The organism is Hydrogenophaga sp. LT287 (assembly GCF_055702805.1).
Genome location: NZ_JBVPZC010000014.1, coordinates 1 through 56,144, shown reverse-complemented (window position 1 = coordinate 56,144; position 56,144 = coordinate 1). Strand labels below are relative to the sequence as shown.

General features: G+C 65.2%; 52 protein-coding genes (1 of these 52 running past the window's edge). 16 read left to right on the top strand and 36 right to left on the bottom strand.

Features of this window, described 5'->3' with window-relative positions; all coding sequences use genetic code 11:
• From AC0GNR_RS12045 to AC0GNR_RS12025, 5 genes are all read left to right on the top strand, one after another.
• Positions 1-439 carry the 3' portion of a substrate-binding domain-containing protein gene (locus tag AC0GNR_RS12045; RefSeq protein WP_472901226.1) on the top strand. The gene continues 509 nt to the left of window position 1, outside the view, so the window shows 439 of its 948 coding nt (coding positions 510-948); the start codon falls outside the window, past its left edge; it ends in the stop codon at positions 437-439.
• 295 nt (positions 440-734) lie between these two features.
• Positions 735-1,664, top strand: a complete 930-nt coding sequence (locus AC0GNR_RS12040) for an ABC transporter permease (protein WP_472901225.1) — start codon at positions 735-737, stop codon at positions 1,662-1,664.
• A gap of 1 nt (position 1,665) precedes the next feature.
• Positions 1,666-2,469, top strand: a complete 804-nt coding sequence (locus AC0GNR_RS12035) for an ATP-binding cassette domain-containing protein (RefSeq protein WP_472901191.1) — start codon at positions 1,666-1,668, stop codon at positions 2,467-2,469.
• A 150-nt stretch (positions 2,470-2,619) separates the two neighbouring features.
• On the top strand, positions 2,620-3,072 hold the full coding sequence (locus AC0GNR_RS12030) for an RbsD/FucU family protein (protein WP_472901190.1): 453 nt from the start codon (positions 2,620-2,622) through the stop codon (positions 3,070-3,072).
• A gap of 140 nt (positions 3,073-3,212) precedes the next feature.
• Positions 3,213-4,364 carry an ROK family protein gene (locus AC0GNR_RS12025; RefSeq protein ID WP_472901224.1) on the top strand — a complete coding sequence of 384 codons (1,152 nt, stop codon included), beginning with the start codon at positions 3,213-3,215 and terminating at the stop codon, positions 4,362-4,364.
• Between the two features lie 18 nt (positions 4,365-4,382).
• Here AC0GNR_RS12025 and AC0GNR_RS12020 read toward each other — a convergent pair whose 3' ends face one another.
• The 17 genes from AC0GNR_RS12020 to AC0GNR_RS11940 all read right to left on the bottom strand — a co-directional run bounded on the left by AC0GNR_RS12020 (position 4,383) and on the right by AC0GNR_RS11940 (position 28,412).
• Positions 4,383-6,866, bottom strand: coding sequence for a glycogen/starch/alpha-glucan phosphorylase (locus AC0GNR_RS12020; protein WP_472901189.1), 2,484 nt, complete (start codon positions 6,864-6,866; stop codon positions 4,383-4,385).
• 24 nt (positions 6,867-6,890) lie between these two features.
• Positions 6,891-8,345 (bottom strand): glycogen synthase GlgA, encoded by a 1,455-nt coding sequence (glgA, locus tag AC0GNR_RS12015; protein WP_472901188.1) that lies wholly within the window; start codon positions 8,343-8,345, stop codon positions 6,891-6,893.
• 25 nt (positions 8,346-8,370) lie between these two features.
• Positions 8,371-9,678 carry a glucose-1-phosphate adenylyltransferase gene (glgC, locus tag AC0GNR_RS12010; protein ID WP_472901187.1) on the bottom strand — a complete coding sequence of 436 codons (1,308 nt, stop codon included), beginning with the start codon at positions 9,676-9,678 and terminating at the stop codon, positions 8,371-8,373.
• 63 nt (positions 9,679-9,741) lie between these two features.
• On the bottom strand, positions 9,742-11,385 hold the full coding sequence (locus AC0GNR_RS12005) for an alpha-D-glucose phosphate-specific phosphoglucomutase (RefSeq protein WP_472901186.1): 1,644 nt from the start codon (positions 11,383-11,385) through the stop codon (positions 9,742-9,744).
• The gene (gene glgX / locus AC0GNR_RS12000) at positions 11,382-13,427 is read right to left on the bottom strand and encodes a glycogen debranching protein GlgX (protein ID WP_472901185.1); all 2,046 of its coding nucleotides are present in this window, start codon (positions 13,425-13,427) and stop codon (positions 11,382-11,384) included. The genes AC0GNR_RS12005 and glgX overlap by 4 nt, the downstream gene beginning before the upstream one ends.
• A complete protein-coding gene (gene glgB, locus AC0GNR_RS11995; protein ID WP_472901184.1) occupies positions 13,424-15,631 on the bottom strand; it encodes a 1,4-alpha-glucan branching protein GlgB in 2,208 nt (735 codons plus the stop codon). The genes glgX and glgB overlap by 4 nt, the downstream gene beginning before the upstream one ends.
• A gap of 53 nt (positions 15,632-15,684) precedes the next feature.
• Positions 15,685-16,824, bottom strand: a complete 1,140-nt coding sequence (locus AC0GNR_RS11990) for an ABC transporter ATP-binding protein (RefSeq protein WP_472901183.1) — start codon at positions 16,822-16,824, stop codon at positions 15,685-15,687.
• A 27-nt stretch (positions 16,825-16,851) separates the two neighbouring features.
• Entirely contained in the window at positions 16,852-18,495 is a 1,644-nt protein-coding gene (locus tag AC0GNR_RS11985) for an alpha-glucosidase family protein (protein WP_472901182.1), read from the bottom strand.
• A gap of 70 nt (positions 18,496-18,565) precedes the next feature.
• Positions 18,566-19,402 carry a carbohydrate ABC transporter permease gene (locus AC0GNR_RS11980; protein ID WP_472901181.1) on the bottom strand — a complete coding sequence of 279 codons (837 nt, stop codon included), beginning with the start codon at positions 19,400-19,402 and terminating at the stop codon, positions 18,566-18,568.
• A gap of 2 nt (positions 19,403-19,404) precedes the next feature.
• On the bottom strand, positions 19,405-20,313 hold the full coding sequence (locus AC0GNR_RS11975; protein ID WP_472901180.1) for a carbohydrate ABC transporter permease: 909 nt from the start codon (positions 20,311-20,313) through the stop codon (positions 19,405-19,407).
• An 80-nt stretch (positions 20,314-20,393) separates the two neighbouring features.
• Complete coding sequence (locus tag AC0GNR_RS11970) at positions 20,394-21,674, bottom strand: ABC transporter substrate-binding protein (RefSeq protein ID WP_472901179.1); 1,281 nt, start codon at positions 21,672-21,674, stop codon at positions 20,394-20,396.
• A 209-nt stretch (positions 21,675-21,883) separates the two neighbouring features.
• Positions 21,884-22,867 (bottom strand): LacI family DNA-binding transcriptional regulator, encoded by a 984-nt coding sequence (locus AC0GNR_RS11965; RefSeq protein ID WP_472901178.1) that lies wholly within the window; start codon positions 22,865-22,867, stop codon positions 21,884-21,886.
• A 251-nt stretch (positions 22,868-23,118) separates the two neighbouring features.
• Positions 23,119-24,084, bottom strand: coding sequence for a carbohydrate porin (locus tag AC0GNR_RS11960; RefSeq protein WP_472901177.1), 966 nt, complete (start codon positions 24,082-24,084; stop codon positions 23,119-23,121).
• Positions 24,085-24,470: 386 nt separating this feature from the next.
• Positions 24,471-25,181 (bottom strand): ABC transporter ATP-binding protein, encoded by a 711-nt coding sequence (locus tag AC0GNR_RS11955; protein ID WP_472901176.1) that lies wholly within the window; start codon positions 25,179-25,181, stop codon positions 24,471-24,473.
• Positions 25,178-26,158 carry a tRNA (adenosine(37)-N6)-dimethylallyltransferase MiaA gene (miaA, locus tag AC0GNR_RS11950; RefSeq protein WP_472901175.1) on the bottom strand — a complete coding sequence of 327 codons (981 nt, stop codon included), beginning with the start codon at positions 26,156-26,158 and terminating at the stop codon, positions 25,178-25,180. Before miaA ends, AC0GNR_RS11955 begins: the two co-directional genes overlap by 4 nt.
• The gene (locus AC0GNR_RS11945; protein WP_472901174.1) at positions 26,155-27,414 is read right to left on the bottom strand and encodes a multidrug effflux MFS transporter; all 1,260 of its coding nucleotides are present in this window, start codon (positions 27,412-27,414) and stop codon (positions 26,155-26,157) included. Before AC0GNR_RS11945 ends, miaA begins: the two co-directional genes overlap by 4 nt.
• 155 nt (positions 27,415-27,569) lie before the next feature.
• The gene (locus AC0GNR_RS11940; RefSeq protein ID WP_472901173.1) at positions 27,570-28,412 is read right to left on the bottom strand and encodes an alpha/beta hydrolase; all 843 of its coding nucleotides are present in this window, start codon (positions 28,410-28,412) and stop codon (positions 27,570-27,572) included.
• 74 nt (positions 28,413-28,486) lie between these two features.
• Between AC0GNR_RS11940 and AC0GNR_RS11935 the strand changes: the two genes are divergently transcribed.
• Positions 28,487-28,894 carry an HIT family protein gene (locus AC0GNR_RS11935; RefSeq protein WP_472901172.1) on the top strand — a complete coding sequence of 136 codons (408 nt, stop codon included), beginning with the start codon at positions 28,487-28,489 and terminating at the stop codon, positions 28,892-28,894.
• A 249-nt stretch (positions 28,895-29,143) separates the two neighbouring features.
• On the opposite strand, the gene gdhA is transcribed toward AC0GNR_RS11935, so the two are convergent.
• Positions 29,144-30,487, bottom strand: coding sequence for an NADP-specific glutamate dehydrogenase (gene gdhA, locus AC0GNR_RS11930; protein WP_472901171.1), 1,344 nt, complete (start codon positions 30,485-30,487; stop codon positions 29,144-29,146).
• A 143-nt stretch (positions 30,488-30,630) separates the two neighbouring features.
• Positions 30,631-32,592: a DNA mismatch repair endonuclease MutL gene (gene mutL / locus AC0GNR_RS11925; protein ID WP_472901170.1), complete on the bottom strand. Its 1,962-nt coding sequence runs from the start codon at positions 32,590-32,592 to the stop codon at positions 30,631-30,633.
• 117 nt (positions 32,593-32,709) lie between these two features.
• Here mutL and AC0GNR_RS11920 point away from each other — a divergent pair, with 117 nt between their 5' ends.
• The 3 genes from AC0GNR_RS11920 (at position 32,710) to AC0GNR_RS11910 (ending at position 35,234) form a co-directional block, all read left to right on the top strand.
• A complete protein-coding gene (locus tag AC0GNR_RS11920) occupies positions 32,710-33,285 on the top strand; it encodes a YqaA family protein (RefSeq protein ID WP_472901169.1) in 576 nt (191 codons plus the stop codon).
• A gap of 90 nt (positions 33,286-33,375) precedes the next feature.
• The gene (locus AC0GNR_RS11915; RefSeq protein WP_472901168.1) at positions 33,376-34,719 is read left to right on the top strand and encodes an SRPBCC family protein; all 1,344 of its coding nucleotides are present in this window, start codon (positions 33,376-33,378) and stop codon (positions 34,717-34,719) included.
• The gene (locus AC0GNR_RS11910; RefSeq protein WP_472901167.1) at positions 34,716-35,234 is read left to right on the top strand and encodes an aromatic-ring-hydroxylating dioxygenase subunit beta; all 519 of its coding nucleotides are present in this window, start codon (positions 34,716-34,718) and stop codon (positions 35,232-35,234) included. The genes AC0GNR_RS11915 and AC0GNR_RS11910 overlap by 4 nt, the downstream gene beginning before the upstream one ends.
• A gap of 203 nt (positions 35,235-35,437) precedes the next feature.
• On the opposite strand, the gene AC0GNR_RS11905 is transcribed toward AC0GNR_RS11910, so the two are convergent.
• Together AC0GNR_RS11905 and tsaE are read right to left on the bottom strand one after the other, a co-directional pair.
• A complete protein-coding gene (locus AC0GNR_RS11905) occupies positions 35,438-36,922 on the bottom strand; it encodes an N-acetylmuramoyl-L-alanine amidase (RefSeq protein WP_472901166.1) in 1,485 nt (494 codons plus the stop codon).
• On the bottom strand, positions 36,919-37,497 hold the full coding sequence (tsaE, locus tag AC0GNR_RS11900; protein ID WP_472901223.1) for a tRNA (adenosine(37)-N6)-threonylcarbamoyltransferase complex ATPase subunit type 1 TsaE: 579 nt from the start codon (positions 37,495-37,497) through the stop codon (positions 36,919-36,921). The genes AC0GNR_RS11905 and tsaE overlap by 4 nt, the downstream gene beginning before the upstream one ends.
• Here tsaE and queG point away from each other — a divergent pair.
• Positions 37,480-38,577, top strand: coding sequence for a tRNA epoxyqueuosine(34) reductase QueG (gene queG, locus AC0GNR_RS11895; RefSeq protein ID WP_472901165.1), 1,098 nt, complete (start codon positions 37,480-37,482; stop codon positions 38,575-38,577). The genes tsaE and queG overlap by 18 nt on opposite strands.
• 122 nt (positions 38,578-38,699) lie before the next feature.
• Here the strand turns inward: queG and AC0GNR_RS11890 are convergent, their stop codons facing one another.
• The 3 genes from AC0GNR_RS11890 to AC0GNR_RS11880 are packed head-to-tail and all read right to left on the bottom strand — an operon-like array spanning position 38,700 to position 40,871.
• Positions 38,700-38,966, bottom strand: coding sequence for a Txe/YoeB family addiction module toxin (locus AC0GNR_RS11890; protein ID WP_472901164.1), 267 nt, complete (start codon positions 38,964-38,966; stop codon positions 38,700-38,702).
• 13 nt (positions 38,967-38,979) lie between these two features.
• The gene (locus AC0GNR_RS11885; RefSeq protein ID WP_472901163.1) at positions 38,980-39,234 is read right to left on the bottom strand and encodes a type II toxin-antitoxin system Phd/YefM family antitoxin; all 255 of its coding nucleotides are present in this window, start codon (positions 39,232-39,234) and stop codon (positions 38,980-38,982) included.
• A 38-nt stretch (positions 39,235-39,272) separates the two neighbouring features.
• A complete protein-coding gene (locus AC0GNR_RS11880; RefSeq protein WP_472901162.1) occupies positions 39,273-40,871 on the bottom strand; it encodes an acyl-CoA synthetase in 1,599 nt (532 codons plus the stop codon).
• A gap of 221 nt (positions 40,872-41,092) precedes the next feature.
• Here AC0GNR_RS11880 and AC0GNR_RS11875 point away from each other — a divergent pair, with 221 nt between their 5' ends.
• From AC0GNR_RS11875 to AC0GNR_RS11860, 4 genes are read left to right on the top strand one after another with little or no spacing between them, the layout of a single operon-like run.
• Complete coding sequence (locus AC0GNR_RS11875) at positions 41,093-41,899, top strand: MlaE family ABC transporter permease (protein WP_472901161.1); 807 nt, start codon at positions 41,093-41,095, stop codon at positions 41,897-41,899.
• A gap of 4 nt (positions 41,900-41,903) precedes the next feature.
• Entirely contained in the window at positions 41,904-42,950 is a 1,047-nt protein-coding gene (locus AC0GNR_RS11870; protein WP_472901160.1) for an MlaD family protein, read from the top strand.
• Positions 42,947-43,615: a hypothetical protein gene (locus tag AC0GNR_RS11865; RefSeq protein WP_472901159.1), complete on the top strand. Its 669-nt coding sequence runs from the start codon at positions 42,947-42,949 to the stop codon at positions 43,613-43,615. Before AC0GNR_RS11870 ends, AC0GNR_RS11865 begins: the two co-directional genes overlap by 4 nt.
• Positions 43,616-43,650: 35 nt before the next feature.
• Positions 43,651-44,154, top strand: coding sequence for a hypothetical protein (locus tag AC0GNR_RS11860; protein ID WP_472901158.1), 504 nt, complete (start codon positions 43,651-43,653; stop codon positions 44,152-44,154).
• Positions 44,155-44,172: 18 nt separating this feature from the next.
• Here AC0GNR_RS11860 and AC0GNR_RS11855 read toward each other — a convergent pair whose 3' ends face one another.
• The 4 genes from AC0GNR_RS11855 to AC0GNR_RS11840 all read right to left on the bottom strand — a co-directional run bounded on the left by AC0GNR_RS11855 (position 44,173) and on the right by AC0GNR_RS11840 (position 48,637).
• On the bottom strand, positions 44,173-45,084 hold the full coding sequence (locus AC0GNR_RS11855; protein ID WP_472901157.1) for an AEC family transporter: 912 nt from the start codon (positions 45,082-45,084) through the stop codon (positions 44,173-44,175).
• Between the two features lie 27 nt (positions 45,085-45,111).
• Positions 45,112-45,516, bottom strand: a complete 405-nt coding sequence (locus AC0GNR_RS11850) for a DUF1850 domain-containing protein (protein WP_472901156.1) — start codon at positions 45,514-45,516, stop codon at positions 45,112-45,114.
• Positions 45,517-45,525: 9 nt separating this feature from the next.
• Positions 45,526-47,586 carry a TRAP transporter permease gene (locus AC0GNR_RS11845; RefSeq protein ID WP_472901155.1) on the bottom strand — a complete coding sequence of 687 codons (2,061 nt, stop codon included), beginning with the start codon at positions 47,584-47,586 and terminating at the stop codon, positions 45,526-45,528.
• A gap of 94 nt (positions 47,587-47,680) precedes the next feature.
• On the bottom strand, positions 47,681-48,637 hold the full coding sequence (locus AC0GNR_RS11840) for a TAXI family TRAP transporter solute-binding subunit (RefSeq protein WP_472901154.1): 957 nt from the start codon (positions 48,635-48,637) through the stop codon (positions 47,681-47,683).
• Positions 48,638-48,810: 173 nt separating this feature from the next.
• On the opposite strand from AC0GNR_RS11840, the gene xerD reads away from it, so the two are divergent.
• Positions 48,811-49,761: a site-specific tyrosine recombinase XerD gene (gene xerD, locus AC0GNR_RS11835; RefSeq protein WP_472901153.1), complete on the top strand. Its 951-nt coding sequence runs from the start codon at positions 48,811-48,813 to the stop codon at positions 49,759-49,761.
• A gap of 127 nt (positions 49,762-49,888) precedes the next feature.
• Here xerD and AC0GNR_RS11830 read toward each other — a convergent pair whose 3' ends face one another.
• A complete protein-coding gene (locus AC0GNR_RS11830; protein WP_472901152.1) occupies positions 49,889-50,767 on the bottom strand; it encodes a PA4780 family RIO1-like protein kinase in 879 nt (292 codons plus the stop codon).
• 16 nt (positions 50,768-50,783) lie between these two features.
• Positions 50,784-51,035 carry a hypothetical protein gene (locus AC0GNR_RS11825; RefSeq protein ID WP_472901151.1) on the bottom strand — a complete coding sequence of 84 codons (252 nt, stop codon included), beginning with the start codon at positions 51,033-51,035 and terminating at the stop codon, positions 50,784-50,786.
• Positions 51,036-51,243: 208 nt separating this feature from the next.
• Here AC0GNR_RS11825 and AC0GNR_RS11820 point away from each other — a divergent pair, with 208 nt between their 5' ends.
• The gene (locus AC0GNR_RS11820) at positions 51,244-51,459 is read left to right on the top strand and encodes a heavy-metal-associated domain-containing protein (protein WP_472901150.1); all 216 of its coding nucleotides are present in this window, start codon (positions 51,244-51,246) and stop codon (positions 51,457-51,459) included.
• 37 nt (positions 51,460-51,496) lie between these two features.
• Here the strand turns inward: AC0GNR_RS11820 and dbpA are convergent, their stop codons facing one another.
• The 6 genes from dbpA to AC0GNR_RS11790 all read right to left on the bottom strand — a co-directional run bounded on the left by dbpA (position 51,497) and on the right by AC0GNR_RS11790 (position 56,009).
• Positions 51,497-52,918, bottom strand: coding sequence for an ATP-dependent RNA helicase DbpA (gene dbpA / locus AC0GNR_RS11815; RefSeq protein ID WP_472901149.1), 1,422 nt, complete (start codon positions 52,916-52,918; stop codon positions 51,497-51,499).
• 57 nt (positions 52,919-52,975) lie between these two features.
• Complete coding sequence (locus AC0GNR_RS11810) at positions 52,976-53,245, bottom strand: tyrosine-type recombinase/integrase (RefSeq protein ID WP_472901148.1); 270 nt, start codon at positions 53,243-53,245, stop codon at positions 52,976-52,978.
• A gap of 13 nt (positions 53,246-53,258) precedes the next feature.
• Positions 53,259-53,702, bottom strand: a complete 444-nt coding sequence (locus AC0GNR_RS11805; protein ID WP_472901147.1) for a tyrosine-type recombinase/integrase — start codon at positions 53,700-53,702, stop codon at positions 53,259-53,261.
• A 36-nt stretch (positions 53,703-53,738) separates the two neighbouring features.
• Complete coding sequence (locus tag AC0GNR_RS11800; protein ID WP_472901146.1) at positions 53,739-53,834, bottom strand: phage integrase N-terminal SAM-like domain-containing protein; 96 nt, start codon at positions 53,832-53,834, stop codon at positions 53,739-53,741.
• On the bottom strand, positions 53,818-53,919 hold the full coding sequence (locus tag AC0GNR_RS11795) for a hypothetical protein (protein WP_472901145.1): 102 nt from the start codon (positions 53,917-53,919) through the stop codon (positions 53,818-53,820). Before AC0GNR_RS11795 ends, AC0GNR_RS11800 begins: the two co-directional genes overlap by 17 nt.
• A 1,058-nt stretch (positions 53,920-54,977) precedes the next feature.
• The gene (locus tag AC0GNR_RS11790; RefSeq protein ID WP_472900876.1) at positions 54,978-56,009 is read right to left on the bottom strand and encodes an IS110 family RNA-guided transposase; all 1,032 of its coding nucleotides are present in this window, start codon (positions 56,007-56,009) and stop codon (positions 54,978-54,980) included.
• Positions 56,010-56,144: the final 135 nt, after the last annotated feature.

Sequence of the window (56,144 nt, the reverse complement as noted above, 5' to 3'; positions counted from 1 at the left end):
GGGTGGTGCCGCCGCTGGCGTGGCTTGCATGGCCGACAGCTTCGGTGACGCCGCCAAGGGCCAGACCGGCATGGAAAACTGCTTGCAGAAAAACCCCAACATCAACCTCGTTTACACCATCAACGAACCCGCAGCCGCCGGTGCCTACAAGGCACTGAAGGCCGCAGGCAAGGAAAAAGGCGTGGTCATTGTGTCGGTGGACGGCGGTTGCGCGGGCATCAAGGACGTGGGCGCTGGCGTGATCACCGCCACCAGCCAGCAGTACCCGCTGCGCATGGCTTCCATGGGCGTGGCCGCTGGCGTGGAATACGCCAAGACCGGTAAAAAAGTCAGCGGTTACACCGACACTGGCGTGACCCTGATTGCAGCCAAAGCGGTGGCCGGTGTGGACAGCAAAGACGTGAAGACCGGCATGGATCTGTGCTGGGGTAATAAGTAACACCCCCCTGCGCCGCTGACGCGGCTTCCCCCCTCTCTGGCGCGCCTTTCGGCGCTGGGAGGGGGGACGGCACCTTGGGCCGGCAAAGCCGAGCATTCGGCACACCCCCCTGAGCCGCTGCGCGGTTTCCCCCCCTCTCTGGCGCGCCCACGGCGCTTGGAGGAGGGACGACACCTCGGGCCGGCGGAGCCGGACCCTTGGTGCCCCTGGTCGGGGGCATCTCGCTCTCCGGAGCAGTTATTGAATCTTTGTTGGGAGAACTCCCTTGAAAACCCTCGCAGCCAAACTCCCGCCCATGGGCACCCTGGGACCCTTTATCGCCCTGCTGGTGGCCTGTGCCTTTTTTGCGTCCCAAAGCGACCGTTTTCTGACGCTGCAAAACTTCTCGCTGATCTTGCAGCAGGTCATGGTGGTGGGCACCATCGCCATTGGCCAGACGCTCATCATCCTCACCGCGGGCATTGACTTGTCGTGCGGCATGATCATGGCGCTGGGCAGCATCGTCATGACCAAAATGGCTGCCGACTTTGGCCTGAGCGCCCCGGTCGCCATCACCTTGGGCATTGCCGCCACGGCAGGCTTTGGCCTGGTTAACGGCCTGCTGGTCACCAAAGCGAAGTTGCCGCCTTTCATCGTCACGCTGGGCACGCTGAACATCGCGTTTGCCATCACCCAACTGTATTCGGGCTCGCAGACCATCACCGATGTGTCCGAAGGCATGACCTGGCTGGGCAACTCGTTCCGCATTGGCCAGACCAACGTGCTCTACGGCGTGGTATTGATGTTGGCGCTGTACCTGATCACTTGGCTGTTCCTGCGCGAAACCGCGCCTGGGCGCCACATCTACGCCGTGGGCAACAGCCCCGAAGCCACCCGCCTCACCGGTATTTCCACCGACAAAGTGTTGATTGGCGTGTATGTGCTGGCGGGCGTGTTTTACGGCATTGCCTCGCTGCTGAGCGTGGCCCGCATTGGCGCCGGTGACCCCAACGCCGGGCAGACCGAAAACCTCGACGCCATCACCGCCGTGGTGCTGGGCGGCACCAGCCTGTTTGGCGGCCGCGGCATCATCATCGGCACGCTGGTGGGCGCGCTGATTGTGGGCGTGTTCCGCAACGGTCTCACGCTCATGGGCGTGTCCTCCGTCTATCAGATTCTGGTCACCGGCATTCTGGTGATCCTGGCGGTGATGACCGACCAGATGTCCCGCAAAGGAGTCCGCTGATATGTCTACCGCTCCCAACGCTCAAAGCCCGCTCGTGATCCAGGCCAAAGGCCTTGTCAAGCGCTACGGCCAGGTGACCGCGCTTGACGGTGCCGACTTCGAATTGCGCGCCGGTGAAATCATGGCTGTGATCGGTGACAACGGCGCCGGCAAGTCGTCGCTCATCAAGTGCCTGGCGGGCGCCACCATTCCCGATGAAGGCGAGATTTTCCTGGACGGCCAGGCCGCCAAGTTTCGCAGCCCCATTGACGCGCGCCGCGCCGGCATTGAAACCGTGTACCAGGACCTTGCCGTGGCGCCGGCCATGACGATTGCTGAAAACCTGTTTCTGGGCCGTGAAATTCTGCGCCCCGGCTTCATGGGCCGGGTGCTGCGCATGATGGACAAACGCAAGATGCTGGAAGAGAGCATTTCGCGCATGAACGACCTGAAGGTTGGCATCCGTTCCATGACGCAGGCGGTGGAAACGCTGTCGGGCGGTCAGCGCCAGTGCGTGGCCGTGGCCCGTGCGGCGGCGTTTGCGCAGCACGTGGTGATCATGGACGAACCCACCGCTGCGCTGGGCGTAAAGGAAGGCAACATGGTGCTGGAGCTCATTCGCCGCGTGCGCGACAAGGGCCTGCCGGTCATTTTGATCAGCCACAACATGCCGCATGTGTTTGAAATTGCCGACCGTATCCACATTGCCCGCCTGGGCAAGCGCGCCGCCATTGTGGACCCCAAGCACATCAGCATGAGCGACACCGTGGCGGTGATGACCGGCGCGAAGTCGGTCGACGATCTGCCTGCAGAAGCTCTGGCCTGAACTGTGCCCACCCCCTTCGCTTGCTCACTGTGTGTAGCCGATCCGCCCCTCAAGGGGCAACACCAGCGGCCTGGCAAAGCCAGTTCCGCGGTGTTCTGGGTTGGCATGTGTGGCGTTCTGGGCCGTTGTTAGTTTGTTTGAAAGACCAAAATGCTCAAAGGCATTGATCCCCTGCTCAGCCCCGAGCTGTTGAAACTGCTGGCCGAAATGGGGCACGACGACGCGCTGGTGCTGGCCGACGCCAACTTCACCGCCATGAGCCTGGGCGCAGGCAAGCCGGTGTTGCGCCTGCCCGGTGTGGGCATGGCGCGCACGGTGCAGGCGGTGGCCAGTGTGTTGCCGCTGGCGGCCGATGTGCCGCAGCCCGTGGCCTACATGCAAGTGTGCGGCAGCGCGCCGGGCTACCGCTCGGCCCTGCAGCGCGAAACCCTGGCCGTGCTGGCGCAAGAAGGGCTGGCCGAAGGCCAGGCCGAGGCGCTGGAGCGCTACGCCTTTTACGAACGGGTCAAAACCGCCTACGCGATTGTGGTGACAGGCGAGCGCCAGCCCTGGGCCAACTTCATTTTGCGCAAGGGCGTGGTGGGCGAAGCCCTGCGCGAATGAGCGGGGTGCCGGACGTGTCAAACTTGGCCACCGTGACCGAAACCAACACCCACCCCAACGAACCCGTGGCGGCGCCTGCACCGCCGGATGCCGCCAACGATGCACCCCGGCTGCGCCCGCGCGGCTCCAACCAGGTGGGCATGCGCCAGTTCAACGAACGGGTGGTGCTGCAAGCGCTGCGCGCCCACGGCAGCCTACCCAAGGCCGACCTGGCCCGCCTCACCGGCCTCACGGCGCAGACCATTGGCCTCATCACGGCCCGGCTCGACGAAGACCAGCTGCTCACCCGTGAAGCCCCGGTGCGCGGCCGTGTGGGCCAGCCTTCGGTGCCCATCGGGCTGAACCCCGACGGCGCTTTTGCGGTGGGCATCAAGATTGGCCGGCGCAGCGCCGACTGGTTGCTGGTGGACTTCACCGGCCGGGTGCGCCAGCGCCTGGTGCTGAACTACCCGTTTCCCGACATTCCGGTGCTGCTGCCCGCCATCAAGGCCAACCTGAACCGGCTGCTGGAAGACCTGGGCCCTTTGCGCGACCGCGTGGTGGGCGTGGGCGTGGCGGCGCCGTTTCAGCTCGGCGGCTGGCACCGCATGCTGGGCTTGACCGAGGCGCAGTCCCGGGCCTGGAACGACATGGATCTGGCCGCCGAAGTGCAGGCGCTCACCGACTTGCCGGTGAGCTTTGCCAAAGACACATCGGCCGCTTGCGTGGCCGAGCTGTTTCAGGGGCGCGGGCGCGACATTGGCAGCTTTCTGTATTTGTTCATGGACACCTTCGTCGGCGGTGGTCTGGTGATCCATTCGCACCTGCACCGCGGTGTCCACGGCAACGCCGGTGCCGTGGCGTCGTTGCCGCTTCAGGTGTCGCAAGGCGGTGATGTTCCGCCGCAGCTGGTCAGCCAGGCGTCGTTGTGGGACCTGGAGCAGCGCTTTCGCGAGCACGCGCTGGACCCGATGGCCGCTTACGACACGCGGGCGCTGCAGGCGCCCTGGCTGGCTTACACCCAGGAATGGCTGGAGCGGGCCGCGCGGGCGCTGGCGCATTGCATCGTGGCTGGCACCGCCTTTCTGGACGTGGAAGCGGTGGTGATGGACGGCGCCGTGGCGCCCGAGCTGCTGCACAACCTGCTGGCGCGCACCAGCGAAGCCTTGAAAACCTACAACTGGGAAGGCCTGCAGCCCATGCCCCGGCTGGAGCTGGGCAGCATGGGCTCTGACGCCCGCGCGCTGGGCGGCGCCTTGCTGCCCCTGCACGCCTGCTTTGCGCCCGACCATGGCAGCTTTTTGAAAAGCTGAGCGCCTGCGCCAGCGGGGTCAGCGCTCGCTGGGTGTGAGGTTGGCCAGGGGTGGGCTGTGCCAGATGGTCTGGGCGTATTCGGCGATGGTGCGGTCGGCTGAAAACGGTCCCATGCCCGCCACGTTGTGGATGGTCTGCCGCGTCCAGGCTTCGGTGTCGCGGTAGGCCTGGTCCACGCGGTCTTGGGTGGCCACGTAGCTGGCGTAGTCGGCCAGCAGCAGGTAGTGGTCGCCCCAGTTCACCAGCATGTCGTAAACCGCCTGGTAGCGTGCGGGCTCACCCGGGCTGAAGGTGCCGTCGCGAATGGCTTCCAGCACGCTTTGCAGCGCGGGCTGTTCTTCCAGGAAGCGGCGTGGCTGGTAGCCCGCGCTGCGCAGCGCCTGCACCTCGGGCGTGGTGTGGCCGAAGATGAAGATGTTGTCTTCGCCCACGTTGTCGCGGATCTCGACGTTGGCGCCGTCCAGCGTGCCGATGGTGAGCGCGCCGTTCAGGGCCAATTTCATGTTGCCGGTGCCCGAGGCTTCGGTGCCGGCGGTGGAAATTTGCTCCGACAGGTCGGCCGCCGGGATGATGATTTCGGCCAGGCTCACGCTGTAGTTGGGCACAAACACCACCTTGAGGCGGTCGCCCACGCGCGGGTCGGCGTTGATGGTGGTGGCCACGTCGTTGATGAGCCGGATGATGAGCTTGGCCGTGTGGTACGCCGAGGCGGCCTTGCCCGCAAAGATCACCACACGGGGCGTGTGCTCGGCATCGGGCTGCGCCAGGATGCGTTGGTAGCGCCCCACCACGTGCAGCAGGTTGAGCAGCTGGCGCTTGTATTCGTGGATGCGTTTGACCTGCACGTCAAACAGCGCCTGCGGGCTGACCTGCAGGCCCATGTGCTGCTGCAGCCAGTCGGCCAGGCGTTGTTTGTTGGCCTGCTTGGCTTCGCGAAAGGCTTGCGCAAAATCGGCGTCGCTGGCGAGCGGGCGCAGGGCTTGGAGCTGGGTCAGGTCGCGCCGCCAGCCGGTGCCCAGGCGGCTGTCGATCAGGCTGGACAGCGCCGGGTTGGCCTGGGCCAGCCAGCGCCGCGGGGTGATGCCGTTGGTTTTGTTGTTGAAGCGCTGCGGCCACAGGTGGGCGAAGTCGGCAAAGATGGACTGCTGCATCAGGTCCGAATGCAGGGCCGACACGCCGTTGACCGAATGGCTGGTGACCACCGCCAGGTAGGCCATGCGCACGCGGCGTTCGCCCGACTCGTCGATCAGCGAGAGCCGCCGAATGCGCTCGGGGTCGTGCACGCCGGTGCGCGCCAGTTCGGCCAGGAAGTGGCTGTTGATGTCGTAAATGATTTGCAGGTGGCGCGGCAGCACGCGGCCCATCATGTCTACCGGCCAAGTTTCCAGAGCCTCGTGCATGAGCGTGTGGTTGGTGTACGAAAAAACGCCCTGGCACAGGCGCCAGGCATCAGTCCAGGGCAGGTGGTGTTCGTCCAGCAGCAGGCGCATCAGCTCAGGGATGGCCAGCACCGGGTGGGTGTCGTTCAGGTGGATGCTGACCTTGTGCGGCAGCTCTTCAAAGCCGGTGTGGGTTTTGAGGTAGCGGCGCAACAGGTCTTGCACGCTGGCACTGACAAAGAAGTATTCCTGGTGCAAGCGCAGTTCGCGGCCCGACGGGGTGGAGTCGTCCGGGTAGAGCACGCGCGAGACGTTTTCCGAGTGGTTCTTGCTTTCCACGGCGGCAAAGTAGTTGCCGCGGTTGAAGGCGCTGAGGTCGATCTCTTCGGTGGCCTTGGCCGACCACAGCCGCAACGTGTTGGTGGCGTCGGTGCCGTAGCCGGGCACGATGGTGTCGTAGGCCATGGCCAGCACGTCGTGCGAGTCGACCCAGCGGTGGCGGGCGGCGTCGCCGGTGCCTTCACGGGCCACATGGCCCCCAAACTGCACGCGGTACACCACCTCGGGGCGCGCAAATTCCCAGGGGTTGCCGTGGGTGAGCCAGTAGTCGGGCACCTCCACCTGCTGGCCGCCCACGATGGTCTGGCGAAACATGCCGTAGTCGTAGCGGATGCCGTAGCCGTAGCCGGCAATGCCCAGCGTGGCCATGGCGTCGAGAAAGCAGGCCGCCAGCCGGCCCAAGCCGCCGTTGCCCAGCGCGGCGTCGGGCTCCAGCGCGGCCAGCACGTCGATGTCGGCCCCCAGCTCGCTCAGCGCTTGTTTGAGGGTGTCGCGCAGTTCCAGCGCCAGCATGGCGTTGTCAAACGCGCGGCCCATGAGGAATTCCATGGACATGTAGTACACGCGCTTGGCGTCCTGGTCGCACTGGGCGTGGGTGGTGCGCATCCAGCGTTCCACCAGGCGGTCGCGCACGGCATAGGCCGCCGCGTGCAGCCAGTCTTCGGGGCGGGCGGCCGACGGGTCTTTGCCCACTGTGAACACGAGTTTGTTGGCGATGGACTGCTTGAGCGAGGCGAGGTCGTTGCGCGGGCTGTCGTAGGAAAAGGCGGCGGTTTGTGTCATGGGGGCGTTCAAGCAGGTGAAATTTCAGGGTGCGACGAGTTCACGGTAGAGCGCGGCGTATTCCCGGGCGGCCTCGTCCCAGGAAAAGCGTTGGCGCATGCCGGCGCGCTGCACCCGTTGCCAGTGGGTGGGGTGCCGGTAAAGGGCCAGGGCGCGCTGCAGCGCGTGGGCAAATTCGGCGGAGTCCATGTGGTCAAACACGATGCCGGTGGCCGTGTCGCTGGCCAGGGTGTCGGGCCGGGTGTCGGTGACGGAATCGGCCAGGCCACCCACGCGGCGCACCAGCGGTACGCTGCCGTATTTCAGGGCGTACAGCTGCGTCAGGCCGCAGGGCTCGAAGCGCGAGGGCACCAGGGTCACGTCGCTGCCGCCAAACACCCGGTGGGAAAACGCTTCGTCAAAGCCAATGTGCACGGCCACCCGCCCGGCATGTTGCTGCGCTTTGGCTACAAAGGCGGCTTCCAGGTGCGCGTCGCCATTGCCCAGCAGCATCAGCTGCGCGCCGCTGGCCACCAGGGTGTCCACCGCGTCCAGCACCAGGGGCAGGCCCTTTTGCTCGGTCAGGCGGCTGACCACGGTGAACAGCGGCGCGTCGGGGTGGGTGTGCAGGCCGGTTTCGATTTGCAGAGCGGCTTTGCAGCGGGCTTTGCCCAGCAGCTGGTTGCTGCTGAACGGGTGGGGCAGCAGGTGGTCGGTGGCGGGGTTCCAGAGCGTGTCGTCCACGCCGTTGAGGATGCCGCTCAGATCGGCCTGGCGGCGGCGCAGCAGGCCGTCGAGTCCGCAGCCGTGTTCGGCGCTTTGTATTTCGCGCGCATAGGTGGGGCTCACGGTGGTGAGGCGGTTGGCGTAGTGCAGGCCGGCTTTCATGAACGAGACCTGGCCCCAGAATTCCAGGCCTTCGAGCTGGAAGAACGACCACGGCAGGCCGATGTCGGGAAACCGCGCGGCATCAAACAGGCCCTGGTAGGCCAGGTTGTGCACCGTGAACACGCTGGGCAGCAGCGGCTGGTCGCCGCCCGCTTGCACCAGGCAGGCGGGCACCAGGCCGGCGTGCCAGTCGTGGCCGTGCACGAGCTGGGGTTTCCAGCCGGCGTCACCGCCTCGGGCCAGCTGCACCGCCGCCCAGGCCAGCGCGGCAAAGCGGCGGTGGTTGTCGGCGTAGGGCTGTTTGTGGGCGTCTTCGTAGGGGTTGCCGGGGCGGTCCAGCAGGCCGGGCGCGTCCAGCACATAGGCGTGCACGGCGGGCGTGCCGGGCAGGGTGCCGTGCAACAGCCGCAGCTCGGCGCCCCACGGTGCGTTGAACCGCAGCAGCTCGGCCGGCTGCTGCAAGCCCGCCAGCACCGCCGGAAAGCCGGGCAGCAGCACGCGCACGTCGCACCCGTGGGCGCGCAGCGCCTGGGGCAGGGCGCCGGTCACATCGGCCAGGCCCCCGGTTTTCAGCAGGGGGTGGTATTCGGCACTGACTTGCAGAATCTTCATGGTGCGGGTGGTGTTGGGGCGGGCTTCAGGGCTGTGCAACGGGGAGCCGGTTGAGCATGTCGCGGGTAACGAGCACCACGCCGCCCGGGCTGCGTTCAAAGCGCTGGGCGTCCTGTTCGGCGTCTTCACCAATCACCAGGCCTTCGGGCAGCTTGCAGCCGCGGTCCACCACCACGCGGCTCAGGCGGCAGTGGCGGCCCACGGTCACCTCGGGCAGCAGCACCGCCTGGTCGACCTGGCAAAAGGAGTGGACGCGCACGTTGGAAAACAGAACCGAGTTGCTGACCACCGAGCCCGAAACGATGCAGCCGCCCGAGACCATGGTGTTGATGGTGAGGCCGTGTTTGCCGTCGGCGTCTTGCACAAACTTGGCCGGGGGCAGCTGGCGCTGGCTGGTCCAGATGGGCCATTCGGTGTCGTAGATGTCGAGCTCGGGCGTGACCGAGGCGAGGTCGAGGTTGGCTTCCCAGAAGGCGTCGATGGTGCCCACGTCGCGCCAGTAAGGCTTGGCCTCGGGGGTGGACGACACGCAAGACATGGAAAACGGGTGGGCCACGGCGCGGCCCTCACGCACCACGCAGGGGATCACGTCTTTGCCGAAGTCGTGGCTGGAGGAGGGGTTGGCCAGGTCTTCTTCGAGCAGGCGGTAAAGGTAGGCAGCGTTGAAGATGTAGATGCCCATGCTGGCGAGCGACACCGTGTCGCTGCCGGGCATGGTGGGCGGGTGCTCGGGTTTTTCCACAAAGTCGGTGATGCGGCGTTCGGCGTCCACCGCCATCACGCCAAACGCCGAGGCTTCTTCGCGCGGCACTTCAATGCAGCCCACGGTGCAGCCCGCGCCCGAAGCCACGTGGTCTTGCAACATGATGGAGTAGTCCATCTTGTAGACGTGGTCGCCAGCCAGCACCACCACGTATTCGGGGTTGCTGGACTGGATGATGTCCACGTTCTGGTAGATCGCATCGGCCGTGCCGCGGTACCAGTGCTCTTCGTCCACCCGCTGCTGGGCGGGCAGCAGATCCACCATTTCGTTGAGTTCGGCGCGCAGAAAGCTCCAGCCGCGCTGCAGGTGGCGCAGCAGCGAGTGCGACTTGTATTGCGTGATCACGCCAATGCGGCGAATGCCCGAGTTCACGCAGTTGGACAGCGCGAAATCGACGATGCGGAATTTGCCACCGAAATACACTGCCGGTTTGGCTCGTTTGTCGGTGAGCTGCTTCAGGCGCGAGCCGCGCCCGCCCGCCAGCACCAGGGCGATGGATCGGCGCACCAGCATGTGGGGCTGCATGTGGCGGTCGGTGTTCAGGGGCGCGGGTTGGAGTGTGGGGCTCATGGGGTTTGTCTCCTGCAGGGTTGAAGGTCGCGGTGGCCTGCGGCCGAGTCTTCGCTCGGGTGTTCAGGTGATCACGGTGGGGGTGTGCATGCCGGTATGGTGGGTGATGCGGGCCAGGGCCTGGGCCAGCCCGATCAGCGGCGCCAGGGCTTGCTGGGCGGGCAGGTCGTGGCGGCTGGCGTCGGCCTCGTGGCGTTCCAGGTACACGCGCAGGGTGGCGCCTTCGGTGCCAGTGCCTGAGAGGCGAAACACCACCCGCGACGAATCTTCCAGCACCACGCGCACGCCTTGCTGCTGGCTCAGCGAGCCGTCCACCGGGTCGGTGTAGGCGAAATCGTCGGCCCAGGCAACGCGCTGACCAGCGACGGTGGTACCCGCCAGCGCAGGCAACTGGGCCCGCAGCTCGGCCATGAGGGTGTTGGCCTGTTCGGTGGCGATGCCGTCGTAATCGTGGCGGGAATACACGCAGCGGCCGTGCTCGCGCCACAGCTGGCGCACCAGCGCTTCAACCGACTCGCCGGTGACCGCCACCAGGTTGAGCCAGAACAGCAACGCCCACAAGCCGTCTTTTTCGCGCACATGGCTGGAGCCGGTGCCGTAGCTTTCTTCGCCGCAGAGCGTGACCTGGCCGGCGTCCAGCAGGTTGCCGAAAAACTTCCAGCCGGTGGGGGTTTCAAAACACGGAATGTCCAGCGCCTTGGCCACCCGGTCCACCGCGGTGGACGTGGGCATGGAGCGGGCCACACCGGCCAGCCCGGCGCGGTAGCCGGGCACCTTTGTGGCGTGGGCGGCCAGCACGGCCAGGCTGTCGGACGGCGAGACCAGAAACCCCCGGCCCAGCACCATGTTGCGGTCGGCGTCGCCGTCGGTGGCCGCACCCATGTCGGGCGCGTCGGCGCCCATCAGGTGGTCGATCAGGTCGTCGGCGTAGGCCGGGTTGGGGTCGGGGTGCAGGCCACCAAAATCTTCCAGCGGATCGGCGTGCACCACCGTGCCCGCGGGTGCGCCCAGCTCGCCTTCGATGATGGCCTTGGCGTACGGCCCGCCCACCGCCCACATGGCGTCAAAGCGCAGCCGGAAACCCCGCGCAAACAGGGCGCGGATGGCGTCAAAGTCAAACAGCTCGCGCATCAGCGCGGCGTGGTCGGCCACGGGGTCGATCACCTCCACCTCGGTGGCCTCTAGCCTCTGCCGGCCCAGCGTGTCCAGCGCGATGTCGGCGCTGTCGCTGGTGGCAATGTGCTGCAGCGTCAGGGTGCGCTGGTAGACGGCTTCGGTCAGCTTTTCGGGGGCCGGCCCGCCGTTGGCGCTGTTGTATTTGATGCCGAAGTCGCCATCGGGCCCGCCCGGGTTGTGGCTGGCCGAGAGCACGATGCCGCCGCTGGCGCCGTGGCGGCGAATCACCGCACTCACCGCGGGTGTGGACAAGATGCCGCCCTGGCCCACCAGCACCCGGGCATAACCCCTTGCGGCGGCCATGCGCAAGATGGTTTGCACGGCGCTGCGGTTGTAAAAGCGGCCGTCGCCGCCCAGCACCAGGGTGAGGCCGGTGGCGGGCTGGTCGGTGCCGTGCAACACGTCAAACAGCGCCTGGACAAAGTTTTCCAGGTAGTGGGCTTGCTGGAACACCGCGACCTTTTTGCGAAGGCCGGAGGTGCCGGGTCGCTGGCCGCTGAACGGGGTGGTGGGCAGGGTGTGGAGGGTCATATTGATTCCTGAAAAGGCCCGCCGGGTTGCACCGCCAGCCAGACGCTACCGGCGGGAAGTTCGGCGGTGGCTGGGAGCGGCATGGGGTCGGTGTGGCCGCTGTGGGTGCACAACCGGCGCTGCCAGGGGCCGGGCGGCAACGCCACGCTGTGGGGCTGGTTTGTGGGGTTCAAGAGCAACAAGCACGCCATGCCGGGCCCACTGAGCTGAAGCACCAGCGGCGCGGCGTGGGGTTGCTCCCATTCACCGGGGCCCAGGGGGCCACCACTGGCTTGAAACCACTGGGCGCTGGCGCTCGTGGGGCTTGTAAGGCTTGTGGCCGGTCCGCTGTGCCACCAGTGGGCCAGCAGCGGGGTGAGCGAATGGCGCCAACCGATCAGGTGGGCCACGAAGTCGGTGAGGCCTTGGTCGGCGGTGTCCCAGTGCAGCCAGGTGCTGGGGTTGTCCTGGCAATAGGCGTTGTTGTTGCCGCGCTGGCTGTGGCCGAGCTCGTCGCCGGCCAGCAGCATGGGCGTGCCCAGCGACAGCAGCAGCACCGCCAGCAGGGCGCGGCGCTGGCGCAGGCGGGCGCTGACCACGGCGGGGTCGTCGCTGGGGCCTTCCACGCCGTGGTTCACGCTCAGGTTGTGGCCATGGCCGTCGCGGTTGTCTTCGCCGTTGGCTTCGTTGTGGCGGTGCACGTAGCTCACCAGGTCCATCAGGGTGAAGCCGTCGTGGGCGGTGAGGATGTTCACGCTGCTGTGGGCGGGGCGGTGGCCAAACACAGCGCTGGAGCCGGCCAGCGTGTGGGCCAGCTCGCCGGGTGTGCCGGTGTGGCGCAGCCAGGTGCTGCGCTGGGTGTCGCGGTAGCGGTCGTTCCATTCCAGCCAGCCAGCGGGGAAGGCGCCCAGCTGGTAGCCCCCGTGCCCTATGTCCCAGGGCTCGGCAATCATCAGGCGGTCGTTCAGCAGCGGGTCTTGGGCCACGGCCATGAGGAATGGTGCACGCGGCTGAAAGCCGATGTGCGGCGGCTCACCGCGCGCCAGGATGGGGGCGAGGTCGAAGCGGAAACCGTCGATGCCAAAGTCGGTGACCCAGCGGCGCAGGCTGTCCATCACCAGGCGCAACACCAGCGGCTGGTTCAGGTTGAGCACATTGCCGCAGCCGGCCCAGTTGACGTAGCGCGCGCGGTCGTGCGGCAACAGGTGGTAGTACAGCGCGTTGTCGATGCCGCGCAGCGACAGCGTGGGGCCGGTTTCGTCGGACTCGGCCGAGTGGTTGAACACCACATCCAGCACCACCTCAAGGCCGGCGGCATGCAGCGCATCCACCATGGCACGGCATTCGTCGCGGGCGTGTTCGGGGGCGCTGGCGTAGCGGGTTTCTGGCGCGGCCCAGCCTATGGTGTTGTAGCCCCAGTGGTTGCTCAGGCCCAGCTGCAGCAGGCGCGTTTCGTCGGCCCGCTGCGCCAGCGGCATGAGGCACACGGTGGTGATGCCCAGGCGCTTCAAGTGGGCGATGGCCGCGGGGTGCGCCAGGCCGGCGTAAGTGCCGCGCAGCGCTTCGGGCACGCCCGGGTGCAGCGCGGTGAAGGCCTTCAGGTGCAGTTCGTACAGCACGCGCCGGGCCGGGTCGATCTGCGGTCTCGGGGCTTGCAGCGCGGGCGGGTCGGCCAGCGCAAGGGCTTTGAGCGCGGTGGCGGCGTTGTCGCGCGGGTCGGGTTGCGTGGGGTCGTCGGGGCGGTGGCCGTTGTGGATGTCGTGGCCGTCGTAGCGGCCCAGCACCTCGCGGGCATACGGGTCCAGCAGCAGCTTGGCGGGGTTGAAACGCTGGCCCTCGGCAGGGTTCCAGGGGCCATGCACCCGGTAGCCGTACACCGCCCCGACCGCGAGGCCTGGGACGAAGCCGCGCCAGATGCCTTGCGCGTCGATGGCCAGGGGCTGCCGCGCCGTGCAGGCCAGGCCAGCGTGGTCAAACAGGCACAGTTCCACACCGTGCGCTTGGGGTGCCGCCAGGGCGAAATGCACCCCTTGCTGCGTGACGGTGGCGCCCAGCGCGTTCATGGGTTGAGCGGCGGTGCAACGGGCGCGGGCGCCACCGGGGCCAGGATCACGCACGCCAGCGGCGGCAGGTTGAGCACCACCGACTGGGCGTGACCGTGCGCCGCAAACGCGCTGGTGTGGCCGGCGCCGCTGTGCTGGCCGCTGCCGCCGTACACGGCGTCGTCGGTGTTGATGAGTTCTTGCCAGGCGCCGGCCAGCGGCAGACCGATGCGGTAGCCGGCGCGCGGTACCGGCGTAAGGTTGCACACCACTGCCAGGGTATTGCCCTCGGTGTCCAGCCGCAGCCAAGACAATACTGACTGGTCGGCGTCGTCGTGCGCGATCCAGGCAAAGCCGGCCGGGCTGGTGTCGAGCTGGTGCAGCGGCGTGTGGTGCTGGTAGACGCGGTTGAGGTCGCGCACCAGACGCTGCATGCCCGCGTGGCGCGGGTCGTCCAGCAGGTGCCAGGGCAGCTGGCCGTCGGCAGACCACTCGCTGGGCTGGGCGAATTCGCAGCCCATGAACAGCAGTTTTTTGCCGGGGTAGGCCCACATATAGCCGTACAGCGCGCGCAGTCCAGCAAAGCGCTGCCAGTCGTCACCCGGCATGCGCTGCAGCAGCGAACCTTTGCCGTGCACCACCTCGTCGTGCGAAAACGGCAGCATGAAGTTTTCGCTGAACGCGTACACCAGGCCAAAGGTGAGTTCGTTCTGGTGGTGCCGGCGGTGGATTGGGTCGCGGGCGAAATAGTCCAGGCTGTCGTGCATCCAGCCCATGTTCCATTTGTAGTGAAATCCCAGGCCACCACTTTGCAAGTCGTCGCTGGGTGGGCGGCTCACGCCGGGGAACGAGGTGGACTCTTCGGCCACCATCAGCGCGCCGTCGCGCTCCACGCCCACGGTGTGGTTGAGGCGGCGCAAGAAGTCGATCGCTTCCAGGTTTTCACGCCCGCCGTACTGGTTGGGCACCCACTCGCCTTCGGCGCGGCTGTAGTCGCGGTACAGCATGGACGCCACCGCGTCCACGCGCAGGCCGTCAATGCCGAAACGTTCCAGCCAATACAGCGCGTTGCCAATCAGGAAGTTGCGCACCTCGCGCCGGCCGTAGTTGTAAATGAGGGTGTTCCAGTCCTGGTGGAAACCTTCTTTGGGGTCGGCGTGCTCGTACAGGTGGGTGCCGTCAAACTGGGCCAGGCCGTGGCTGTCGGTGGGGAAGTGGGCGGGCACCCAGTCCAGCAACACGCCCAGCCCGGCTGCGTGCGCGGCGTCCACCAAATGTTGAAAGTCTTCGGGCGAGCCAAAGCGCGCCGTGGGCGCGTACAGGCCCACCGGCTGGTAACCCCAGGAGCCGTCAAACGGGTGTTCTGACACTGGCAGCAGCTCGATGTGGGTGAAGCCCATGTCGCGCACGTAGGGCACCAGCGTGTCGGCCAGCTCGCGGTAGTTCAGCCAGCGCCAGCCGTCTTGCTTGCGCCACGAGCCCAGGTGCACCTCGTAGACGCTGATGGGCTGGTCAAACCGGTTGGCACGCTGGCGCTCGGGCGCCATGGGCCGCACCGGCGGCAGGGCCTGCACCACGCTGGCGGTGTCGGGCCGGTGCTGGCAGCGAAAGGCGTAGGGGTCGCTTTTCAGCAGCCGCTCGCCGCTGGTGGTGACGATCTCGAACTTGTACAGCTCACCCGCCGCCAGGCCCGGCACAAACGTTTCCCAGATGCCGCATTCGCGGCGCAGGCGCATGGGTAGCCGCCGGCCGTCCCACTGGTTGAAGCCGCCCACCACCGAGACGCGGGCCGCGCTAGGCGCCCACACGGCAAAGCTCACGCCCTCCACACCTTCAAGCGTGCGGGGGTGGGCGCCCAGGCATTCGTAGGGACGTTGGTGTGTGCCCTCGGACAGCAGCCACACGTCCAGCTCGCCCAGCACCGCACCAAAGGCAAACGGGTCGTCCAAGCGGGTGGTGTGGCCGTCGGCCCACTGCACCACAAACTGGTGGGCAAAAGGCACGGTGTCAGCGCCCAGGCTGAGTGAAAAAACGTCGGTCCCGGGCGCGCGCAGCATCGCCCCCCGGTGGTCGCCGCTGCTGCGTTCGAGCAAGCCCACCTGGGCCGCACCCGGCAAAAAGGCATGCACCCACAGGGCGCCGCCCACGCTGTGCATGCCCAGTGTGGCGTAAGGGTCCGGGTGTTGGCCAGACTGGATGGCGTGAAGGTCTTGGGTTGTCAGCATGACCGGAACTCCCGCCCGAAGGTGTGTGTGAATGGAATGGGCGGCTGAGCCTTTCAAGTAGGCAAGGATACGGTGCGCGTGAGGGCTTCGCCAGTGCTGTCAAACAGGTGAAGGTCTTGGGCGTTCACCTGCAGCCGGATGGCATCGCCCATTTTGTGGGCGGTGGTGCCTTCCAGCTTGAGGGTGATGGTGGGTGCGCCGCCACCGAGGTCCAGATACAGCAGCGAGGCTTCTCCCAGCTTTTCGATGTGGGCCACCCGGGCTGGCAGGCTGTTGGGGCTGTTGTCCGCGTCGGCCAGGCGCATGTGTTCGGGCCGCAGGCCCATGCTCACCGGCTGGTGGGCGGCGAGGTGCTCGGCCTGCACCGCCACCTCAAAGGCGTGCCCGGCGACCGTGATGTGGGCGCGGCCCTGGTCTGCCGACTGGAAGGTGGCGGGCAAGATGTTCATCTTGGGCGAGCCAATGAATTCGGCCACGAACAGGCTGTTGGGCCGGTGGTACAGGTCCATCGGCGTGCCGATCTGGGCGATGGAGCCTTTGGTCTGCACGTCGTCACCTGCGCGCAGCAGCACGATCTTGTCGGCCAGGGTCATGGCTTCGACCTGGTCGTGCGTCACGTAGATCATGCTGGCCGTGCCAATTTCGCGGTGCAGCTTCGCAATTTCCAGGCGGGTCTGCACGCGCAGGGCAGCGTCCAGGTTGGACAGCGGTTCATCAAACAGAAACACCCGCGGCTCTTTCACAATGGCGCGGCCAATGGCCACGCGCTGTCGCTGGCCGCCCGAAAGCTCTTTGGGCAGCCGGTCCAGCAGGTGGGTGAGCTGCAATATGTCGGCCGCTTCGCGCACCTTTTTGTCGATGTCGGCCGCATTGGAGCCAAACACCTTGAGGCCAAAGCCCATGTTGTCGCGCACCGTCATGTGCGGGTAGAGCGCGTAACTTTGAAACACCATGGCCACGCCGCGGCGTGCCGGTGGCAGGTCGTTTACCCGCTCACCGCCAATGGAGAGGTCGCCCGAACTGATGTCTTCCAGTCCGGCCACCATGCGCAGCAGCGTGGATTTGCCGCAGCCCGATGGACCCACGAACACGCAGAACTCACCGTTTTCGATGGTGAGGTTGGCGTTGTTGATGGTGAGCGGCGACTGCGGCGCGTAGCGCTTGCAGACGTTTTTGAAATCGATCCGGGACATGGGTTTCTCCGTCGGGGGGTGGTGGGTTCAGGCCTGTAGAAACAGACCGCCCCAAGGCTCGAAATGGACCGTGCCGGCGTCCAGCCGTGCGCCGGCCAGGCCACTGCCGGCCAGGGTGGCGGCACCAGCCCATGGCGACGGCAGCGCCAGGCTGGCGGCCTGGTCGCTGAAATTGAACACGCACAGCAGGCGCTGCGGGCCTTTTTCGCGCACGATGCCTAGCACCTGCGGGTGCAGCGGCAGCAGAGCCATGCTGCCGTGCAGCAGGGCCGGTTGTTGGCGGCGCCAGTGCAGCAGCTGGGTGAAATAGCTCAGCAGGCTGTCAGCCCGCCCGGCTTGTTGGTCCACCGCCAGCGCGGTGTGGGTCGCGGCCACCGGCAGCCAGGGCTTGGCGCCGGTGGTGAAACCGGCGTGGGGTGCGTCGGCCACCCAGGGCATGGGCGTGCGGCAGCCGTCGCGCCCTTTGAACTCGGGCCACATGGTGATGCCGTAGGGGTCTTGCAGGTCTTCAAAGGCCAGCTGCGCTTCGGGCAGGCCCAGCTCTTCGCCCTGGTACAGGCAAACCGTGCCCCGCAGGCTGGCCTGAAAGGCCGCGGCCAGACGCAGCAGCTGCGGGTTGGGCGGCGTGCCACCCCAGCGCGAGGCCGAGCGCTCGCAGTCGTGGTTGGACAGTGCCCAACACGGCCAGCCGTCGCCCACCACGGTGTTGAAACGCTCCAGCGTGCCGTGCAAAAACGCGGTGCTGTGCTGCTCGCCCAGCAAGTCAAAGCAATACGCCATGTGCAGCTTGTCGCCGCCAGCGGTGTATTCGGCCACGCGGGCCAGGCCGTCGTCGTCGCCAATTTCACCCACCATGGTGGTGTCGGGGTACTGGTCAAGCAGGGCGCGCAGGCGCTGCATGAACGCCAGGTTTTCCGGGCGACTCTTGTCGTACACGTGCCACTGCCAACCGTAGGGGTTGAAAGGGTTCACCGCCGGGTCGGGCTTGTCCGGGTCGGGGGCGCCACGGCCGGGGTTGCTGCGCAATTCGGCATCGTGAAAGTAGAAGTTGGCGGTGTCCAGGCGGTAGCCGTCCACCCCCAGGTCGAGCCAGAACTTCACCGAGTCCAGCAGTGCGTCCTGCACCTGCGGGTTGTGGAAGTTCAGGTCGGGCTGGCTGGTCAGGAAGTTGTGCAGGTAGTACTGGCAGCGGCGCGTGTCCCACTGCCAGGCACTGCCGCCAAAGATGGACAGCCAGTTGTTGGGCGGTGTGCCGTCGTCTTGGGCGTTGGCCCACACATACCAGTCGGCCTTGGGGTTGTGGCGGGTGGCGCGGCTCTCGGCAAACCAGGGGTGCTGGTCGCTGGTGTGCGAAAGCACCTGGTCGATCATGACCTTCAGGCCCAGGTCGTGAGCGCGTTGCACCAGCACCTTGAAGTCGTCCAGCGTGCCAAACATCGGGTCCACGTCGCAGTAGTCGCTGACGTCGTAACCGAAGTCCTTCATGGGGCTCTTGAAGAAGGGCGAGAGCCAGACGCCGTCGGCACCGAGCGCGGCAATGTGTTCCAGCCGCTGGGTGATGCCGGGCAGGTCGCCAATGCCGTCGCCGTTGCTGTCCTGGTAAGAGCGCGGGTAGATCTGGTAGATCACGCCGCCGCGCCACCAGCCGTTGTTGGGTGCTTTTGGTGTCATGGTGTAGGGGTCTTGGGGGTTGGATTCAAAAGGGATATGCAGTATTTGGGCCATTGTGCTCAGGCAGCGCTCAGCCCTTGACCGCGCCTGCCGTGAGGCCCGAGACGATCTTTTTCTGGAACGCCAGCACCAAACCGAGCAAGGGAATGGTCACCAGTACCGAGGCAGCCATGATGTTGCCCCAGGGTATGTCGTATTTGCTGGCGCCCGAAATCAGCGAGATGGACACCGGCACCGTGCGCTCGTTGTTGTCCAGCACAAAGGTAAGGGCAAACAAAAACTCGTTCCAGGCCGCAATGAACGCCAGCAGGCCGGTGGACACCAGGGCGGGCCACAGCAGCGGCATGAACACGTCCCAGATGATGCGGCCGGGGCCGCAGCCGTCCATGATGGCGGCCTCTTCCAGTTCTTTGGGTAGCTGCTTCATGAAGGTGGTGAGCACCCACACGGTAAACGGCAGGGTGAAGATCATGTAAGGCAGCACCAGGCCAATGGCTTTGTTGTAAAGACCCAGAAAACGGATCAGCTCAAACATGCCGGCCAGCACCGCCACCTGCGGAAACATGGACACGGCCAGCACTGCGGTGAGCAGCAGGCCGCGGCCCTTGAAGTTGATGCGGCCCAGCGCGTAAGACGCGGTCACGCCAATGAACAGCGACAGCGAAACCACCAGCACCGAGACCATGATCGAGTTCAGGATGTGGCGGCCGAAGGGCTGTTCGGCCAGGGTGAACAGCGAGATGTAGTTGTCCAGCGTCACCGTGTTGGGCCAGAGCGTCGATTCAAACAGCGCCGAGCCGGTTTTGAGCGAGGTGGACACCGCGTAAATGAACGGGAACACCGAAATGATCACCACCACCGTGGCGGCGAAATTGAGCGCCACGCGCCAGTACCAAGCGGATTTCATGATCAGTCCTCTCCAAGTTTCATGCGGCTCAGCTTGATGGCTGCAACCGTGCACAGGCCAATGATGAGGAACAGCGCGGTGGACGCGGCCGAGCCGTAGCCCATGTAGCCGTTGTCGATCATTTCGCGCCGCACAAAGCCGGACATGGAAATGGTGCTGTTGTTGTTGGAGGTCAGCACATAGATCAGGTCGAACACGCGCAGGGCGTCGAGCAGGCGAAAAATCACGGCCACCATCAGCGCCGGCTTGATCAGCGGCAGGGTCACCTTCCAGAACACGCGCAGCGGGTGCACACCATCGACCTCGGCGGCCTCGTAGCAGTCTTTGGGCAGGGTTTGAAGCGCGGCCAAAATCAGCAGCGCCATGAACGGTGTGGTCTTCCACACGTCCACCGCCACCACGGTCCACAGCGCGTACTCGGGCTGGGCGGTCCACGCGATCTTGTCGGTGATGATGCTGGCGTCCACCAGCCACTGGTTGATCACGCCAAACTGGTCGTGCAGCATCCAGCCCCACATTTTGGCGGACACAATCGTGGGGATGGCCCAGGGCACCAGCACGGCGGTGCGCACAAAGGTGCGGCCCTTGAAGTTCTGGTTCAGCAGCATCGCCACACCCAGGCCCATCAGGGTTTCGAGCGTGACCGATACGACGGAAAACTTCAGCGTGTTCAGAATGGCAACGCCCCAGTCGCTGGCAAAAAAGCCGTCGGTGTTGTTGGGGTTGGCGAACAGCCCGTATTCGCCAAAGTAGTTTTCAAATCCGACAAATTTCGTGACCGACAGGTCGTTGATATTGGCGTCGGTGAAGCTGAACCAGATGGTGCGACCCAGCGGCCACAGGGCCACCAGCACGAGCACCAGCAGCATGGGGGCCATGAAGGTCCAGGCGGTGCGTGTCTTGTTGTTCATGATCGGTGTGTCTCCGGTTCAGACCGAGGAATGGGGCCCGGGGCGGCAAGCCCCGGGCCCTGCGAAACCCGGGGGGCAGATCACCACTTGCCGCGCTTGACCTGGTTCAGGCGGCCTTCCAGGCGCTTGAGGCTGTCTTCGGCCGTGGACTTGCCCGACAGCACGTCGTGCGTGGCGTTCCAGAGCGCCGAGCTGACCTCGGGGTATTTCGCGCCGGTGGCGGTGGCAGGGCGCGGCACGGCGCTGGTGAACACGCTGTAGAGGCTGCCAAAGAAGGGGTTGGCGGCCAACACGTCTTTGTCCTGGTACAGGGCGGCAATGGTCGGGTTGTACGAGCCCTTGATGGCGCGCATTTTCTGCACCTCGGGGCTGGTCATGTACATCACCAGATCGGCCGCTGCCGCCTGGTTTTTGGAGTATTTGCTCACCGCGAGCTGCCAGCCACCCAGGGTGGCGGCGTTCTGGCCATTGGCACCGCCCTTGGGCAAGGCCGAGACACCGATCTTGCCGGAGATCTTGGAGTCCTTGGCATTGCCCAGCGACCAGGCGTAAGGCCAGTTGCGCATGAAGGCGGCGTTGCCGTTTTGGAACACGCCGCGGGCTTCTTCCTCGGCGTAGTTCAGCACGCCCTGGGGCGCGATGGTGCCGATCCAGGACGCAGCGGTCTTGAGCGCGGCCACGGCATTGGGGTTGTTGACGGTGACCTCGCCCTTGGCGTTGACGATGTTGCCGCCGCCGAAGCTGTGAATCCATTCCACCGCATTGCAGGAAAGACCTTCGTAGGCCTTGGCCTGAAACACAAACCCCTGGAAATCGCGGTTGCCGGCGGCGCGCTCGCCGTCCTGGATTTTCTTGGCTGTAGCGGCCATTTCGTCCCAGGTGGTGGGCGGCTTGGCACCGTATTTTTCAACCAGGTCCTTGCGGTAGAACAGCAGGCCGGCGTCGGTGAACCAGGGCATGGCCAGCAGTTTGCCGTCCACGGTGTTGTTGGCGACGATGGCTGGGAAGTGTTCCTTCTCGATGCCTTTGCTGTAGGGCTTCAGGTCCAGCAGGTGGTCTTTGATCACGCCGGGCCACACCACGTCCACGTTGATCACGTCCAGGTCGGACGACTTGGCAGCGAACATCTGGCGAAACAGCGCCAGGATGTCGGTGGTGCTGTTGGGGATGGTGAACAGCTTGACTTCGTGGCCGGTTTTCTTGGCCCACTCGGACGTGGTTTGCTTGCAGAACTCGAAGTCCTGGCCCACCGATCCGCAAGAGATGGTGATGGTGGCGGCGTTGGCGCCCGCGATCCACAGCGGGGCGCTCAGTGCCAGGGCGGCCGCCTTGGCCATCAGGGCGGTTGGGTTTGGTTTCATTCGTTTGCCTCTTGGGTGTTGGTTGGTCCGATGAACTGCCAAGCGTCTGTTGCTCAGGGTGGGGCAGTGCATGAATTGGATCATTGGTGCAAACGATTGCATGATGGGGTTTTCACCTACCCAGGTGAACGTAACGCGAACGAAATTTCGTAACGGGCCTTTTGCACGCCAGCCGCGGCTGTGTGCGCGGACGGGTTTGGCGCCAGCTTTTAGCGGCTGCTTTCGCGCTCGATCAGCTCGGTGGGCAGCACCACGTTGCGTCGCGGCTGGCCGGCGATGGCCTCAAACAGCAGGTCCACCAGGGCGCGCCCGGCCAGGGCGTAGGGCTGGCGCACCGAACTCAGCGAGGGGTGCATGTGTTCGGCCAGCGCAATGTCGTCGTAGCCCACCAGCTTCACCTGCGTGGGCACGGCAATGCCGCGCTCGCTCAGGGCGCCCAGGATGGACACCGCGCACACATCGCTGCTGGCAAAAATGGCGTCGAACTCCAGTTGCTGGTCAAGCCATTGGTCGATCACGGCCCGGATGCGAGAGTCGCTGAACAAAAAAGACTGGTGCAACCGGGGGTCGGGGGTGAGTCCGGCCTCTTGCAGGGCCTTCAGATAGCCCTGGTAACGCAGTCCGGCCTCGGGGTGGTTCACGTCGCCAAAAAACGCAATGTGGCGGCAGCCGCGCTCAATCAGGTGGCGCGTGGCCAGATACCCGCCCTGCAGGTTGTCGCTGCCCACCGTGGGGTACATGGCGTCGGGCAGGTTGGCGCCCCACACCGCCATGGGCACATCCATTTTGGCCAGCTGGTTCAGGCGTTCGTGCCAGGTGAGCTGGCCAATCACCACCAGCCCGGCCACCTGCCCGCTGTCGACAATGGCAGCGAGCTGCTGGGGGGCGCCTTCTTTCATGCGCGAGAGCAACAGGCTCATGCCGCGCTCGTCCAGGGCATCGGCCACCGTGCCCACCACGCTCAGCAAAAAGGGGTCGGAAATGGCCTGCATGCTGTCACCCAGAATCACCACGCCAATCGACTGCACGTCGCGCTTGCGCAGGTTGGCGGCCCCCACGTTGACACGGTAATTCAGCGAGCGCGCCAGCTCGGTGATGCGGGTGCGCGTGGCCTCTGGAATCAGGGAGCTGCCACTGAGTGCGCGCGAAACCGTAGACGTGGACACGCCTGCCAGGCGTGCAATGTCGGTCATCTGCATCCGGCGGCGGCCCTCTGCGGGGGCCGCTGCGCTTTTGTCGGTGGGTGGTGTTGCGGATTGAACGGGTTTTGTGCGCTGCATCGCACCATTATTCCACCCGGTAAAGACCACTGTGTTGAGCCGGCAGGGGCTGAGCGACGGGCCGCAAAAAAGCCCGGTACCTTGCGATACCGGGCAACATGAAAAACCTTGAAGAAACGGTGGGGGCACCCTGTTTCAGGGGATGCCCCGCCTGATCAAACCGATCAGAAAGCGTAGTTGATGCGCACGCGGGCAGCCGTCTGGCCCTTGGTACCCGTGCCGCCCTTGGCGAAGCTGATGGCCGGGGTGATGCTGGCACCCTTCACGCCCATCAATGGCAGCGTGTAGGCCGCGTAAACGGTGGTGGCTTTCGCAGCGGCGGTGTCGCCTTTGCCGTACACGAGGCCCACGCCGGCCGCGCCGATGATGGCGTTCACGCCGAAGGACTTGTCGTCTTCCTTCTTGGCGAAGTTCACGTTGACGTTGGTGTCTTTGTTCAGCTGGTAGCCAGCCGACAGGCCCAGGCCGGTTTCAGAGCTGTTTGTAGTACCCGCCTCTTTGACGGATTCCAGACCAGCACGCAGCGTCAGTGGACCGCTGGTGTACATGACGGCCGGGCGAAAGCCTTTGCTCTGACCTGAAACGTCATCGGCGGTGCCCAATACGCCATCGGCACCGGCAGTGGGACCTTCCTTGCTGAAAACCAAGCCCAGTTCCACCCGCAGGCCAGGCGCTGCATTCAGGCCCAGGGCGCCATGGAACACGTCGCTGCCCTTGCGGCCGCGCAGGGCATTGGCCTGGTAGGGGGTGTAGCCCGCGTATTCCACCACGGTGTCTTTGCCCACCGGGAACAGGTCCATGGCTTCAAAGCGGCCCAGCTTCACGTCGGCGGTGGCATTGCCAGCCTGCACCCACAGGTCGTCCATGCCGGTGTCGCCGTCTTTTTTCAGCAGCAGGCTGGCGCGGGCGGCCACAAAAGCGTCGCCGTTGGTGGCCTTGGCACCCACGTTGAATTCCACGCGGCCGCCCAGCGACAGGTCGCTGTCACGTGCGTTGGTGGCAGGGGCGTCGATCTTGTTGGTGTAGGTGGTGTCCAGCTCCAGGTTGGCGTCCAGCGCCAACTGGGCATGGGCGGCAGCGGCTGAGGCACACAGGGCGGCCACAGCGGCCAGTTTGAAGACGTTTTGCATGAGATTTCTCCAATGATGGATTGATTTTGAGGAACCTTCAGGGTGCGTAAGTTTCAAAGCGACTGAAATTCGGCAGCAAGAAAGTGGCGCTATTCGATCATTGGTGCAAACGTTTGCTCTTGGTGTAAACCCTTGAGTTATCGGATGTACCGGTTACGTAACTGAAAATTTGATGCCCATGCAACACACAGGGAAAACCCATATGGTGCAAAGGATTGCAAAGTAATAAAGGTACATCAATGAAATTGATTTAAATGCAGCACCGGACTGCTCAACGCGGCATAGTACGGGCTCTGGCGTGAGGGGGTGCGGCACGTCCAAGACGTCGCTGCGCCGTTGCGGTGCACGGGGTCGCAGGAGTGCCGGCGCCTGCCGCGTTGACCGGATCAGTTGCAGCCGGTGGCGCTCAGCCGCAGCTGGCGCTGGGCCCGCGCGGCGGCCGCTTCGGAGTGCGTGACCAGCACCAGGGCAGCGCCGGTTTGCTTGGCCTGTTGCTGCAACACATCCATCACCTGCGCGGCGGTGGTGGGGTCTAGGTTGCCGGTGGGCTCGTCGGCCAGCAGCAGGCTCGGGCGGTGCACCAGCGCGCGGGCAATGGCCACGCGCTGCAACTGGCCGCCAGACAACTGCGCCGGCAGGCGCTCACCCAGCTCGCCCAGGCCCACGGCGTGCAGCATGTGCTCCACGCGGGCTGGGTCGGGCCGCTTCAGCAGCAGCAGTGGCAGGCCCACGTTTTGGGCCACATCCAGGTGCGGTAGCACATGAAAGGCCTGAAACACAAAGCCCAGCTTCTCGCGCCGCCAGTGGGCGCGCTGGGTTTCGTTCAGCGCACCCAGGTCCACGCCGTCGTGGGTGATGGTGCCGCTGCTCCAGTCGTCCAGCGCCGCCATGCAGTTGAGCAGGCTGGACTTGCCCACACCCGACTCACCCACGATGGCCACGAATTCCCCGGGCGCCACCTGCAGGTTCACATGGCTGAACACCGGCGTGCTGCCGTAGCGCTTGCTCAGATCGCAAATGTTCAGGCTCACTGGTGTACCTTCGCCCTGCGGGCTGTAATGCGAGCTGGCCTGGGAACGGCCCGGCTCTGCGCTCATGCGGGTGGCCCCAGCAGCGCTTCGGTGTGCCGCAGCACCTGGGCCAGCGCGTCGGGTGCGTCGCAGGCAACCGCTACACGCTCGGGCATGGCGCGCAGCCAGGTGATCTGGCGCTTGGCCAGCTGGCGGGTGGCAAAAATACCGCGGTCGCGCAGGTTGGCCAGCTGGGCCGCGTGGGGTGTGTCGCCCGCAGCGTCCAGCGCTTCCCAGGCCTGGCGGTAGCCCACGCAGCGCATCGAAGGCAGGTCGGGGTGCAGGTCGCCCCGGGCGCGCAGCTGGCGCACTTCGTTCAGGAAGCCGGCCGCCAGCATGGCGTCAAAGCGCTGGGCAATGCGCGCGTGCAGCCAGGTGCGGTCGAGCGGCTCCAGCGAGAGCAGCGCGCCGGGTGCAATCGGGTTGGGGTGGGTGGCGGTCTGGCGGGTCTGGAGCGCTGAGATGGGTTGCCCTGAGACCTCAAACACCTCCAGGGCGCGTTGGATGCGTTGCGAGTCGTTGGGCGAGAGCCGCGCCGCGGTGGGGGCGTCCACCCGCGCCAGTTCGGCGTGCAGCGCGGGCCAGCCCAGCGCGCGGGCGCGGGCTTCGATGCGCTCGCGCACGGCGGCGTCGGCGCGGGGCATGTCGTCCATGCCTTGCATGAGCGCCTTGAAATACAGCATGGTGCCGCCCACCAGCAGCGGGGTGCGCCCACGGGCGCGAATGTCGACCATGAGGCGGGTTGCGTCGGCCACGAATTCGGCAGCGCTGTAGGCCTGCAGCGGGTCGCGTATGTCGATCAGGTGGTGCGGTGCTTGCGCCAGCTCGGCGGGCGTGGGCTTGGCGGTGCCAATGTCCATGCCGCGGTACACCAGCGCCGAGTCGACGCTGATGATCTCCACCGGCCAGCGCTGGGCAATGGCGAGCGACGCCGCACTTTTGCCGCTGGCCGTGGGGCCTGCGAGGGCGATGCACGCTGGCCGCGCTTCGTGTGTGGCCATCATGGGGTGGATTCCGCGGTCATTCGAGCCGCCGGTGTGGGCACCTCGCCGTGGCGCTGCACCAGCGTCCAGGCGGTGGCAGCAATCAGCACGCTCCAGAACCAGATGCCGTTGGTGAGCGGCAGCACGCTACCGCTGCCCTCGCCAATGGCGGCCAAACTTTTACCCAGCCAGCCGCCCATGAAAAAGGCCGCCACCATCATCAGAAAACCGCTCAGCGCCGAAGCCGCGCCCGCCGCCTGCGGGAACGGGCTCACCGCACCGCTCTGGCCGCAGGGCTGGTGCACGCCGTGGCCCATCATGAACAGGTAAAACGGCACCATGATGGCCCACAGGTTTTGAACCCCCATGAGCGCCATGACCCCCATGGCAGTGCCGCCGGTGAGCGTGAAAAGGCCGGCAATGGCCACGGTTCGGCGCACGCCAAAGCGCAGCAGCAGGCGCCGGCAGGCCAGGGTGCCCACGATGTAGCTGAGCGACATCGACATCATCACCAGGCCGTAGCTGGTTTTGCTCAGCCCCAGCACCTGGATGAACACAAACGACGACGCGGCCAGGAAGGTGAACAGGCCGCCGTAAGACGTGGTGGCCAGCAGCGCAAACGCAATAAAAGTGGGGTGCCGTGCAATCTGCGCCCAGGTGCGCAGCAGCGTCAGCGGCTTCAAGGCGCGTGGGTTTTTCTGTTGCAGGGTTTCTTCAAAGCGCCACACCAGCAGCGCCAGCGTGAGCGCGCCAAACACAGCCAGCGCCAGCAGCGCGGTGCGCCAGCCAAACAGGTCGGACAGCAGGCCGCCCAGCGGCGCACTGGCGCAGGCGATCACGCCCAGCCCAGTGAGCCCTTTGGACATGATGCGGGCGCCCTCGGTGGGGGCGTACAGGTCGCGCACGATGGCCCGCGCGCACATGACACCTGCGCCCATGGCCATGCCTTGCAGCGCACGCCAGGCAATCAGGTGTTCCATGGACGGCGAAAAGCTGCTGCCGATGGACGCCACCACAAACGCGCCCATGCCCAGCAACAAAATGGGGCGGCGACCAAAGCGATCAGACAGCGGGCCCCACACCAGCTGCGACAGGCCAAACGACAGCAGCAGGGAGGTGAGCGTGAGCTGGGCTTGCGCCATCGGCGCGCCAAATCCGGCGGTCAGGGCGGGCAGGGCCGGCAGGTACAGGTCGGTGGCAATGGGCTGCAGACCCAGCAGCAGTGAGAGCACCAGCACGATCAGGCCGGGCGACATAGAAGAGAGCTTGGAAGGCATCGGTCGAGGGTAGCAGAAGCGCCCGGGCCGACGGGTTGCCGAAGCGCCGGCCCCAACGCATGAAACGGTCCAACCCAGGGCACCGCCGGGCCGGCTTTGTCGGATGGCCAGTGCCACCCTTTTGGTGTGACGCGAAGCGGCGCGCGGGGAGTGTTCTATTCCAGTCCAAACAGCTCAGCCAGCGCCACCCGGTACTGCGCCTGCCCCACCGAGTTGGTGTTGTGGTGCGAGCCACCTTCCACCAGCACAAACGCCTTGCGCCCGGTGGCTGCTTCATACAGGCGGCGCCCCAGCTCGGGGTTGATCAGGCGGTCTTGCCCGCCGTGCACCACCAGCAGCGGCGAGCCAATGTCGGGCACCCGTTTCACCGCTTCAAAGCGCTGGGTGATCAGCGGCGACACCGGCAGCCAGCCCCATTTGAAGGTGCTCACCACATCGGGGATGGAGGTGAACGTGCCTTCGACCAGGGTGCCCGCTTCGTCGCTCACCTGCGCGGCCAGTTCAATGGCGATGGCGCCGCCCAGCGAATGGCCAAAAATGTAGCGCGGGCGCCCGGGGTATTGCTGGCCCAGCCAGTCCCAGGCGGCACGCGCGTCTTCGGCGGCCAGGGTTTCAGAGGGCAGCTCGTTGGTGCTCTTGCCAAAGCCCCGGTAGTCCACCCCCAGCACCGAAAACCCCAGCTCTTGCATGCGCCGCATGCGAAAGGCCGAGCCGGTGACGTTCCAGCGCGCGCCGTGCAGGTAGAGCAACACGGGCGCGTCGGCCTGGGCATCGAAGTTTTCGTGCGGCACCCACAGGCCGTGCAATTTCACCGGCTGGCCGGTTTCTTCGGACTGGAAGTCGATCCACACATCGGCCATGCCCGCTGCGGCTTCGGCGCCGCGCGACCAGCTTCGGTCGGACGGCTGAAAGATCCACTCGCGCTGGCGCTCGTCCAGCGTGGCACAGCCGGCGAGCAGACCCAGGGCAACGATGGCGGCAAGGAACAGGCGTTTCATGGGGAGGGTGGAGGTGCTCAGGCGGGGGAAAATTCAGGGCAGAATGGCCTTTTGGGCTTTCCAACACACATTCCATGATGACCGATACCGTCTTTACCCGCATCGTCCGCCGAGAAATCCCCGCCGCCATCGTGTTTGAAGACGAGCAGGTCATCGCCTTCATGGACGCTGGCCAGGTCAACCCGGGCCATGTGTTGGTGGCCACCAAGCGCCAGGTTGAAACGGTGATGGAGCTGAGCGAGGCCGAGGCCGGGCACCTGTTTGCCATCGCCACCCGGGTGGCCAAAGCCGTGCAGGCCGCGTTTCAGCCCACCGGCATGACGCTGCTGCAAACCAACAAACCCGACGGCTGGCAAACCGTGCCCCATGTGCACGTGCACGTGTTGCCCCGCAACGCCAACGACGGCGTGGGCCTGGAATGGCCCCGCAAAGACCCGCCGCTGGCGGAGCTGCAGGCGCTGGCGGCGCGCATCCAGCTTTGAAGTACGCCACTTCGGCTGGAGCCTGAAACCTGTCCGGAGTGCAGTGTTCCCTCACAGGGCACCGCCGGGCTGGCTTTGCCAGACGGCCAGTGCCGCCCCCTTGGGGGGTGACGCGAAGCGGCGGGGGGGGAAGCCAGTATTTCCGGCGTGAAGTGCCCCACCCAGGGCACCGCCGGGCTGGCTTTGCCAGACGGCCAGTGCCGCCCCCTTGGGGGGTGACGCGCCCCCAGACGCGGCGCGGGGGGATCGTTAGATAACGCCTTGCGCCAGCATGGCGTCGGCCACCTTGACGAAGCCAGCGATGTTGGCGCCGTCGATGTAGCTCACCGAGCCGTCGGCGCGGGTGCCGTGCTTCAGGCAGGCGGCGTGAATGCCTTGCATGATCTGCAGCAGTCGGGCGTCCACTTCTTCGCGTGGCCATGACAGGCGCAGCGCGTTCTGGCTCATTTCCAGGCCCGAGGTGGCCACGCCACCGGCGTTGCTGGCTTTGCCCGGTGCGTACAACACACCCGCTGCTTCAAACGCCTTGGCCGCTTCAATGGTGGACGGCATGTTGGCACCTTCGGCCACGCAGATCACGCCGTTTTTGATCAGCAGCGCAGCGTCGGCCGCGTTCAGTTCGTTCTGCGTGGCGCAGGGCAAGGCCACGTCCACCGGCACATGCCATGGCGTCACGCCGGCTTCAAACTTCACACCGGTGCGGGCGGCGTAATCGCCCACGCGGCCGTACAGGTGGTTTTTCACGTCCATCAAGATCGCCAGCTTTTCGGGCGTGAAGCCGTCTTCGTCCACGATGGTGCCGCTGGAGTCGGACACGGTGATGACCTTGGCGCCCAGCGCCATGGCTTTTTCCACCGCGTACTGTGCAACGTTGCCCGAGCCCGACACGCTCACGCGCAGGCCGTCAAACGAGCGGCCCTTGGCCTTGAGCATTTCGTCGGCGAAATACACCGTGCCGTAGCCCGTGGCTTCGGGGCGGATCAGCGAGCCGCCAAAGCTCATGCCCTTGCCGGTGAACACACAGTCGGCGCGGTTGCTCAGTTTTTTGTACATGCCGGCCATGTAGCCCACTTCGCGGCCACCCACGCCAATGTCGCCCGCGGGCACATCGGTGTCGGCGCCCACATGGCGGAACAGTTCGCTCACAAACGCCTGGCAGAAGCGCATCACTTCGGCCGGGCTCTTGCCTTTGGGGTCGAAGTCGGAGCCGCCTTTGCCGCCGCCCATGGGCAGGGTGGTGAGGGCGTTTTTGAAGGTCTGTTCAAACGCCAGAAACTTCAACACCGACAGGTTGACCGAGGGGTGAAAGCGCAGGCCGCCCTTGTACGGGCCAATGGCCATGCTGTGCTGGATGCGGTAGCCCTTGTTGACCTGCACGTCGCCGTGGTCGTTGACCCACGAGACGCGGAACATGACCACGCGCTCGGGCTCGACCAAGCGGTCCAGCAGCCCTTGCTCGGCGTATTTGGGATGGGCCGCAATGAAGGGCCACAGGCTTTCCATCACTTCCGTGACGGCTTGCAGGAATTCGGGTTGGCCGGGGTTGCGCTGCTCAACGTGGGCGAGGAAATCGTGAACCGATGCGTACTTCATAGTGTCGTGCTCCAAATAAGTGCATGACATTATGCAAAACTGGCATTTCGCCAAGTAAAACGCTCGCGAATGGTGCGAAAGACTTGCTTATGGTGCGTGAAGTGGGTGGGTAAACCCGGGTGTTGCCATGGTTTGGTGCGGTTTCAGCGCCCGCGCAAAAACAGCGCGTCCAGTTCCTTCATGCCCACCTGGCGCCAAGTCGGGCGCCCGTGGTTGCATTGGTCTGAGCGCTCGGTGGTTTCCATCTGGCGCAGCAGGGCGTTCATTTCGTCCAGCGTGAGGCGGCGGTTGGCGCGCACCGCGCCGTGGCAGGCCATGGTGGCCAGCAGCTCGTTGCGGGCGCGTTGCACCACGGTGCTCGCTTCGTGCTGGGCCAGCTCGGCCAGCACGCTGCGCGCCAGTTCCACCGGGTCGCCTTGCGCCAGCGTGGTGGGCACGGCGCGCACCGCCAGTGTTTTGGGTGAAAACGGCACCACCTCCAGGCCCAGCATGGCCAGCACCACGCCGCTGTCTTCGGCGGTGGCCACTTCTTGTGGCGTGGCGGCAAAGGTGGCCGGTATCAGCAGCGGCTGGCTGGCCAGTTGCTCGTCGTCCAGTTGCTGCTTCAGGCGCTCGTAAACGATGCGCTCGTGTGCAGCGTGCATGTCCACCACCACCAAGCCTTGCGTGTTTTCGGCCAATATGTAAACGCCCTGCAACTGCGCAATGGCGCGCCCGAGCGGCCATTCGCCAGCGGGCAGGGCTTGCGGTGTGGCGGGTGCCGGGGTGCCAGCGGTTGCGCTTGGCGTGAATGCCGTGTCCACGGTGCCTCGGGTGGCATCGGCCCCGTAGGCCGCAACCGCGCCTGGCGGGGCTGAGGCGGCCCAAGTACCGGCAGGGTTGGCGCCCCACAGCGCGCCGAGATCGCTCACGCGGTGACCCACCTCGGGTTCGCGGTGCTGCCAGGCCAGGGCTTGCTGGTCTCGGGGCGGCTGCCAGGCAGCTTGCTCACCGGCGGGTGCGGCTGGGGCCGCATGGCCCGTTGCGGCCACTGCGCCAGCCGATGAGCGCGGTGCGGCCAGGGCCGACTCCACCGCACGGCGCACGCCTTGGTGCACCTCGCGGCTATCGCGAAAACGCACCTCAATCTTGGTCGGGTGCACGTTCACGTCCACCCGGGTCGGGTCGAGCGACACAAACAGCGCATACACCGGCTGGCGGTGTCCGTGCAGCACGTCCTCATAAGCGCTGCGGGCGGCGTGGGTGATCACCTTGTCGCGCACATAGCGGCCGTTCACATAGGCAAACTGCCAGTCGCTGCGCGAGCGGGCCGCGTCGGGCACGCCGGCAAACCCCCACACGCGCAGGCGCTGCGGCATGTCGCCGTCTCCGTCGTCGGGCTCGGCGGGCAGGTCCAGCGGCCAGTCCACCGGCACGGCTTGTTCTACAAAATCTTCGCCCAGCACATCGGCCAGGCGCTGGCGCAGGGCGCCGGTGCCGCCACCGTCCACCGCGCGCCACTGCGCCACCAGCTTGCCGTCGTGCCAGATGGCAAAGCCCACCTCGGGGTGGGCCAGCGCGTTGCGGCGCACCGCCTCCACACAGTGGGCCAACTCGGTGGCGTCGGTTTTCAGAAACTTGCGCCGGGCGGGCGTGGCGAAAAACAGCTCGCGCACCTCCACCGTGGTGCCTACATTGCGGGCCGTGGGTTGCAGTTCACCGCTGCGCCCGTCCAGCAGCCAGCCGTGGGGTTCGTCGGCGGTGTCCACCCGGGTCAGCAACGACACTTCGGCAATCGAGCAAATGGCGGCCAGCGCCTCACCCCGAAAACCCATGGTGCCCACCGACTCCAGGTCGGCCAGGCTGGCAATTTTGCTGGTGGCGTGGCGCTTGAGCGCGGTGGGCAGTTCGCTGCGCAAAATGCCGCAACCGTTGTCTTCCACGCTGATCAGCCGTACGCCGCCGGCCTGCAGCCGCACGGTGATCTGGGTGGCACCGGCGTCGAGCGCGTTGTCCAGCAACTCGCGCACCACCGAAGCGGGGCGTTCCACCACCTCGCCCGCAGCAATCTGGCTGATGAGTTCGTCGGGCAATTCCCGTATGGGGCGGCGTGGGGGCGTGGTCATGCGCGGAATTGTAGGTTTAGCGCCTGTGACCTTTGCCCCCACCGGCTGTTTCGGCCGCTGCAGGCCAGAACCCCTGCAGCCCCATAATTGGCAGGTTTTGTCTCCACTGCACGCTTCATGAAACTGTTTGGCCCCCTCTACGACCGCGTGCTCGCCTGGAGCCGCCACCCCAAAGCGCCCTGGTTTCTGGGTTTTCTGAGCTTTGCGGAGTCTTCCTTTTTTCCCATTCCGCCCGATGTGATGCTGGCCCCGATGGCGTTGGCGCGACCGAAATCGTGGTTCCGGCTGGCGCTGCTCACCACCTTGACGTCGGTGCTCGGCGGGCTCTTGGGCTACCTGATCGGCTGGGCGGCCATGGACGCTGTCATGCCCTGGGTCGAACGCATGGGCTACGCGCCCAAACTGGCGCACGCACAGCTGTGGTTTGAGCAGTGGGGCTTCTGGGCGGTGCTGCTGGCGGGGTTTTCGCCCATTCCCTACAAAGCCTTCACCATCACCGCCGGTGGCCTGGGCATGGCGCTGCTGCCGTTCACGCTGGCCTCGTTCATTGGGCGTGGCGGGCGCTTCTTTCTGGTGGCGTTCCTGATGGCCCGCTTTGGCCCGGCGGCTGAAGCCAAGCTCAAACCCGCCATCGAATGGCTGGGCTGGGGTACGGTGGCTCTCGCAGCAATCGCTTACCTGGTGCTGCGCTGAAGCCTGCCCAGCGCGGGCCCGCGCTGCGGGGCTGGCCTTATTGCTAAGTAGGCGTATCATTTTCTCTTCGACACCTGTGCGTGAGGAGACATGAACACACCGAACGAAACCGCTCGCTGGAGCGAGCCAGGCACCAGCCGCGTGCCCTTCTGGGCCTACACCGACCCATCCCTGTACCAGCGTGAGCTGGAACGCCTGTTTTACGGCCCGCACTGGTGCTACGTGGGCCTGGCGGTGGAGATCCCCAACACCGGCGACTACAAGCTGAGCTGGGTGGGCGAGCGCCAGGTGATCATGGTGCGCGACCGCGTGGCCCCCAAAGACCGCGAAACCGATCCTGGCATTCGGGTGGTGGAAAACCGCTGCGCCCACCGCGGCGTGCGCTTTTGCCAGCCGCCCATGGACGGGCAGGTGGGCAACGCGCGCAGCTTTGTGTGCCCCTACCACCAGTGGACCTACAAGCTCAACGGCGACCTCGCCGGCCTGCCCTTCAAAGACGGCGTGAAAGCGCAGGGACCCGCAGGCGAATGCGTGCACGGCGGCATGCCCGAAGGCTTTGACATCAGGCAAAACGGCCTGACCAAACTGCGTGTGGCCGTGCTGCACGGGCTGGTGTTTGCCACCTTCAGCGAGGAAGCCGAGCCGCTTGAGGACTACCTGGGCCCGGCCGTCATGCCCTGGCTGGACCGCCTGTTCAAAGGCCGCCAGCTGCAGCTGCTGGGCTACAACCGCCAGCGTATTCCGGGCAACTGGAAGCTGATGATGGAGAACATCAAAGACCCCTACCACCCGGGGCTGCTGCACACCTGGTTTGTCACCTTCGGCCTGTGGCGCGCCGACCAGAAAAGCCGCATGGTGATGGACGCGCAAGGCCGCCACGCGGTGATGATCTCGCGCCGCAACGACGGCGGCCAGAGCGCCGTGACCGAGGGCGTGACCAGCTTCAAGGCCGACATGACGTTGCACGACGCGCGCCTGCTCGACGTGGTGCCCGAGCCCTGGTGGACCATCGACGACCCGCAGAACCCCGGCCAGACCATCACGCCCACGGTGACCATGATCACGCTGTTCCCCAGCGTGATCGTGCAGCAGCAGGTGAATTCGCTGAGCACCCGCCACATCGTGCCGCGCGGCGCCGGCGAGTTTGACTTTGTGTGGACGCACATCGGCTTTGCCGACGACACGCCCGAGATGACCCAGCGCCGGCTGCGCCAGGCCAACCTGTTTGGTCCGGCCGGCTTCGTGAGTGCGGACGACGGCGAGGTGATCGAGTTCAGCCAAGACGGCTTCAAACAATGGGGCGAAGACGGCGCCACGCTGGTGGAGCTGGGCGGCACCGCCAACGGCATTGGCGAGCCGCCCACCGAGCACATGGTGACCGAAACCCTGATCCGCGGCATGTACGCCTACTGGAAGAAAGCGATGGACCTGTGAACACGACCGAGCTTGTCGGCCAGGCCGACCTGCAGAGCCTGCTGCTGCACCACGCCATTGACCGCTTCAACGCCGACTACGCCGCCGCGCTGGACCAGCGCCGCTTCGACGCCTGGCCCGAGTGCTTCACGGAAGACGCCCGGTACTGGGTGCAAGCGCGTGAAAACTTCGACCGTGGTTTGCCCCTGGCCCTGCTGGCGCTGGAAAGCCAGGGCATGCTGCGCGACCGCATTTACGGCACCAGCCACACCATTTACCACGGCCCCTACTACACGCGCCATGTGGTGAGCCCGGCGCGCGTGACCGCAGCGGGCGCCGGCACAGCGGCAGACCCGGTGCGCGCCGAAGCGCACTACGCGGTGTTTCGCACCAAACCGGGCAGTGTGAGCGAGGTCTACAACGTGGGCCGCTACATCGACGCTTTTGTGCACACCAGCGCGGGGCTGAAGCTGCAAGAGCGCCGCTGTGTGTACGACAGCGAAATGGTGTTGAACTCGCTGATCTACCCGATCTGAGCGCGCCGCCGCTGGGAGTGTGACAGGGCTCGACGTCTGGCGAGGGCTTCGACAGGCTCAGCCCGAACGGCAGGTAACCTGGCCTGAACGGACCCACGCCCTGCACGCCGGGCGTGCCGATCGAAACGCCCGTTCGCGCTGAGCCTGTCGAAGGGCTCGCACAAGCCTGTCGGCCGCTGCGATCCCCATCCAAGGCACGGCGCTCACATCTGCCGGGTGCGGGCCAGCGGCGGGTTTTGCGAAAAGTAGCGCACGATGCCTTTCAACAGGGCATCGGACAGCTCGGTCTGGTAGGCCACGCTCTTCAGGCGCAGCTCTTCTTCCGGGTTGCTGATGAACGCCGTTTCCACCAGCACGCTGGGAATGTCGGGCGCTTTCAGCACCGCAAACCCGGCCTGTTCCACGCGCGGCTTGTGCAGTTTGCCCACGCGGCCCACCTCGCCCAGCATGGCGCTGCCGAGCTTCAGGCTGTCGTTGATTTGCGCGGTGGTGCTCATGTCGAGCATGGCGCGCTGCACGGTGGCGTCTTTGGCCTTCACGTTCAGCCCGCCCACCAGGTCGGCGGCGTTTTCCTTGTTGGCCATCCAGCGCGCCGAGGCGCTGCTGGCACCCCGTGTGCTCAGAGCGTAAACGCTGGCGCCTTGTGGGCGCGGGGTATAGAAAGCGTCGGCATGCAAGCTGATGAACAGGTCGGCCTGCACCCGCTGCGCCTTTTGCACCCGCACATGCAGTGGCACGAAGAAGTCGGCGTCGCGGGTGAGGTAGGCGCGCATGGGGTTGCCGTTCACCCGGGTGGCGTTGATGCGGTCGCGCAGGCGCAAGGCAATTTGCAGCACCACGTCTTTTTCATACGTACCGCCGGGCCCAATGGCGCCCGGATCTTCGCCGCCGTGGCCGGGGTCCAGCGCCACGATGATCAGGCGCTCGGTGGTGCGGCCGGTCTGCACCGCCTGTTTGGCCGGGCTGCCACCGGGGTTGGCGCTCACGGTGGCGCCCACACCGGCGCGGTCGGTGCCGGGGCGTGTGCGCGGGGTGCTGGCCGTCACGGTGGGCGCGGGTATGCGGCCGGGGGCCACACCGGGGCGCTCGCGCAGCGCAATCAGGGCGCCCAGCGGGTCCACCGTGGTGTCGGGCACCGGCGCAGGGCCGGGCGCCTGTGCGCTGGCCATGGCACCCGTTTCCAGGCCCAGCAAGCGCGCTGCGCGTTCGCTGGCCTCGTCCAGTTCTTTCACGCGCTGGCTGATCAATTGTTCCAGCGGGTCGGGTGCGTTCAGCGGGTACAGGTCAAACACCAGGCGGTGCTGGTAAGCCGCTACCGGCTCCAGGCTGAACACCTGTGGGCGAATGGGCTGCTTCAGTTCCAGCACCAGTCGCACAGTGTTGCCTGAGCCTTGTGCCACGCGGATACCCGCAATGTTGGGGTCGTTGGTTTTCAGTTGGCCCACCAGCTCGCTCAGGCCGGCCACCAGGTCAATGCCTTCCAGGTCCACCGCCAAGCGGCTTGGGTCGCTGGCCATGGTCTGGCGCACTTTGAGCGCACCGTCCGACTCGATGGTGACGCGTGTGTAGTCTTCGGCCGGCCACAGCCGCACCGCCACCACGCTGGCGCCGTGCGCAATGTGCTGCACGCCCAGCAGCAGCACCAGCGTGCCGGCGCGCAGCAGCGTGCGGCGTTCGATGTTGCTCATGCTGTTACAGCGGCCAGCAAACACTGGCCGGCTGGCGTGCGCGCCACAAGCCGCACCAGGCGGGCTTCGTCGGGTTCGGCGTCGGTCGGGTGGGTGTGGCTCATGTCGTCGGGTTGGATGTCGATGTCGAGGTCGACCAAGGGCAGAAAGGCGCCTGCGCGTTCGGGCCACTCCACCAGCTTGAGACCTGGCGTGGCGAAAAGTTCGCGAAAACCCGCATCTTCCCATTCTCGCGGGTCGTTGAAGCGGTAGAAGTCAAAGTGCCAGATCAGCAGCGGCTCGCCCGGCGGCATCAGCGGGCAGTCGATGGCGCTGTGCGGTTCCACCACCGCATAGGTCGGGCTTTTGATGCGCCCGCGCACGCCCAGCGCCCGCAGCAGGTGGCGGACAAAGGTGGTCTTGCCGGCGCCCAGATCACCATGCAGCGCCAGCGTGGCGTGCGCCAGGGCGGGGCAGGCGGCCAGCTGGCGGGCAAAGGCCTCGGTGTCTGCCTCGGTGGCCCAGCGCCCCTGCCAGGCCAGGCCAGGGGTTTCGGGCGTTTCTACAATGGGCGGAACATGAAGTCCGGTTTTGATGCTGCTCAACTCGTCTCACAGATACAGGCCTGGGGCCGGGAACTCGCATTTTCCCAAATTGGCGTGGCCGGTGTCGACCTTTCAGCAGCCGAACCCGGTTTGCAGGCCTGGCTGGACGCGGGTTTCCATGGCGACATGGCCTACATGGCCAGCCACGGCATGAAACGCGCCCGCCCGGCCGAGCTGGTGCCGGGCACCGTGAGCGTGATCACCGCCCGCATGGACTACCTGCCGCAAGCCACACCCGAAGGCTGGCAAACCACCGAACTGGCGCGCCTGCAACGCCCCGGCGAAGCGGTGGTGTCCCTCTACGCCCGGGGCCGCGACTACCACAAGGTCTTGCGCAGCCGCCTGCAAAAACTGGCCGAGCGCATTGCTTTGGAAGTGGGCCCGTTGGGCCACCGCGTGTTCACCGACTCGGCCCCCGTGCTCGAAGCTGAACTCGCGCAGCGCAGCGGGCAGGGCTGGCGCGGCAAGCACACGCTGGTGCTCAACCGCGAGGGCGGCTCGATGTTCTTTCTGGGCGAGATCTACCTGGACATCGCCCTGCCGCCCAGCGAGCCGGTCACCGACCATTGCGGCGCCTGCACCGCCTGCATCGCCGTGTGCCCCACCGAGGCCATCCTGGGCCCACAACGGCTGGACGCGCGGCGTTGCATTTCGTATCTCACGATCGAGCACGCAGGGCCCATCCCCGAGGAACTGCGCCCACTGATCGGCAACCGCATTTACGGCTGCGACGACTGCCAGCTGGTGTGCCCATGGAACAAGTTTGCGCAGCGCAGCCCCTTGCCCGACTTCGACCCCCGCGAGGGTCTGGCGGGCTCAACGCTCATTGAACTGCTTGCCTGGAGCGAAGAAGCGTTTCTGCGCCGCACCGAAGGCAGCCCCATTCGCCGCATCGGGCACGAGCGGTGGTTGCGTAACATTGCCGTGGCGATGGGGAATGCGCTGCGGGCGGCGGACGACCCGGCGGTGCGGTCTGCGCTGGCCCAGCACCTGCAGCACCCCAGCGCCACGGTGCGTGAACATGTGGTGTGGGCGCTGGCGCAGGCCGCTTCGGTCCGGGTTGAAGCATGACGCCCGTGCGGCTCGATAAGAACGCTAGCAGCCAAATCGACCGATTCAAACCAGGCTGATCTGATCGCTTGTTTGCACGATCGGCGAAACCCGTTGAGCGATCCGCGCAGCCTGTGCGGCGCTCAATCGTCGTAATGGCCTCGGCACGCAATCACGTCCAGGTCGGCATCGTCTGCCGCGTAGACCAGCCGGTGCGTTTCATCAATCCGCCTGGACCAGTACCCGCTCAGGTTGCCCAGCAAAGGCTCGGGTTTGCCGATGCCAACAAATGGGTCTCGCGCAGTCGCTTCAATCAAGGTGTTGATGCGCTTCAGCGTCTTTGTGTCCTGGCCTTGCCAGTGGGTGTAATCGTCCCAGGCCGCCGGGGTGAAACGAATGGAGCGCGCCATGGTCGGTGACGAGTCAGTCTTTGGCCAGCTCGCGCCGGCTGGCTTTGCCCGCCTTGTGCTGCGCAATCGATTTGGCCAAGTGCGCGGCATTGGCCGGGGTGGAGAGCAGGTGCATGGTTTCCATGATGCTCTCGTAATGGTCCAGCGACATCACCACGGCATCGGCCCCATCCCGACGGCTGATCACCGTCACATCAGCGTCTTCGTGCACACGATCCAGCACCGTTTTCAATGCGCTGCGTGCTTCGGAATAGGTCACGATTTTCATGATAAAGGCCCATCACACTTGTACAAAAAGTTGTGCAATTATAGGCGGTTCTGGGTGGAGTGGAGTGCCGGTATGTCCAGCCCATGGCTTTTACGCAGCTCCCGCTTCAGCAGCTTTCCGCTCGGGTTCTTCGGCAGCGTGTCGGTGAACACCACGCGTTTGGGGCACTTGAAGTGCGCCATGTGTGCGTTGCAGTGCGCCAGCACCTCGGCTTCGCTCAGCGCCTGGCCCGTTTTCACCACAATCACTGCCGTCACGGCCTCCACCCACTTCGGGTCGGGCAGGCCAATCACCGCCACCTCGCTCACGGCCGGCAGGCGGTAAATCATTTCTTCCACTTCCCGGCTGGCCACGTTTTCGCCGCCGGTTTTGATCATGTCCTTCTTGCGGTCGACCACGGTGATGAAGCCCTCGTTGTCGATCACGGCCAGGTCGCCGCTGTGGAACCAGTCGCCTTCAAAACTGGCGGCGGTGCGCTCGGGGTCGTTGAAGTAGCCCAGCATCAGATGCGGCGAGCGGTGCACGATTTCACCCACTTCGCCCACGGCCACGTCCTGCATGGCGTCGTTCACCACGCGCGTTTCCACGTTGAGCACGGCCTTGCCGCACGAGCCGGGTTTGCGCAGCTGGTCGTCCGGGCCGAGCATGGTGGCCAGCGGGGCAATTTCGGTCTGGCCGTACAGGTTCCACAGCCGCACGTTCGGCAGGCGCGTGGCCAGCTCTTTCAGCACCTCCACCGGCATGATGGACGCGCCGTAGTAGCCCTTGGTCAGGCTGCCCAGTTTGGTGGCGTCAAACAGCGGTGAGCGCAACAGCGCGATCCACACCGTGGGTGGCGCAAAAAAGCTGGTGATCTGGTGCTGTTCAATCAGCGCCAGCAAGTTGTCGGGCACCGGTTTGCTGGTGATCACGTTGCTGCTGCCGATGTAAATGGCCGGGCCGAAGAACACGTCGAGCTGTGCGCAGTGGTACAGCGGCAGGGCGTGCAGGGTGCGGTCGGTCTCGGCAATTTCGGCATTGATCACGCAGCTCACGTACTGCCACAGCACCGCGTCGTGCGTGAGCATGGCGCCTTTGGGGGTGGACTCGGTGCCGCTGGTGTAAACAATCTGGGCCAGGTCAAAGCTGCCCAGCGCCACGTCGGGCATAGGCTCATGGCACGCGGCCAGTGCGTCGAAGGCGTGCATGCCGGGCGCGGGTTCGCTGGGGTCTTCGCTGGGCAGCCAGATGAACTGCTGCACCTGCGTGTCCAGCGCCGAGGCTTCGCGTGCCAGCGCGGCCAGGCCGCTGTCGGTGGCGAGGGTTTTGGCACCCGCGTGGCGCAAGATGTAAGCCACCTCGTCGGCCTTGAGCATGAAATTGATGGGCACCATCACCGCGCCCCGGCGGGCCAGCGCAAAGCGCAAGGCGGCAAAGCCGTGCGAGTTGCGCGCCAGCACGGCCACCTTGTCGCCGGCCATCACACCGATGGTGTGCAGCCCGGCGGCGAGCCGGGTGACGAGCGCGTCAAACTCGGCATAGGTCCAGCGGGTGGTGCCGCAGACGATGGCGGTTTTGGCCGGCAGGCGAACGGCGGTGCGGTGCAGGGCGTCGGCAATGGTCTGGCGGCGCACCACGGGGTGAAGGCTGTGTGGCATGTGAAACGTCCTCTTTGGGCGGCGCAACCACCCGCGCGCTGGCGGTGGTTGGTTGAAGGGTTTGTGGGGGTGTTGTCAGGCCACGATTGAAAACGAAATGTCCCCAACTGCCATGCTGGTTTACACCAGCGTGCTGTCACCTGCGCGCAGACGGAGCCGGTACGTGCGCACGCATTGACGCGCCACAACAGGGCGTGTGGTGCGGGGGCTATCATGCCGCCATGGACCCTGTCTCAACCACCCAGAAAACGCTCAGCCAGTGGGGCCAACGGGTGCGCGCCACCTGGACCAACTGGTGGCAGGTGTTGCTGCTGGGCGCGCAAATCGTGGTGCTGGCGTTTATGCCGTCAAGCTACCAGCGCGGCGTGCAGCGTGCGGCGGTGTTGCGCAACCTGTACCAGGCCACCGCGCCGCTGCTGACCTGGTTTCTGGTGCTCTCGGCGCTCATCAGCGTGGTGCTGATCCGCATTGTGGTGGCTACCGCCTACAGCTACGGCCTGTCGCAATATGCGCTGGAGGTGCTGGTGCGCACCCTGGTGCTGGAGCTGATTCCGCTCTACGCCGCCATGTTTGTGGCGGTGCGCTACGCCATGCCGGGTGCGCAGCGCATACGCAAGCTGCTGGCCGAGCAGCAGCGCAACGGCGTTGAAACCAGCGACCAGACCCTGCTGCGCACCGAGCTGCTGCCGCGCGCGCTGGCCACCGTGTTTTCGGTGCTGTTGCTGGCGGCGGTGAGCTGCGTGGTGGCGCTCGTGCTTGCCTACCTCACGGTCTATGGTTTTTCGCCCTGGGGTTTTCCTTCGTACACGCGCAGCGTGGGCAGCGTGTTCACGCCCGCCGTCACGCTCATCTTCAGCCTCAAGACCCTGTTTTTCAGCTTGGCCGTGGCGGTGGTGCCGCTGGCCGCCAGCGCCCAGCGCGACGCACAAGGCCGCTACAGCCGGCGCAGTGACATTTCGGAATTTGCCCGCCTGTTTTCGGTGGTGCTGCTGATTGAAGTGCTGTCGCTGGTTGGCAACTATTACTGACCCCATGAACGCCACAAACCCACCCGTGCCCGAGCCCGACCCGCCGCTGCGTTTGACGCCCGAGCCACCAGAGCCGCCACCGCCGGTGAAAAACCTGGAGGTCAAGGCGGCGCTGCTGCTGTTGCTCATGCTCGTGCTGGTGGTGGGTTCGGCGCTGTATGTGTTGTATGCCAGGGGCGCTTTCGAGCGCACGCAGCGGCTGGTGCTGGTGTCCGACGACATTGAAGGCGTGGTGGTGGGCATGGACATGACCTTTGCCGGCTTTGCCATTGGCCGCGTGGCCCGGGTGGAGCTGGGCGACGACGGCAACGCCCGCATCTTGGTGGACGTACCCAGCAAAGACGCGCGCTGGCTGCGCACGTCCAGCATCTTCACCATGGAACGCAGCCTGGTGGGCAGCACCCGCATACGCGCCTACAGCGGCGTGCTGGAAGACCCGCCGCTGGAAGACGGCGCAGAGCGCACCGTGCTGCGCGGCGACGCCGCGGCTGAAATTCCCAAGCTCACGGCGTCCATCAGAGACCTGCTGGACAACCTGAATGCGCTCACCAAGTCCGACGCCGCCCTGGCCCAGAGCCTGACCAACCTGCAGCAGACCACAGAAAAACTTAATGGACCGCAAGGTGCCATGGGTGTGCTGCTGGGCAACGAAGCTGACGCGAAAAAGATCAGCGAGGCGCTGACCCGCAGCAACGCCCTGCTGGCCCGCGCCGACACCCTGGTAGCGCGGCTGGACGGGCTGGTGAAAAACGCCAACCGCCAGGTGTTTGGTGAAGGCGCCGCCCCCGGCCAGGGCGGCTTGGTGACCGACGCGCGCGCCACGGTGCAGCAGCTCAACGGCCTGCTGGGCGAAGCCCGCGGCAGCTTGCAGCGGGTAGACGCGGTGTTGGTGGAAGCCCAGGCCATTGCCAGCAACACCCGCGAAGCCACGGTGGACCTGGGCGCGCTACGTGCCGAGGTGGAAGCCAGCCTGCGCAAAGTGGACAGCCTGGTCAACGAAGTCAACCGCAAGTGGCCGTTTGCCCGCGACACCGAGATCCGTTTGCCATGAACACACGTTTGTTGACTCTGTGCCTGGCGCTGGGTTTGGCCGCCTGCAGCAACACACCGCCGCCGCCCGACTGGCAGATGAACGCCAAGAGCAGCCTGGAGCGCGCCGCAGACGCCTGGCTCAGCGGCAACAGCGCCATTGAAGCGGTGGAATTTGCCCGCGCCCGCAGCGAAGTGGCGCGCACCGGCCAGCCCGAGCGGGTGGCCCGTGTGGAGCTGCTGCGCTGCGCCACGCGGGCGGCCTCGCTGGTGTTTGAACCCTGCACCGGTTTTGAGGCGTTGGCCACCGACGCCGCGCCCGCCGAGCAGGCCTACGCTCGCTACCTGGCCGGCCAAGCGCAGGCGGCTGACGCGCCGCTGTTGCCCGAGGCGCACCGTCCATTGGCCGTGCCTACCGCGTCAGAGAGCGCTCTGGCCGGTATCAAAGACCCGCTCTCGCGCCTGGTGGCCGCTGGCGTGCTGCTGCAGCGCGGCGCAGCCAGCCCGGCCGTGGCTGCGGTGGCGGTGGATACCGCTTCAGCCCAGGGCTGGCGCCGGCCGCTGCTGGCCTGGCTGCGGGTGCAGCAGGCGCGCGCACAGGCGGGCGGTGCGGTGGAAGAAGCCGCTCGGCTTCAGCGGCGTATCAATCTGTTGGTCGGTGTTCTCGCACCCATTAATCGCCGGTAATTTGAAGCGAACTCAACCCTAGCAGATACAACCACATGTCCAACTGGATCAAGCACTCGGTAGATTTAAGATTCAATTCGGCAGGATTCACAGGTTCGGACCTAGATGAACTCTTGCCAGACTTCGTCACTGAGCGGGATACCAATGTCGGATTGACTTGGTATCCAAGCGCTAGTGGACCTGAAAGCTTTACGTTGGCTGTGATCGCTGCGGTGGCTGTATCCGCTTTTGTAGGTGAGTTCGGCAAAAAGCTTAGTGAGGACCTCTACGCTTGGTCGAAGTCAAGGTTGTCGAAGGTGCTTTCGCGAAAGCGGTACCCAGATTGCGCAATAGTCATCAAGCTCGACGACATAGAGTTATTGTTTCATGATGAACAATTGTTCGACGATCCCGATGCTGCAAATCTTATCGCTGATTTTTTCAACGCAGTTCCAAAGCTTCTTCTGTCGATCAATTCAACCAAGGGTAGGTTCTGGATTGCCTCGCATGATCGTTCCAGCGGTTCTTGGACGGTGTCTGTCGATGAGGACCGCCAGTAGTAGTAGTGGTGACATGAGTTACGAGTTTCCCAGCACCCCCAGCGCAAACGGCAGACTGGCCATACCCAGCAGGGTGGACAACGTGACCAGCCCCGCCACATAAGGGCCGTTGTAGCCCATACGCGCCGCCAGCACGTAGCAGCTGGACGCGGTGGGCACGGCCGAAAACATGAGCAGCACCGTGGTCTGGGTGGCGTCCAACTTAAACAGCAGGGCCAGGCCAAACGCCATGAGGGGCATGCCCAGGTGCTTCACCGACAGCACCATCACACCCAGCGTTTTGGCCGATGCGAGGGTGCCAAACTGCATGCCGGCGCCGGCGGCCATGAGGCCCAGCGCCAGCGACGCCTGGCCAATGCGGTTCACTGTGGGTTCCAGCCACACCGGCATGGAAAACCCGAGCAGGTTGGCCACGAGGCCGCTGGCGGTGCCAATGATCAGCGGGTTGCGCACCAGCTCGCGCACAAAGCCCTTGCCGGCGTGGCGCGCCATAGGCCACACGGCGCCCACGTTGAACAGCGGCACGCACACGCCAATCAGCACCGCAATCATCAGCAGCCCTTGCGGCCCCGCCACCTTGTCGGCCAGCGCCAGCGCAATGAACGAGTTGAACCGGAACCCCACCTGGGCGCTGGCCGCGTGCAACCGCACGTCCAGCTTGTTGCCCAGCCACGGCCAATAGGGCAACGAGTAGCTGAGCGCAATGGCCGCCACGCCCAGCGACAGGCCAGCCCCCATGAGGCTGGAGGCGGCAGACAAGTCCAGCGGGCTTTTCACGATGGAGTGGAACAGCAGCACCGGAAACAGGAAGTAATAGACCAGGCTTTCCACCTGCGACCACACGCCGCGGTTGAGGGCGGTGAAGCGGCACAGCAGGTAGCCGATGAGGATCAGCGAGAAATCGGGGAAGAGGAGTTGGGCGAAGTTCACGCGGGGAGCATATCAAGCGCCAGTCGGTCAACGGATGGCGGGATCGCGGCAGGCGATCAGCCGCGTGACGCCGCCGTCAGACGGCAGCCAGGCCGACATGGGCTGGCACTGGCCGCTCAAACACAGCTCGTAGTCGGGTGTGAACTCTGAGCGGGTCAGGCGCAGTTCGGAGGGGTTGCGCAGGTGTGGGGTGTAGGTGTACCAGCCGTTTACCAGGCGGGCGTCGCCGGGCGGCTCCATGCCAGCGGCCGAGCCGCGCACCCGGGCAGCCAGTGCGTGCAGCGTGGGCGGTTGTGGTGTGACGGCGTAGTCCTCTTCCCAGCGCACCTTTTCAATCGAGTGGGTCCAGGCCAGCGTGAAGCGCTCGGTGGGCACAAACACCGGCGCGGCCGCCGTGGCCGCCAGCGCCAGACAAATTCCCACCAGTGCCACCGCGTGCCCTCAGCGTGCCGCAGCCAGTGCGCGCTCCTGGCGCGTGCGCCAGAAGTGCCAGGCCAGGAAAACGGCCACGGCGCCCAAGCCAATTTCGTCGGTCAGCGGCAACGCCACCACGAGGAAGCTGGCCGACCCAAAGGCGACGATGCGTTCCACCACGTTCAGGCGGCCAAACAAGAAGCCAATGGCCGCCGCGCCCCACATGGCAATGGCCACCAGCGCCTTGAAGACGATCCAGGTGGTGTCCATCCAGTCGCCGCTTTGAAGCATGAGCGCCGGGCTGTATACCGCCATGAAGGGCACGATGAAGCCGGCAATGGCCACGCGGATAGCCTGCATGCTGATCTTCAACCCCGATTCGCGGGCAATGGGCGCCGCCGCAAAACAGGCCAGCGCCACCGGCGGCGTCAGGTCGGCCATGATGCCGAAATAGAACACGAACATGTGCGAGACGATCAGCGGCACGCCCAGTTCCAGCAGCACCGGCGCGGCGAGCGAGCTGGTGATGATGTAGTTGGGAATGGTGGGAATGCCCATGCCCAGCACCAGGCAGGTGATCATGGTCAGCACCAGCGCCAGAAACAGGCTCTCGCGGCCGATGGCGATGATGTGCCCGCCCAGTTCGGCGGCCACGCCGGTGAGGTTGATCACGCCAATGATCACGCCCACCAGCGCGCAGGCAATGGCCACGGGCAGCGCATGGCGGGCGCCGTCCACCAGCGCCTTCACCGCCAGCGCGCGGGCGTCGCCACCGGTGCGCAAGATGAAGGTGAGCGCCACCAGCAGCGCGCTCACCACAAAGAAGGTGCCCACGCCGAACTGGAAGAAACCCGCGCAGGCAAAGCCCAGCAGCACCCAGGCCAGGCCGCGCAGCACCATGGGTTTCACGCCACTGATGACCGCCGCGCCAAAAATCAAAATGACGGTCAACCCTAGGCCCACGGTGCCCGAAAACAGCGGCGTGTAGCCTGAGAACAGCAGCGCCACCAGGCCCGCCAGCGGCAGCAGCAGGTACCAGCGCTCGCGCACCGCCGTCCAGGGGTTGGGGCATTCTTCTTTGGGCAGGCCCATGAGGCCTTTGCGTCCGGCTTCCAGGTGCACCATCCAGAATGCGGTGACGAAATACAGAATGGCCGGAATCAGCGCCGCCTTGACGATCTCGATGTAGGGCACGTTGATGGTCTCGGCCATGATGAAGGCCACAGCCCCCATCACCGGCGGCATGATCTGCCCGCCCATGCTGGCCGTGGCTTCCACGCCGCCAGCAAACGCCGGGCTGTAGCCAAAACGTTTCATCAGCGGAATGGTGAACTGCCCGGTGGTGACCACGTTGGCCACGCCCGAGCCGTTGATGGTGCCCATGAGGCCCGACGAAATGACCGACACCTTGGCCGGGCCGCCGCGCGTGTGGCCCACGGTGCCCATGGCGAAGTCGTTGAAAAGGCGGATCATGCCGGCCTGCTCCAGAAACGCACCAAACAAAATGAACAGAAAAATGTAGGTGGACGACACATAGGTGGGCGTGCCGTACAGGCCCTCGGTGCCAAAGCCCAGCGTGCTTACGATCTGGTCGAGCCCGTAGCCGCGGTGCGCCATGTTGCCCGGCAGGTGTTCGCCAAACAGGGCGTAAAGCAGGAACGTCAAACACACCAGCGGCAGGCCCCAGCCCATCACGCGGCGGGCGGCTTCAAACACCAGCGCAATCAGCGCCACGCCCACCACCCAGTCGGCGGGCGTTAATGTGCCCGCGCGCTGGGTCAGGTCGGCTTCAAAAAACCACTGGTACAAGCCGGTGGCAAAGCCGGCGATGCCCAGCACCCAGCCCAAGGCGCGCCACAGGCCCGAGCGCCCGCCCATGGGCGGAAACAGCGCAAAAATCATCAGCAGCACAAAGCCGACGTGGATGGCGCGGATCACCTGGCTGGAGAGCGGGTGAAACGAGGCCATCCAGAGCTGGTAGGCCGAAAACGCGATGGCGACCCAGAAGATCGCGCCGGTCAGAGCACTGCCGTGGCCGCCTTGATCGCCGGGGTTGTCGTGGGGTGGGGTGCTGTTGTGGTCGTTCATGGGGTGCTGGGATCGACAGAAATGGAAACGGCCCCGGGTAGGGGCCGCGTCGCAAAAGGTGGGTGCCGATGCGGCACCGCCTTTCAGGGCCTGCTTACTTGATCAGGCCCACCTCTTTGTAGTAACGCTCGGCACCGGGGTGCAGTGGCACGGGCATGCCCTTGATGGCGTTGTCGCGCTTGATGCTCTTGGCTGCATTGTGTGCGGCGTACAAGGTGTCGATGTTCTCGTACATGGCCTTGGCCATGCGGTAAGCCAAATCATCCGACACGCCGCTGTGCGTGATCAGGAAGTTGGGAATGGCGGCGGTGGCCACGGCTTCGGTCTGGCCGCCGTAGGTGTTGGCGGGAATCATGGCGGGCTGGTAGGCAGCGTCGCCCACTTTGGCCACCACATCAGCGGGCACCGGAATCACCACAATCTTCACAGCCGTGGCCAGGTCGCGGATGGACGCCACGCCCAAGCCGGCGGACTGCAGCGTCGCGTCAAGCTGGCGGTTCTTCATCAGTTCCACCGACTCGCCAAACGGCAGGTATTCCACCTTGGCCATGTCGCTGTAGGCCAGGCCGGCGGCCTTGAAGATGGCGCGTGCGTTCAGCTCGGTACCCGACTTGGCGGCACCCACCGAAATGCGTTTGCCTTTCAGGTCGGCCAGGGTCTTGATGCCCGAGTCCGCGTTGGCCACGATCTGGATGTAGTTGTTGTAGGTGCCCGAGAGGCCACGCAGCTTGTCCAGCTTTTTGGGGAAGCCCGCTTCGGCCTCGCCCTTCCAGGCGTCAGACACGGAGTCGGCCAGGGACAGCGCCAGCTCACCACGACCGGCTTGCAGCAGGTTCAGGTTTTCGGCCGACGCCTTGGTCACCTGCGCGGTGGAGCGTGCATTGGGAATGTCTTTGGCGAAGATTTGCGACAGCGCCACACCCATGGGGTAATACACGCCGCTCTGGCCGCCGGTGAGCACGTTGACGAACTGTTGCTGGGCATTGGCCGCACCGGTAACGAGGGCTGCGCCCAAGCTCAAACCCAGACCGATTTTGTGAATCAAACGCATGCTGTGAGTCTCCTGTCGTTGGATGAAATCAAAGGGGCAGAATACAGCAACTTGGCCGCATCTCGATGGGGGAAACGCGTACCGCCAAGGGCGGGTTTTCCCGGGTGTGGCTGTCTTTTTGGGCGGCTTTTTTCTCAACGTTCACACTGCTGAACCAACCGCACTGCGCAACCATGGCCGACACCCTTGCACCACCGCCAGCCGCTGTCCTGTCGCCCCAAGCGCTGGCCAGCCGCGCTGCGGCCGACGCCTTTGCCGACGCGCTGTGGCTCGAAGAGGGCCTTTCGCGCAACACGCTCGACGCCTACCGCCGCGACCTGGTGCTGCTGGGCCAGTGGCTGGCGGGGCACGGCAAAACCCTGGTGGACGTGCGCGAGCACGACCTGAACCAGTACTTTGCCGACAAGCACAGCCAGACCCGGGCCACCACCGCCAACCGGCGGCTCACCGTGTTCAAACGCTACTTTCGGTGGGCGCTGCGCGAACGCTTCATCACCGCCGACCCCACCCTGCGCCTGGTGGCCGCGCGCCAGCCGCTGCGCGTGCCCAAGACCATGAGCGAAGCGCAGGTGGAAGCGCTGCTGAATGCTCCCGACACCACCACACCGCTGGGCCTGCGCGACCGCGCCATGCTGGAGCTGATGTACGCCAGCGGCCTGCGCGTGAGCGAGTTGGTGAGCCTGAAAACCTGGCACGTGGGGCTGAACGAACACGTGCTGCGCATCACCGGCAAGGGCAACAAAGAACGCCTGGTGCCGTTTGGCCAGATTGCCGCGCAGTGGCTGCAGCGCTACCTGGGGCAGGGACGGGTGGATATTTTGGCCGGGCAACAAACCGAAGACCTGTTTGTGACCGCGCGCGGTTCCCGCGCCGGCGAGGCCATGACGCGCGCCATGTTTTGGCAACTCGTCAAAAAATACGCGTTGCTCGCGGGCATCACCAGCCCGCTGTCGCCGCACACGCTGCGCCACGCGTTTGCCACCCATTTGCTCAACCACGGCGCGGATTTGCGCGCGGTGCAAATGCTGCTGGGCCATGCCGACATTTCCACCACCACCATCTACACCCACGTGGCCCGCGAACGCCTCAAGACGATCGTGGCGCAGCACCATCCCAGGGGGTGAAGGTGACAATTCCCGCAGCGCTTCGCTCTCCCCTCAAAGGGGCGGCGCTCCGGCTTCATGAACAACGGACGCGGGTTTTGGGGTTGCCGTGTTTGAACGCGAGCGCCTATGCGCCAGCCAGCGCTGGTCACTGCGCCATGCGCAGCCGCCGCGCCGCGTCTTCGTCGCGCGCATCGTCAATTTCCCGCATGATGCTGGCCAGGTCCACGTCGTTGCGGGTGGGCGTGTAGCGGCCGGTGAGCACGGTGTCGTTGCTCAGCAAACCGCTCTGGTACAGGCTCCATATTTCGGGGCCGTATTGGGTGCGGCGCAGCTCGGGCGCAAACTGGCCGAAGAAGTCGCGCAGGTTGGCCACGTCGCGCATCAGCATGCGCGGGGCGTGGTTGTTGCCAGCGGCGTCCACCGCCTGCGGCAGGTCGATGATCACCGGGAAGTCGGTGCCGCCCGCGTCGTCGCCTTCACCCGGGCTTGAATGCGCCAGCAAGATGTTGAATTCCGACAAGTCGCCGTGTACCACACCCGCACACAGCATGCGCACCACCTCGGCTACCAGCGTGGCGTGGTGCTGGCGGGCCTGCTCGGGCGTGAAACGCACATCGTTCAGGCGCGGGGCGGCGTCGCCGCTCGCGTCGGTCACCAGCTCCATCAGCAACACCCCGTCAAAAAAGTTGTAGGGCGTGGGCACGCGCACCCCTGCGGCGGCCAGGCGGTAGAGCGCGTCCACCTCGGCGCTTTGCCAGGCTGCTTCTTGCGCTTCGCGGCCAAACTTGGTGCCCTTGGCCATGGCTCGGGCCTGGCGCGAGTTTTTCACCTTGCGGTTTTCGGTGTAGTCCACCGCCTGCCGAAAACTGCGGTTGTTGGCTTCTTTGTAAATCTTGGCGCAGCGGGTTTCGTCACCGCAGCGCACCACAAACACCATGGCTTCTTTGCCGCTCATGAGCTGGCGCACCACCGAGTCGATCAGGCCTTCTTCAACCAGCGCTTGCAGCCGGGGCGGGGCTTTCATGCGGGGCGGCGCCGGTTCAGTCGACCACCACCGACCAGCCCGCGCGCTGGTTGGTCTTGTCGTTGGTGTAGTGCCAGTGCGTGCCGCAGCGGTCGCAAAAATAACCGGTCACGGTGACCTGCACGGTGCCGCGCAGTTCTTTGCGGTGGTTGCCTTGCTGCAGCTCTGCGTGGCCGGGTGCGCCGCGCCAGTTGCGCTGAATGCCCTGGCAGGGCTCGCACAGCGGAGTCGGTTCGGATGGGGTGGCGGCCTGGGTTTCTGTTGTCATGGCGGGGGCTTGTGAGGGGCTGTGCGCGCAAGCGGGCGCGCTGTTTTTGAATAGAGAGATTGTGCGCCCTGTGCCGGGCTGGTTTGCGGGCCCATCAAGCCCTTGGACAATCTCGTTTTAAGCGCTGGCTGGTCATTGCCGGGAAAATAGGCAACCAGAACGGCAGGGCGCTGCACCTGCCGTGCCCTGCACCCACCTTAGGAACCCCATGCCCGAAACCCGGTTTGAAATTGCCCAGATGCAGACGCAAGACGACGCCGATGCCGTCATGTTTGAACTGCAAGACCTCCCCTGCGTCAACATGGCCGACGTGGACCTGCCCAAGCGCCAGGCCTGGGTGAGCCACACCAACATGATTGCCGCCGAAGACATTGCGGCCAAACTGGAAGAGGCCGGCTTCAGCGCCGTGTTGATTGAAGGCTAAGGCGCCGATCGGCTGAAAGGCTGAAAGCCGGGCGTCTTCAGTCTTCCAGCACCCGCACCTTCACGCTCTTGCCCTTGATGCGGCCGTCGTTCAGGCGGCTGGCCACTTGCTGGGCAATGGCGCGGTCCACCGCAACATAGGTAGACCACTCGTTCACATTGATCTTGCCCACCTGCTCGCGGGTGTAGCCCAGGTCGGCGGTGAGCGCGCCCAACACGTCGCCGGGGCGAATCTTTTCTTTGCGCCCGCCCTGAATGTGCAGCGTTGCCATGGGCGGCACCAGCGGGCCTTTGCCGGTGGGCGTCAGCTCGCTCAGCTCGTGCCATTCCGACTCGCGACCTTGCAGCAGCTCAATTTTGCCCACCGAGCCCATCTCGTTCATGCTCGCCAGGTTCAGCGCCAGGCCGCTTTCACCCGCGCGGCCGGTGCGGCCAATGCGGTGGATGTGCACCTCGGCGTCGGGCGTCACGTCCACGTTGATCACCGCCGCCAGGCTGGCAATGTCCAGCCCGCGCGCGGCCACGTCGGTGGCCACCAGCACCGAACAGCTTTTGTTGGCAAAGCGCACCAGCACCTGGTCGCGCTCGCGTTGCTCCAGTTCGCCAAACAGCGCCAGCGCGCTGAAACCTTGCGCCTGCAGCACGGCCACCAGGTCGCGGCACTGCGCCTTGGTGTTGCAAAACGCCAACGTGCTCGCCGGGCGAAAGTGCAGCAGCAGCTTGCTCACCGCGTCCAGCCGCTCGTTGTCGCTCACCTGGTACCAGCGCTGCTCGATCTGGCCGCCCGCGTGCTGCGCCTCTACCGTCACCGTGACCGGCTCGCGCATGAACTGCGCGCTCAGCTTGGCAATGCCTTCGGGGTAGGTGGCCGAAAACAGCAGGGTCTGCCGGGTTTTGGGGCACTGCCGCGCCACTTTCACAATGTCGTCAAAAAAGCCCATGTCCAGCATGCGGTCGGCCTCGTCCAGCACCAGCGTGTTCAGCGCCTCCAGCTGCAGGCTGCCGCGCTCCAGGTGGTCCATCAGCCGCCCGGGCGTGCCCACCACAATGTGCGCGCCGTGCTCCAGCGTGGCCGTTTGCCCGCGCAGCGGCACACCGCCACACAGCGTCACAACCTTGATGTTGTCTTCAGCCCGCGCCAGCCGGCGTATTTCGGTGGTCACCTGGTCGGCCAACTCGCGCGTGGGGCACAGCACCAGCGTTTGCACCGCAAAGCGGCGCGGATTCAGGTTGGAAAGCAGCGTGAGGGCAAAAGCGGCCGTTTTGCCGCTGCCGGTTTTGGCCTGCGCAATGATGTCTTTGCCCAGCAAAGCCGCTGGCAGGCTGGCCGCCTGGATGGGCGTCATGCTGAGGTAGCCCAGCTGCTGCAGGTTGGCCAGCATGGCCGGGCTGAGCGGCAACTGGCTGAAAGAGGGGGCGGCGGATGCCGGGGCGGTGGGGTTCGGGGTAGCGGAGGTCATGCCGGATTATCCGGGTTGCGCCGGGTGGGCTGGCGCTTGCCTGCAACACAGGCCAAGTCAGAAGGCGCCCAGCAGAGCATCCAGCGGGCTCGCCGTTCCGCCTGCCGCCACCTTCAGCACATGGGTGTGGACTATGGTGGTGCTCACGTTGCTGTGGCCCAGCAGCGCCTGCACCGTGCGGATGTCTGTGCCCGCCTGCAGCAAGTGGGTGGCAAACGAATGGCGCAGGGTGTGCACAGAAACAGGTGTCACAATGCCCGCCGTAGATACGGCTTTTTTCAAGGCGCGTTGCTGCCGCTCTTCAAACAAGTGGTGGCGGCGCTCCACGCCACTGCGCGGATCAACAGAAAACGTGGGCGAGGGAAACAACCAGAACCAAGCCCACGAATAGCCCACCTTCGGATATTTTTGTTCCAACGCATGTGGCGTTTCCACCCCCCCCTCGCTGTGCCTGCCGATCAGCCTCCCACTGTGCCCGCGCCGCCAACATTTGCAAACGCAAGGCCGGTGCCAGCGAGCGGGGCAGCATCACCACCCGGTCTTTGGCACCCTTGGCCTCGCGCACGATGATGACCTGACGCTCAAAATCCACGTCTTTGATGCGCAAGCGCATCCCGTCCATCAAGCGCATGCCCGTGCCTTGCAAAAGTCGAGCCAGCAGCGCATTCACACCATCCAACTGCGCCAATAGGCCAGCCACTTCGTCCTTGGTCAATACCGCTGGAATGCGCTTGGTCTGCTGCGGTCGCCCAATGTTATTGATCCAAGGCAAATCAATGCCCAACACCTAGAGGTACACAAACAGCACAGCACTGAGCGCCTAGTTGTGCGCAGAAGCAGACACCTTGCGATCGTTGGCCAGCATGGACAAAAAGGACTCCACATCGGCCACGCCCATGTCACGCGGGTGGCGCATACCGACAGGCTGCGTGGCACTCCAGCGAATAAAAAAAGCGAATCCAGTAGATGTAAGCTTTTTCGGTTTTGTGGCTATAGTGCATGTACCGAATTCGCTCGCGAACCTGATCAAGCAAGGGGGGGCTGCAAAGAAGGAGCGCCGGGTTTTATGGATAATCGATACCAGAATATGGGTCTGCAAGCCACGACGCAAGCGGCTTGCTGCCCTATCAACAACTTGATTTATCGTCTTTGCCCGGATGTATCAACCGGGTTTTTCGGTCTACATTACGTTGGGCGTCTTCATCAGGAGGTATCAGATGACATTGATTCTAAAGAACGTCCGGATAGATAACTGTGGCACTGGAATCAGTGCCCCAAAGGACGCACACATAAAGGCGGACGGATTGGAAATCACCAATACTGCACGCGCAATTGAGTTGCGCGATCCGCCTGGGCTTCTTCAAACTCTTGGTCTCCCCGCGCATACTCCACCACATTACCTGATCGAGGCCCTGAGGATTTTGGAAGGCGCGAGTGCGTTACCAGAACAATCTCGCATAGAACAACTTAGAGATTCGGCCTTGGTTAAGTGGCTTGGAGTAACAGCGGACCTGTCTGACCTTGGTGCTACTCTTCTATCAGCACAGTCCCAAGGTCTTATTTCGTCTGTCGTTGAGCGCATCTTTAGTTAAACACGAAATGTCACAGACGCCCAACTCGGCAGTCGAGCTGACCTGCGCGAAAAGCCGCGCAGGCCGTTCACTTCTACTACAAGGGCTTCCCCCCAGATTGCAAGCAGCCTCCATCCTGGGTCTATTGCGCAGCAATAGACCCAGGTATCGGTATTCCAGTTTTTCCAATCAGATCCAACATTCGCAGCAGACGGCGGGCGGTTGATGTCGTGATGCAAAGGGTGCGGACGGCGGTACTACAAACGGTCATTGGTGCTGCATCTGCTGGCAGCGGACCCTGATGAAAGACGCGCGCCGGGGGCTCCATTCGTTAGTCGGGCTTGGGGAGATTTCTCCCCCGTTATCCCCTTGAGCTAATCGAGCATTCCCCAGCGCAGGTCCAACCTTTGCACATCAACTTTAGGCCTTCACGCGGCGGACTGTGGGATCTCGGATGTCATGTCACTTCAAGTCGTGGCAGGCGTGGTTCAGGCAGGCATCTTGAACCCCTCCCCACGTTGCAACACCGCCCAGCACATGCGCGCGTTCTTGGCCGCCACGGCCACCACCGCGCGCCAGTAGCCGCGCCGCTCGGCCAGCGCGCGAGCCCAGCGGCTGACCGGGTCTTGTCTGGGGTTTGTCTTGTTCATCGCCAGCGCCAGCACCGCCCTGGCGCCCATCACCAGCAGGCTGCGCAGGTACGGGTCGCCAGCCTTGGTGATGCGGCCCAAGCGCTGTTTCCCACCTGAGCTGTACTGCCCGGGCACCAGCCCGAGCCAGGCGCAGAACTGGCGGCCGCAGGCAAAGTCGTGCCCATTGCCCACGGTGCTGACCAGCGCCGTGGACGTGGTCTCGCCAATGCCCGCCAATTGCATCAAGTGCTGCGCGGGCGTGCTTTGGCGGGCCATGGTCTGGATGTGCCGGTCGTACTGGCCAATACGTTCGTCGAGCCGGGCGACCTCGTTCAGCAGGTCCCCAATCACCGTGTTGGCCCAGCCGGGCAAATCCTCCAGGCGGGCCATGGCTTCGCGGCGCACCACGGCTGCCTTGAGCGGCAGCACGATGCCCAGCTCCGAGAGCAGACCCCGGATGCGGTTGAAGGTGGCGGTACGCTGCTCCACAAAACCCTGGCGGGCACGGTGCACCAGCAACTGGCCTTGTTGTTCAATCGATTTGATCGGTACGAAGCGCATGTTGGGCCGGGTGACGGCTTCGCAGATGGCGGCGGCATCGGCCGCGTCGTTTTTGCCGCGCTTGCCCGAGAGGCGGTAGGGGATGACGAACTTGGGCGCCATTAGGCGCACGGTGTGGCCGCACTTTGCAAACTCACGCGCCCAGTGGTGGGCGCCGGAGCAGGCTTCCATGCCGATGAGGCACGGCGGCAGCGAGGCGATGAATTCGAGCAGTTTGGCGCGCGGCACAGTGGGCCGCACCAGGGCGGGCTTGCCTGTGGCGTCCACACCATGAACGGCAAAGACATTCTTGGCGAGATCGATTCCGACGGTGACAATGGCAGACATGGACTTCCCCTTCCGCAAAAACGAGTGAGTTGATGAAAAGTTCGAGCTTCCCATCGTGGCACTCAGTTGCCGAAAACCGCAAGCCTCACGGTGCGCGGCTCGCTCGGGACGGGGAAGTCCCTTTCATTCGTTAGG

Coding starts and splice junctions, on each gene's coding strand:
- glgB (WP_472901184.1), bottom strand. CDS start 15,631: ATGCTGACAACCCAAGACCTTCACGCCATCCAGTCTGGCCAACACCCG.
- AC0GNR_RS11840 (WP_472901154.1), bottom strand. CDS start 48,637: ATGCGTTTGATTCACAAAATCGGTCTGGGTTTGAGCTTGGGCGCAGCC.
- AC0GNR_RS12035 (WP_472901191.1), top strand. CDS start 1,666: ATGTCTACCGCTCCCAACGCTCAAAGCCCGCTCGTGATCCAGGCCAAA.
- AC0GNR_RS12030 (WP_472901190.1), top strand. CDS start 2,620: ATGCTCAAAGGCATTGATCCCCTGCTCAGCCCCGAGCTGTTGAAACTG.
- queG (WP_472901165.1), top strand. CDS start 37,480: ATGAAGTCCGGTTTTGATGCTGCTCAACTCGTCTCACAGATACAGGCC.
- glgC (WP_472901187.1), bottom strand. CDS start 9,678: ATGAGCCCCACACTCCAACCCGCGCCCCTGAACACCGACCGCCACATG.
- AC0GNR_RS11955 (WP_472901176.1), bottom strand. CDS start 25,181: ATGAGCGCAGAGCCGGGCCGTTCCCAGGCCAGCTCGCATTACAGCCCG.
- AC0GNR_RS11905 (WP_472901166.1), bottom strand. CDS start 36,922: ATGAGCAACATCGAACGCCGCACGCTGCTGCGCGCCGGCACGCTGGTG.
- AC0GNR_RS11965 (WP_472901178.1), bottom strand. CDS start 22,867: ATGACCGACATTGCACGCCTGGCAGGCGTGTCCACGTCTACGGTTTCG.
- AC0GNR_RS11845 (WP_472901155.1), bottom strand. CDS start 47,586: ATGAACGACCACAACAGCACCCCACCCCACGACAACCCCGGCGATCAA.
- AC0GNR_RS11875 (WP_472901161.1), top strand. CDS start 41,093: ATGGACCCTGTCTCAACCACCCAGAAAACGCTCAGCCAGTGGGGCCAA.
- AC0GNR_RS12025 (WP_472901224.1), top strand. CDS start 3,213: ATGCGCCAGTTCAACGAACGGGTGGTGCTGCAAGCGCTGCGCGCCCAC.
- AC0GNR_RS11945 (WP_472901174.1), bottom strand. CDS start 27,414: ATGCCTTCCAAGCTCTCTTCTATGTCGCCCGGCCTGATCGTGCTGGTG.
- AC0GNR_RS11820 (WP_472901150.1), top strand. CDS start 51,244: ATGCCCGAAACCCGGTTTGAAATTGCCCAGATGCAGACGCAAGACGAC.
- AC0GNR_RS11970 (WP_472901179.1), bottom strand. CDS start 21,674: ATGAAACCAAACCCAACCGCCCTGATGGCCAAGGCGGCCGCCCTGGCA.
- AC0GNR_RS11885 (WP_472901163.1), bottom strand. CDS start 39,234: ATGAAAATCGTGACCTATTCCGAAGCACGCAGCGCATTGAAAACGGTG.
- AC0GNR_RS12040 (WP_472901225.1), top strand. CDS start 735: ATGGGCACCCTGGGACCCTTTATCGCCCTGCTGGTGGCCTGTGCCTTT.
- gdhA (WP_472901171.1), bottom strand. CDS start 30,487: ATGAAGTACGCATCGGTTCACGATTTCCTCGCCCACGTTGAGCAGCGC.
- AC0GNR_RS11830 (WP_472901152.1), bottom strand. CDS start 50,767: ATGAAAGCCCCGCCCCGGCTGCAAGCGCTGGTTGAAGAAGGCCTGATC.
- AC0GNR_RS12005 (WP_472901186.1), bottom strand. CDS start 11,385: ATGACCCTCCACACCCTGCCCACCACCCCGTTCAGCGGCCAGCGACCC.
- AC0GNR_RS11890 (WP_472901164.1), bottom strand. CDS start 38,966: ATGGCGCGCTCCATTCGTTTCACCCCGGCGGCCTGGGACGATTACACC.
- glgX (WP_472901185.1), bottom strand. CDS start 13,427: ATGAACGCGCTGGGCGCCACCGTCACGCAGCAAGGGGTGCATTTCGCC.
- AC0GNR_RS11920 (WP_472901169.1), top strand. CDS start 32,710: ATGAAACTGTTTGGCCCCCTCTACGACCGCGTGCTCGCCTGGAGCCGC.
- AC0GNR_RS12020 (WP_472901189.1), bottom strand. CDS start 6,866: ATGACACAAACCGCCGCCTTTTCCTACGACAGCCCGCGCAACGACCTC.
- AC0GNR_RS11825 (WP_472901151.1), bottom strand. CDS start 51,035: ATGACAACAGAAACCCAGGCCGCCACCCCATCCGAACCGACTCCGCTG.
- AC0GNR_RS11795 (WP_472901145.1), bottom strand. CDS start 53,919: ATGCACTATAGCCACAAAACCGAAAAAGCTTACATCTACTGGATTCGC.
- AC0GNR_RS11935 (WP_472901172.1), top strand. CDS start 28,487: ATGATGACCGATACCGTCTTTACCCGCATCGTCCGCCGAGAAATCCCC.
- dbpA (WP_472901149.1), bottom strand. CDS start 52,918: ATGACCTCCGCTACCCCGAACCCCACCGCCCCGGCATCCGCCGCCCCC.
- AC0GNR_RS11880 (WP_472901162.1), bottom strand. CDS start 40,871: ATGCCACACAGCCTTCACCCCGTGGTGCGCCGCCAGACCATTGCCGAC.
- AC0GNR_RS11960 (WP_472901177.1), bottom strand. CDS start 24,084: ATGCAAAACGTCTTCAAACTGGCCGCTGTGGCCGCCCTGTGTGCCTCA.
- AC0GNR_RS11860 (WP_472901158.1), top strand. CDS start 43,651: ATGTCCAACTGGATCAAGCACTCGGTAGATTTAAGATTCAATTCGGCA.
- AC0GNR_RS11940 (WP_472901173.1), bottom strand. CDS start 28,412: ATGAAACGCCTGTTCCTTGCCGCCATCGTTGCCCTGGGTCTGCTCGCC.
- AC0GNR_RS11985 (WP_472901182.1), bottom strand. CDS start 18,495: ATGACACCAAAAGCACCCAACAACGGCTGGTGGCGCGGCGGCGTGATC.
- xerD (WP_472901153.1), top strand. CDS start 48,811: ATGGCCGACACCCTTGCACCACCGCCAGCCGCTGTCCTGTCGCCCCAA.
- AC0GNR_RS11870 (WP_472901160.1), top strand. CDS start 41,904: ATGAACGCCACAAACCCACCCGTGCCCGAGCCCGACCCGCCGCTGCGT.
- AC0GNR_RS11990 (WP_472901183.1), bottom strand. CDS start 16,824: ATGTCCCGGATCGATTTCAAAAACGTCTGCAAGCGCTACGCGCCGCAG.
- mutL (WP_472901170.1), bottom strand. CDS start 32,592: ATGACCACGCCCCCACGCCGCCCCATACGGGAATTGCCCGACGAACTC.
- AC0GNR_RS11800 (WP_472901146.1), bottom strand. CDS start 53,834: ATGCGCCACCCGCGTGACATGGGCGTGGCCGATGTGGAGTCCTTTTTG.
- AC0GNR_RS11975 (WP_472901180.1), bottom strand. CDS start 20,313: ATGAACAACAAGACACGCACCGCCTGGACCTTCATGGCCCCCATGCTG.
- glgA (WP_472901188.1), bottom strand. CDS start 8,345: ATGAAGATTCTGCAAGTCAGTGCCGAATACCACCCCCTGCTGAAAACC.
- AC0GNR_RS11980 (WP_472901181.1), bottom strand. CDS start 19,402: ATGAAATCCGCTTGGTACTGGCGCGTGGCGCTCAATTTCGCCGCCACG.
- AC0GNR_RS11865 (WP_472901159.1), top strand. CDS start 42,947: ATGAACACACGTTTGTTGACTCTGTGCCTGGCGCTGGGTTTGGCCGCC.
- AC0GNR_RS11790 (WP_472900876.1), bottom strand. CDS start 56,009: ATGTCTGCCATTGTCACCGTCGGAATCGATCTCGCCAAGAATGTCTTT.
- AC0GNR_RS11915 (WP_472901168.1), top strand. CDS start 33,376: ATGAACACACCGAACGAAACCGCTCGCTGGAGCGAGCCAGGCACCAGC.
- miaA (WP_472901175.1), bottom strand. CDS start 26,158: ATGATGGCCACACACGAAGCGCGGCCAGCGTGCATCGCCCTCGCAGGC.